We start from the raw sequence: 57,385 nt of genomic DNA, 5'->3' as shown, positions 1-57,385 counted from the left end.
AGCCCGGGGCGCCCGGCCGGTCGTGCAGGGCGACGGCCCGGGTGCGGTGTTCGATGACGCGGCAGTGGGCCGGGGCGCCCTCCCGCACGCGCCGGTAGGCGTCCTCCAGGTAGCGGCCGTAGAACGCCCGGGTGGGGTAGGCGTCCGGGTGCAGGGTGCGGGCCTCGGTGCGGGTCGCCTCCTCGAACCGGCCGGGACCTGCGGGCAGGACGACGGTGCGCGCCCAGTCGTAGAGGTTGGGGCCGGTCACCACGGGGCCGTCCATCTCCACGGTGTCGTCGGTGAACACCGTCACCTGGGACGCCACCGTGTTCATCAGCAGCAGGCGGGACTGGCCGGTGCGCCACACCCGTCCCGCGCCGGGCGGGTAGGGGTCCACCATGTGGACGGTCAGCCTGGGGTGCCGGGGCCGGTCGCGTTCGTTGGCGAGGATGCGCTCCAGCACCGACAGGCCGCGCGGGCCCGCGCCGACGACGCAGACGGTGAAGGCGGAGCCGCTCACCGCGCCTCCTCGGATCCGGTCACCCGGGCGACGAGGCCGTCGGGGTCCTCGGGGAGGTGGTTGCCGCGCCAGGCGACGTGCTGGTCGGGGCGGACCAGGACCAGGTCCCGCTCGTACAGGTCGCGGGCCGTGTCCACCTCGACGTCCAGCACCGACAGCGGCATGCCGTGGGCCTGCGCCGCGGCCTGCAACGGTTTGACGTCGGGGGCGGCGCCGCTCAGGCGCAGCAGGGTGAAGCCCTGGCCGAGCCGGTCGAACAGCGAGCTGCCCGCGCCGTGCCAGGTGTCGAGCCACAGGTGCGGAGTGCGTCCGCCGGGCACGCTGGAGGGGGTGTAGGTGCCCCAGGAGTCGGCGGGCGGCGACCCGTCCGGGACGACGATCGGCGACTCGTCGTAGCGGGCGCCCAGTTGGACGCCCAGCGAGTGGGTGCGCTCGCCGTAGCAGCGCAGTTGTCCGCCGACCCGGGCCCGGGTCTCCGCGCCGAGCGGGCTGTCCTCCTCCAGCTCGGGCGGCCGCTCCACCGAGCCGAGGCCGGCGTTCAGTTCGCGCGCCGCCGTGGTGTTGCGCACGGCGACGGGCAGGCGCTCCGCCTCGTAGCTGGCGAGCAGGTTCCGGCCGCCCCAGCCGGCCAGCACGCCGGCGAGCTTCCACGCCAGGTTGGCGGCGTCGTCGACCCCGGTGTTCATGCCGAACCCGCCGTTGGGGGTGAAGAGGTGGGCGGCGTCGCCGGCCAGCAGGATCCGGCCCACGGTGAACCGCTCGGCCACCAGCGCGACCCCGGGCGTCCAGGGCCGCCGGCTCAGCACCTCGACGGGCAGCCGCCGGCCCGCCGCGCGCTCGACGGCGGCGGCGATCCGCCCGTCCTCGGCGGTGTCCGGGTCGATGGAGCTGCTGAGCAGGAAGAACTCGTCCTCCCCGTTCAGCGAGATCAGGTTCATGACCATGTCGCCGGTGAGCGCCCAGTGGCTCCAGGCCCGGCGGCCGGTCATGACCTCCCGGTAGAAGGTCGGCAGCCGCAGGTGCGCGGCGGTGGCGCGGCGCCCCAGCACGTCCTGGTCCAGGGCCCCGGCGCCCGCGTACCGGACGCCGAGGGCCCGGCGCACCAGGCTCCGGCCGCCGTCGCAGCCGACCACGTAGCGGGCCGTCCACTTCTCGGCGGGCCCGTCCGCGGGCTCGGCGAGCACCTCGGCGTGCGTGGCGTCCTGCTCCAGGGCGGTGACGCGGCGCCCCAGACGCAGGGTGATGTTGGGCCGGGTCCTGGCGTGCTCGTACAGGAACCGCTCGACGTACATCTGGTTGGCGCGGTGCACCGGCTCGGGTATCTGGTCGGTGGCGGGCGCCACCGACGTCTGGCGGCTGCGCCGGCTGCGCGAGGCCAGGTTCAGCCGGGCCAGCTCGGTGCCCGCGTACCGGGTGAAGAAGGCGATGTCGGCCGGGTGGTCGGCGGGCAGGCCGAGGCCCCGGACCACCGTGGAGATGCCGAGGCGGCGGTAGTGCTCCATGGTGCGGGCGTTGTGCGTGTTGCCCCGCGGGCTCTCGTACGGGCGCTCGCCCGCGTCGAACACCACGCTCGGCACGCCGTAGCGGTCGAGGAAGAGGGCGAGCAGGAGGCCGACGGGGCCGCCGCCCACGACGGCCACGGCGGTGTGCTGGGTCTGGCGCATCTAGCGGCCCTCCGCGCTCGTCGGGTCCGGGCCGAGGCCCAGAGCGGTGCGCAGTGTGTCGCGCAGCGTCGCCGCGGGGTCGGCGCAGCGGGTCAGGGTCCGGGCGGCGACGAAGCCGTCCGGGCGGACCAGCACCACACCGTCGTCGTCGTGGCCGCGCAGCCGGGTCCAGACGCCGTCCTCGTCGCGCAGTTCGCCGCCCTCGCCCACGCCGTACGCGTCGATGCGCACGCCGGAGACGTTCGCGAGGCCGCGCGCCGCCTCCAGCCAGTCGGCGGACCGGGCGCCCGCGAGGAGCAGGAACGATCCGGCGGTGCGGTGCAGCTGGTGGGTCGACACCCGCTGCCCGCCGTGGCGCAGCCAGGCGTGCGGCAGCCGGGAGCCGGGCCGGGCCGTCTGGCGGTACTCGAGGCCCAGCGGGTCGGCCGGCGGAAGCACCGTGCCGTCGGGGGTCACGCAGCCGCCGTCCGCGTACGCGTAGCCCATCTCCAGGCCGAGGTGCGCGGTGGTGATCCGGTTGGTGTCGAAGTACTCGCGCAGCACGGTGCGCCGGGTCTCGCCGTCGGGGCCGTCCGCGAACAGGGCGGTCATCTGGGCCCGGTTCCACTCCGGGCGCGCGCCGTGCACCACGCCCGTCGCCGCGGTGAAGGCGATCTGGTTGAACAGCGAGTACACGGCCCGCTCCACCACGCGCAGCGCGACCGGCCTGCGCTCGCGCCCGTAGCTGTCGAGCAGGTCGTCGCCCGCGGTGCCGCCGAGCACCGCCGCCAGCTTCCACGCCAGGTTGTGGGCGTCCTGGATGCCGGTGTTCAGGCCGAGGGCGCCGGACGGCGGGTGGCGGTGGGCGGCGTCGCCGACCAGGAAGACGCGGCCCGAACGGAAGTCGCGGGCCACGGTCCCCTCGACCGGCCACCGGCTGATGCTCCGCACCTCCATGGCGTGGTCGTCGGGGAGTTTGAGGGTGCGGCGCACCATCTTGACGGTGGTCTCGTCGTCCTGGTCCTCGGACCCCGGCGGCCGGGAGAACATGAGGGTCCACTCCGGCGAGTGGCGTCCCCACTGGTCGGGGCCCATCGGGACGACCCCGCAGTGCTCCAGCGTCCCGTCGTCGGAGAGGCTGGAGACCCGGTTGACGACGGCGTCGTCGTACGGGATGAACGGGGAGAAGTCGGACCGGACGTGCAGGTTGATCCACTCCAGGAACGTCGGGGTGCCCTCCATCGGGATCCCGCGCAGCCGCCCCACCGTCTTGCCGCCGTCGGCGGCGACGACGTAGGAGGCGCGGACCCGCAGCAGCCTGTCCCCGTTCGCGCGGTCGCGCACCAGGGCGGTGACGCCCTCCGCGTCCTCGTGGAGCTCCAGCAGCTCGTGGTGGAAGAGCAGCGAGCCGGGGGCCCGTCGCTCGGCGTGCCGGCGCAGCAGCGGTTCGAGCCAGCGCTGTCCCAGGTTGGCGTGCGGCTGGGCGGAGGCCGCCGCGTACCGCTCGGCCAGCTCGCCGCCGCCGTACGCGGCGGTGCGGTACAGCACCTTGCGGTCGTAGGGCTCGTCGCCGCCCAGGCTGGACAGCCAGACCATGGCGCCGCAGTTCTCGGCGGGCGCCCCCTCGCGGTAGATGTCCTCGGCGACACCGTGGTGCGCGAAGACCTCCATCGTGCGGGCGTTCAGGATGTGCGCCTTGGGCTGCAACGACGTCGAGGGGTGGCGCTCCACCAGGAGCGAGTCGATCCCGAGGTCGGACAGCGCGATCGAGGCCGTCAGCCCGGACCCGCCGCCGCCCACGATGAGGACGGACACCCTTCGCTCGGTCGCCCCGGAGGCGTCGACGGTGGTCACCGCGCCACCTCCGCCGTCTCGACGACCAGCAGGTCCGTCTCCAGCGCGAGGTGGTGCACCGTGCTCAGGCGCAGGCCCGCGCCGCTGAACAGGGCGCGGTAGCCGGCCAGGGTGCGCTCGCGCCCGCCCGCCGCCATCAGCAGGTGCAGGTCCCACAGCAGCGGGAGCAGGGGCGCGTCCTGCTCGTCGGGATCGGGGATGACCCGTTCCACGATGAGCAGCCGTCCCGAGGGCGGCATCGCCGCGCGCAGCACCGACAGCATCCGCAGGCAGTGCGCGTCGTCCCAGTCCTGGAGGACCCGGGACAGGAGGTAGACGTCCGCTCCGCCGGGCACGGTCTCGAAGACGTCACCGGCGACGATCTCGTACCGGTCCGCCCCCAGGGCGCGGCCGAGGGCGGCCTCGGCGACCGGCACGACGTGCGGGAGGTCGAACAGGACGCCGTGCAGCTGGGGGTGCACCGTCAGTACGGCGGACAGCAGGGATCCGGCGCCGCCCGCCACGTCCACCACGGTGCGGGCGCCCGAGAAGTCGTGGGCGGCCGCCACGTCCTGGAAGAAGACGTTGCCGGCGTTCATCGCCCGCTGGAACCGGGACGCGGCCTCGGGGTCGGCCGCGAGGTGGGCGCGCAGCGGGGTGCCGAAGGCGTGCTCGAAGCCGGAGGTGCCGGTGCGTACGGCGTCCACGACGGAGCCCCACGCCCGGTGGAACTCCTGGCCGTAGACCACGGCCATGTCGCGCATGGAGCGTTCGTGGTCCGAGCGCAGCAGGTCGCCGGCCTCGGTGAGCCGGTATCCGGCGTCGCCCGAGCCGTCGAACAGCTCCATGGCGGTCAGGAGCCGCATCAGGCGTTCGACGGCGTCCTTGTCGCAGCCCGTGGCGTCGGCGAGCGCCGCGGTCGTCGTGTGTCCGGCGTGCAGGTGGTCCGGGATGCGGAGCGTGGCGGCGGCGTGGAGGGCCTGGGCCTGCCAGGCGCCGGTGAGGATGTCCACCACGCGTCGCGCGGGGTGCGCGTCGACCATGAGTCGGCCTTTCACTGTCGTGGCTGGTTCATTCGGAGCGGGCCGGGGTGAGGCCCGGCGCGCCGTGGGCGGTGGCGGCGGCCGCCGGCACGGGGTCGCCGCTCAGCAGCGCGGCGTGCGTCTCCCGCAGGCGCCGCTTGAGGATCTTTCCGGTGGGGCCCACCGGCAGCGCGTCGCGGTCCGGCGCGACGACGAGGGCGCCCAGCGGGCGCAGCCCCTTCTTGCGCAGCGCCGTGTTGCAGACGTCGAGGAGCTGCTCGGGCGAGCGGTCGACGGCGTCGCGGAAGAGCACCACGGCCGCCGGCAGCGAGAAGCCCGGACGGTCGGGGTCGTCGACGGCGATGACGGCCGCGTCCAGCGCCTGCGTCGTCAGGAGCACCACTTCTTCCAGGGGCAGGCTGTACACCGGCCCGTCAGCGGTGTGGATCACGTCCGGGGTGCGGTCCAGGTGGTACCAGTTGCCGTCCGGTTCGCGCCGCACCACGTCGCCGGTCAGGAAGTAGCCGCCGCTCAGGGACTCCTGGCTGAGCTGCGGGTCGTCCCAGTAGCCGGGCGTGACGCTGGGGGTGCGCACGCCGAGCAGGCCGGCTTCGCCGTCGGGCAGTCGGTTGCCGTCCGCGTCCAGCACCGCGGCGTCCTGGACGGCCTTGATGGGGCGGCCGATCAGCCGGCCGTAGCTGTCGCTGTGCGGGGTGTGGACCGTGCGGAAGAGCACCATGCCCATCTCGCTGGAGCCGAGCCCGTCGATGTAGCACGAGCCGGGCAGCCGCCTGCGCCCCTCGCGGCGGGCGCCCAGTGCGGTGAGCGGGCGGATGTGGCGCTCGTGCGAGGCGTCCCCCATCCCGTTCCAGGAGTGGATGCGCTGGGCCGCGTACGGCGCCACGCGGGTCACGTCGACCTCCGCCAGGGTGAGCGGGAAGCCGAGGACGAAGGTCGGGCGGAAGCGGTTGACCGCGCGGGTCAGCGAGGCCCCGTCCGCGCCGTCCAGGACGAGGGTGGGGATGCCGAGCAGGAGCGCCATGGTGAGGTAGCTGATGCCCGCGGAGTGGCTGTGCGGCAGGGCGGTCAGCATGCGGTCCTCGCGCTGCGAGGGGAAGGTCCACAGCCGCGAGCGCTTGCCGTCGAAGAACGACCCGTGGGTGAACATCGGCGCCTTGGGGCGGCCGGTGGTCCCCGACGAGTGGGAGATCATCACGAGGTCGTCGGCGCGGTGCCGGTAGGGGAAGCCCGGCAGCGGGCCGCTGGGCCGGGGCGCCGTCTCGTCCAGCAGGCGGATGTCCTCGGTGACCACCGACTTGCCCGTGGCGCCGCCGTCCTCCTGCCAGGCGGCGAGGGTGGCCGCCAGCAGGTCGGCGTCGGCGGCCAGCACCGTGATCCGGGTGCGGGTGAAGTACTCGGCGGCGGTGCGCGCCTCCATGCGGGGGTTGCAGTGCACCGCCACCGCGCCCAGGCTCGTCAGGGCGATGTGGTGCAGGAGGCCGAACAGCCCGTTGCGGGTGTGCACTCCCACGTGGGTGTGCGGCAGGACTCCGTGGCTGCGGTACCAGTGGGCGTAACGGATCACCGTGCGCCGCATGTCGTCGAGGGACAGCCCGGTCAGCTCGCCCCGGTCCCAGTGCTCGGACGTGGTGTCGGGGTGGAAGAGGAGCGGACGGTCACGGTCGTCGGCCACCTTCCACGCGTGCCAGAAGAAGTTGCCTGCGCCGAGCCGCCGGTCGGCCGTCAGCCGCAAGCGCTGCGCGACGGAACGGTGGGTGCCGCGGATGTTCATACGTGTGCCTCTCCTACGTCGGCTACGGTGTGGGGCCATGCGGGCCGAGGAGCTTGCGGACCCTGCCGTGCAGCGCCCGCTCCCGGACGTCGGCGGGGACACCGCTCGCCACGGGCGGGCGGCGGTGCAGGATCCGTGCCAGCCGGTCGCCCAGGCCGGCGTCGGGGGTGAGCACGAGGGCTGCCGGGTAGCGGTGCCGGACCTGGGCGAGGAGCGCGGCGCGGTCCCGGCCGCAGAGCACGGCGCACACCCCGCTCGAGGTGGCGGCGGCGAGCAGGTGCCCGCGGTCGTGGGGGGTCAGGGCGTACCGGATGGCCATGCCCTCGCCCTGGTTCCGGAACGCGGTGGGGGTCATGCCGAGCAGTGCGTCGGCGTGGGCGTAGAAGTTGCCCGTGGAGTTGAACCCGCATCGGTAGATGGCTTCGGTGACGGTCGGTGCGGAGCGCAGGGTGTGGTGGAGGCGGTCCGCGCGGCAGGCCTGGACGTACGTCATGGGCGTGACGCCGATGGTCCGGGTGAACAGCCGGTGGAAGTGGAAGCTGCTGAAGCCGACCGCCCGCGCCAGGTCCTCGAGGCCCGGCAGCGGACGCGGCTCCTCCATGCGCCGGCAGGCGCGGACCGCCGCCCTGACGCCGCGCGCGGCCGGGGTGCCGGCCTCGGGGCGGCACCGCCGGCACGGGCGGAACCCGGCCGCCAGCGCCTGGCGTTCGTCGGCGAAGAAGACGGTGTTGGCCCGCCGCGGCCTGCGTGCGGTGCACGAGGGCCTGCTGTAGGTCCCCGTCGTGCGCACCCCGTAGCAGAAGGCTCCGTCGGCCCGCCGGTCCCTGAGGGTGACCGCCTGCCACCGGGCCTCCTCGTCGAGGGCGTCGCCCCGCGGGTCCCACGGGGCGGCGACGGCGGACGCGGGGGCCGGCGGGCTCGGCCGGCTCACTTCTCCAGGCAGAACTCGTTGATCGGGTATCCGACGTGCCGGTCGGCCACCGGCAGGTAGCCGAGCACCTTGTCACCCGGCCTGAGCTCCGTGCTGTTGAGGACCGTCCCGCCGGGGCCGAGCACCCGGACGTGCCAGTCGTCCTGGAGGATCAGGTTGGCCGTGCGTCCGTCCGGGGCCACCGCGTCGATCGAGATGAGCGGACGGCTCTCGATCTTGACGCGGCCGACGGTGACCAGGCGGGTGTGGCCGTGGATGTCGACGGCGGTGACCTTGCTCCCGGCCTTCAGCTCGCTGAGGTAGTTGGTGCGCTCGTCCTGGCCCAGGGTGTAGGAGTGGATCGCCCCGGCGTTGACGCGGAAGGGCCGGGTGGGCATGTACGGCAGCGGGTGCGTCTCGCTGACGCAGAGGATCATGCCCTTGGAGTGCGAGCCGACGAGGATGCCCTCGTCCTCGCGGAAGTAGGTGGCCGTGTCCACGCACGCCCGGTCGCCCATGCCCACGTGGGCGCTGGCGGTTACCTCCAGCTCGACCAGCTCCAGGTCGGGCACGTCCGTCTCGGCGGCCCGGCGCAGCCCGGTGGCGTCGCCGACCGCGGCGGGCGCCATCAGCACCCCGTCGGAGCCGAGTTCGAGCACGCCGAAGATGATCTCGGCCTCCTCGATGTCCTTGGCCACCGTGATCAGGCTGCCCTCGGCCTTGGCGGCCGCCGCGATGACGATCTCCAGGGGGATCTTGGTCGGGTCGCGGAAGTCGAGCAGGCTCCACTTGTCCGTCCGTGCGGAACGGCAGGCGTCCTCGAGGGTCTCCGCGTCGACGATCTCGACGTAGCGGCCGAACTCCACGTCCGGGTGGCGCAGCGCCAGCTCGGCGGGGTCGCCGTGCTTGTCCGGCTCGACGATCACGATGTCGGCCGAGGGGAAGTCGTCGGGCAGCGGGCCTCCCTGGGGGAAGAGGACCTTGCGCACGGTGGGCGGCAGACCTTCCAGGTCGGCCTGGTCCGCGGCGACGATGCCGCTGACGCGTGCGTGCACGGCCTCTTCGATGACGGCTTCCTTGGCCGACCCGATGGTACGCACGTCGATCCAGCTGAGCTTCACAGCACACCTGCCATTCGCGAGGGGGTGGAGGGGGTGGGGGGTACGCCGACGCCGTGGATCAGCTCGGCGAGTTCGAGGACGGTGGCGCGGGGGTGGGGGGAGGTGAACACGCGGCGGCCCACGGCGAGTCCGCTGCACCCGGCGGCGAGGGCCGCCACGGTGAAGTCGGCCAGGCTGGTGGTGCCGGCGCCGCCGGCCACGATGACGGGCAGCGGCGAGTTCTCGACCACCTCCGCCATGCGCTCCACGGGCGCCGCGAACACCGTCTTGACGATGTCCACGCCCAGGTCGGCGGCGATGGTGACCACGTGGGACACCAGTTCGGGGGCGTGCGGGTCGGTGACCCGGGGGCCCCGCGGGTAGATCATGGCGAGCAGCGGCATGCCCCAGCGGTCGCAGGCGGCCGCGACGGCGCCGAGGTCGGCCAGTTGCGCGGACTCGGTGTCGGCGCCGATGTTGACGTGCACGCTCACCGCGTCGGCGCCCACCCGGATGGCGTCCTCGACGTCGCCGACCAGCACCTTGGCGTTGACGTCGGGGCCGTGGGCGGTGCTGGCGCTCAGGTGCACCAGCAAGGAGCAGCCGCCGAGCCGTTCGGGGGCGAGGCTCCTGGCCCGTCCCTTGTGCAGGACGATGCCGTCGGCGCCGCCGGCGACGACGTCGTCGACCAGTGTCCCGAAGCCGCGGACGGTGGTGATGGGGCCGTCCGACACCGAGTGGTCGAGCGGGACGAACAGGAACCGTCCGTCGCCGTGGCCGCACAGCCTGGCCAGACGCAGTGATTTCCCCGTGAGTTGGGTGGTGGTCATCAGGTACTCCCTTGTGAGGGCGCGTGACGGACGAGGAAGGCTCGGCCGGCCGGTCCCCAGGTCATGGAGTCCGGTCCCCCGCCTTCTTGCGGACGAGTGAGACGCCGTCGCCGATCGGCAGGATCACCGACTCCACCCGCGGGTCGGCGGCGACATGGGCGTTGAACCGGCGCATGGGGGCGCCCTCCCCGTCGGGATCGTCCACGACGGTGGAGAACCAGAGGACGTTGTCGACGAGGATCACGCCGCCGGGGCGGATGCGGGGCACCAGCTCCTCGTAGTACGCCGTGTAGTTGTCCTTGTCGGCGTCGATGAACGCCAGGTCCCACTCGGGCGTGCGCGGCAGCTCCCGCAGGGTGTCCAGGGCGGGGCCGAGCCGGAGCTCGATGCGGTCCGACACGCCGGCCTCCTTCCACGCCTCCTGCGCGATGGCGGCCCACTCCTCGTTGACGTCGCACGTCAGGATCCGGCCGTCCGCCGGCAGCCCCTTGGCGAACGCCAGGGCCGAGTAGCCGGTGAAGGTGCCCACCTCGATGACGGACCGGGCCGCCAGCATCTGCGTGAGGAAGGTGAAGAGCGTGCCTTGCGGGGTGCCGATCTGCATACGCGACCGGTCGCCGACGGAAGAAGTCCGCTCGATCAGGTTCCGCTGAAATTCGTCGATCGGACTACTGTTTTCGACTATGTAGCTGAACAGTGCCTCGGATACGAGTTTCGGCCTCATGGAAAAGAGACTGCCACCGCCCTCAATAGAAGCCCACCAGAAGCGGTACAGAGGAGCGGAGGGCGGAAGTCCGGGCACACGAGAAGCGGCATTCCAGGGCTCTGGAAAGCCTGGAATGCCGCTCCGTGAATTACGAAAAAAACTTCAGATTCGGTTTTCGGAGTAGTGCCATTTCGCTACTTCGTCGGGCAGGGGCTCCAGCTCCGCGATCTCGCTGGGCCGGCGGTGCAGGTACTCGGGGTTGCACCCCTGGTAGCCCATCAGCCGCGCCACCGGCGCCAGCACGCCGAACAGCAGGCGCTGCACGGGCCAGGCCGGCGTGGTGAACCGCAGCACGTCCTGGAACTCCAGGGTGGTGACGGCCTGCTGGAGCAGGTGCGGCATGCCCTCGGGGGTCGTCTTCCCGTCCTGCGCGAGACCGAACAGCTGACGCAGCACGAGTTTCTCGAACCGGTCGGCGCGGCCGTTCAGCTCACAGATGTGCCGGGACTGCTCGTCGCCCTCGTTCCACCAGCGGTGCTTGGCCCCCGGGGGTATCAGGATGCTCTCCCCCTCCTGGTCGAGGACCGTGCGGCGCCCGTCGACGTCGAAGGCGACCCGGCCGCGGATCAGGGTGAACCGCTCCTCGCTCATGGGGTGGACGTGCGCCCCCGAGACGGCGCCGCCCGGTTCCACGTAGACGTCCATGATGGTGCGCCGCCCGCCGGTCTCCGCCGCGGGTGTCCTGATCACCACCCGCTCGCGGCACCTCGGGTTCTCGTAGACCTCTCCTCGGCCGACTGTCATGCCGGTACTCCTCATCGTCGGGGCGAGCGTCTCGCCCTCCGTCAGTCAGAGCCGTGCACCACCACTCGCCTCGACCACCTGTCCGGTGACCCATTCGGCCTGGTCGGACGCCAGGTAGGCGATCACCTTCGCGATGTCGTCCGGCCGGCCGACCCGGCGCAGCGCCGTCTCCTGGGAGACGAACTCCTGCGCCTGGGGGTCGTGCCGGAGCCAGCTCGCGTTGACGTCCGTGTCGACCGTGCCCGGGGAAACCGCGTTCACTCTGATTCCGCGCGGGCCCAGCTCCTGGGCCAAAGTGAGCGTCAAGGTGTTCAGCGCTCCCTTTGTCAGCCCGTACGCCACGACCTCCGGGAACGCCATTCGTGTCACGGCGGACGCAACATTAACGATTGCGGAGCCTTCCCGCAATCGGTCCAGCCCTTTCTGTATGAGGAAAAAGGGTGCCCTTACATTGACGGCAAACATACGCTCGTAATCTTCGATCTTGGTTTCTTCGAGCGTGGCGCGCACCGAGGTCGCCGCATTGTTCACCAGAATGTCCACATGGCCGTCGGCGGAGAATTCTTTGATTCTCTCGTCGTAGCCGGCCCAGAGCCGGTCCGGGCCGTCGACGGCGCCGAAGTCGGCCTGCACGGCGAACGCGGTACCGCCCTGCGCGCGGACGGTGTCCACGACGTCGTGCGCGGCGGCCCCGTCCGAGGCGTAGTGCACGGCGACGACCGCGCCCTGCGTGGCGAGCCGGATCGCGGTCGCCCGGCCGATGCCCCGGCTGGCGCCGGTCACCACCGCGGTCTTCCCTGCCAGCTGTCCGCTCATCGGGCATCGGCCTCCGCGGCAGCGCGCCCGCGGCCCAGGAAGAGCCAGACGACGAGGGCGGAGAACAGCAGGAACGCGGCGAGCACCACGACACCGGCGTGCAGGCCGCCGAGGATCGCGTCGGTGGCCGTGCCCTGCGAGGAGAGCGAGGAGGTGCGCGCGGAGATCACCGCGCTGATCACCGGGATGCCGAGGGTGATCGCGATCTGCATGCTCATCGTGGTCAGTCCGGTGGCCAGGCCCTGCTCGTCGTCGGGGAGCCCGGAGGTGGCGCTCACCATGTAGGACACGAGGCTGTAGGCGTGGCCGAAGAAGCCGACCGACAGGGCCAGCAGGACCAGCAGCACACCGGTGGACGACTTCTCACCCAGCAGGACCAGCACCCCGTAGCCGACGCACTGGACCACCAGGGAGAGCGCCAGCACGGCCGGCGCGCCGATCCGGGCCAGCAGGCGCGGGGCGATCGTGCCGCCCAGCACCGTCAGCAGGCCGGGCAGGCCGATCACCACACCCGTCGTGAAGGCCGGGAAGTCCAGGACCTTCTGCATGTACAGCGTGGTGGAGAACGAGGTCGCGGTGGTCATGGCGATCGACGCGAAGCCACCGAAGTTGCCCCACCGCACGGTGCGCCGCTTCAGGACCCGCACCGGCACCAGCGGACTGGGGCTGCGCAGCTCCACGAACCAGAACGCCACCAGCAGCACGACGGCCGCGGCCAGCCAGATGTAGGCCTGCACGCTCCCCCAGCCCTTCTCCCCGGCGGTGGTGATGCCGAAGACGAGGGCGAGCAGCCCCGCGGTCACGGTGACGGCGCCCGGCACGTCGAGCCTGCTGCGCACCGCCGCCCGTCCCTCCGGGATCACCGCGAGGGTGCCCACGAGGACCAGGAGCGCCACCGGCACGTTGATCAGGAAGGACCAGCGCCAGCTGAACAGCTCGGTCAGCGCGCCGCCCAGCAGCGCGCCCGCGCTGAACCCGCCGCCCAGCAGGGCGCCGTTCAGCCCCAGGGCCCGCTGACGCAGCGGCCCCTCGGGGAAGGTGGTGGTCAGCAGCGCCAGCGCCGACGGTACGGAGATGGCGGTCGCCAGTCCCTGCGCCACCCGGGCCCCCAGCAGCATGCCGGGCGACTGGGCGACACCGCCCACCAGCGACGCCGCGGCCAGCAGGGCGATCCCGCAGAGGAACACCTTGCGGCGGCCGAACAGGTCGGCGACCCTGCCGAACAGCAGGGTGAACCCCGCCGCGGGGAGGGCGAACCCGGTGGTGATCCACTGCAACCTGTCCAGCGAGAAGCCGAGCGAGTCACCGATGACCGGCAGGGAGACGGTCAAGATGGAGAAATCGGCGGCGAGCATGAATTGAGCGCCCAGCAGCACCGCCAGGGCGAGCTTCTGCTGCCCCGTCATGCGGACCGGCGCGGCGGGAGCAGCCGTCCCGGCGCTGGTCATTTCCTCCAAGTCGGACATCACGTCCCCTTCGGTCGGTTGCCTTACGCCGGTGGAACACCGCTGCCGCCGCGGCGGTTGCATGCCACCGCGCCGAAGCCGAATTCGACCGCAAGATGCCGAGTGCCCGGCGCGCCCGCCGAGGGCTAGCGTCCATGCCGGCCGTGACGGTCACGGCCGGGAGGGGGAGACGACCGATGCGCGTACCGAAGGAGAGGGGCGAGGGACCCGGGCGGCGCGGTCTCCTCGCGGCGTCGCTCGGCACCGGCGCGGCCGCGGTGCTCGCCCCCGGGCGGGCCGCCGCCGCGCCGGGCCCCGCCGCGGACCGCGCGGCCGGCGCGCCGCCGGCCGAGGTCGTCGTCCCCGACGACCCGCGCTACGGCGAGGTGGTCAGCGGCTGGAACCAGCGCTGGACCGCCACCCCGGACGCCGTGCACCTGGTCGGCACCGCGGCTCAGGCGCGGGCGGCGGTGCAGCGGGCCGTGCGCCGCGGGCAGCGGCTGTCCGTGCGCAGCGGCGGCCACTGCTACGAGGACTTCGTCTTCCATCCGGACGCCCGGCTCGTCGTCGACCTCTCCCGGATGAACGGCGTCTCCTACGACCCGGCGCATCGCGCGTTCGGCGTGCAGCCCGGCGCCCGGCTGCTCGACGTGTACGAGGAGCTGTACCTGCGCTGGGGGGTGACCGTGCCGGCCGGCATCTGCTTCTCGGTCGGGGCGGGCGGGCACGTCTGCGGCGGCGGCTGGGGCATGCTGTGCCGCCGTGACGGGCTGGTGGTGGACCATCTGTTCGGTGTCGAGGCCGTGGTGGTCGACGCCTCCGGCACCGCCCGCCTGGTCACCGCGACCCGCGAGGACGAGGGTCCGCTGCGGGACCTGTGGTGGGCGCACACCGGCGGGGGCGGCGGCAACTTCGGACTCGTGACCCGTTACCTCTTCCGCAGCCCCGGCGCCGCCGGGGAGCCGTCGGACCTGCTGCCGGCGCCGCCGCGCGAGGTGCTGCTCTGCGCCCTGTCGTGGTCGTGGGAGGACCTCGACCGGGCGGACGTGACCCGGCTGCTCGACAACTGGGCCCGCTTCCAGGTGGCGCACCGCGATCCCGGCGGCCCCTACGACTCCCTGTGCAGCTACCTGGTGCTCGGCCACCGCTCGACGGGGACGGTCTCCCTCACGGTGCAGTCGGACGCCACGGAGCCGGACGCCGAGGCCCGCCTCGACGCCTTCCTGCGGGAGCTGACCCGCGGGGTGCGCGCCCGCACCGGCGCGGCCGACCGCGCCGTGGGGAAGCACCCGGCGCTGCCCGGGCTGCACACCGCCCGCCGCATGCCGTGGATGCGGGCGACCCGGCTGCTCGGCACGACCAACGCGCTGGTGAACGATCCGAGCCTGTACGGCGACTTCAAGTCCGCCTACCTGCGGCGCCCCTTCACCGCCGCGCAGGCGGACACCCTGTACGACCAGTTCTCCGGCACCGACGTCGGCACCGCGACGGCCTCCCTCACGCTCAGCTCCTACGGCGGCCGGGTCAACGCCGTCCCGCGCGACGCCACCGCCTCGGTGCACCGGGACTCGGCGTTCAAGGCGCTGTGGGGCGTCTTCTGGGACTCCCCGGCGCAGGAGGCGGCGAGCCTGTCCTGGATCAGGGCGGCCTACGGCGACGTCTTCGCCGCGACCGGGGGCGTGCCCGCGCCGACCGACGCGGCCGACGGCGCCTACGTCAACTATCCCGACGCCGACCTGGGGGATTCCCGGTGGAACACCTCGTCGGTGCCCTGGCACGACCTCTACTACGGCGAGAACTATCCGCGGCTTCAGCGGGTGAAGGGGCACTGGGACCCGACGGACGTCTTCCACCACCGACAGTCCGTCCGGCTCCCCGGCCGCTGACGTTCCCCGCCGGGGCCGTGCAACCCTTTTGACGACGACGGGGTTCTGAACTGTGATGGACGAAATGGCCGAGCAGCTGACCGAGCGCCTGGCGATGGACCTGGACGACGGCTTCACCGAACTCGTCCGGCTCCACGCCTCGGCGGTGCGCGCCTTCCTGTTCCGCGTCTGCGGCTCCGCCGCCGAGGCGGACGACCTGGCGCAGGACACGTTTCTGCGGGCGTACACCGCACTGCGCGGTTACGCTCCGGAGCGGCGACGGGCCCTGCGTCCGCGGCCCTGGCTCATGACCATCGCCGCCAACGTGTGGCGCAATCACGTGCGCACCAGTGTGCGCAGGCCGGTCTCCGTGACGGCCGTCGAGGACGCCTGCCAGGCGTGGCCCGACGGAAGCCCGGGGCCGGAGGAACGGGCCGCGACGACCGAGGACCGCGGACGACTCGTCTCGGCCCTCACCCAATTACCGGAGAGCCCGCGCGTGGCAGTCGTTCTGCGCCACGTCGTCGGAATGAGTTATGGCGAGATCGCCGAGGTCCAGGGGTGCCCGGTGGGAACGGTGAAGGCCCAGGTGTCGCGTGGCATCGGTAGCCTGCGTTCATTGCTCGAAGTCGAGGATCCGCCCCCGAAGGAGGTGTTGAGGTGAGTACGGACAACCAGAACCAGCCGCATCCCAAGACCGAAGTGGAGAGAGCGCTGGCCGACCTCACATCTCCCGCGCCGCTGGACTTCGGACTGCGTGTCCTGCAACGGGTGGGCATCCCCGAGGACCGCTACGACCGCTACGTCCACCTGGACACGGACGCCGGCGGACTCTACGTCGCCTTCCGGCCGCAGGCGGTCATCACCGGCGCGATGCTCGACAGCATGGTCGTCAGCACCGAGATGTTCGAGGAACTGCACCAGAACCGGACCGGGCGCACCGCGATCCGGGCGAGCGCTCCCGCTCCCGGGCTGCGCACCGCCCTGCGCACCGGGCGGGCCAAGAACCTCGACATCGACCTCGGGCCGCTGCCCGCCGACCGGCAGGCCGTCCTGCGGGCGGTGCGCACGGTGCCCCGGGGGCAGCTGCGTCCCGCCAGCTGGATCGCCCGCGAGGCCGGCGCGCGGGACCCGGCGGCGGTGGCGGAGGCGCTGCGCGACAATCCCGTGGTCCTGCTGATCCCCTGCCACCGCGTGACGGACGAGAACGGCGAGCCGTTCGACGCCGCCTATCTGCCGTCCGCCGGCCGGGCGATGCGGGACGCCGAGGGCATCGACATGGAGCGGCTTGCGGAGTACCGCAGGCGCGGGACGCTGCTGCTGGGCAGCGACACCACCCGCATCTTCTGTCATCCCACCTGTGCCCACGCCCGCCGCATCACCGTGGCGCACCAGCGCCCGTTCCACACCGCGTCGGAGGCGAACGCGGCGGGATACCGCGCCTGTCGCGTCTGTCGTCCCGTCACCGTCTGACCCCATGCCGCCCGCCGACGTTCGACACCCCGCCAGGAGACCCACCGTGCCCATCGCAGAGCAGACGGCTGTCGTCACCCACCCCACCCCGCTGGGCGACCTCACCCTCGCCGCCTCGGACGAAGCCGTGTACTACTGCGGGTTCGCGAGCCCCGAGGAGGTGCGGCGCCGCCTGGGCGCCGGGGCCGACGGCTCAGACGGGGCGGACGGGGCGGGCGAGACGGGCGGAGCGCTCCTGAAGGAGGCCCGCGGGCAGCTGGACGCCTATCTCGACGGCCGGCTGTTCGCCTTCTCGCTGCCGGTCGACCTGGGTCTCGCCTCCGACTTCGTGCGCCGCACGGTCACCGCGCTCGCCGAACTCACCGGGTACGGGCAGACCCGCACCTACGGGGAGCTGGCCGCCCGCATCGACCGGGCCGGGGCCGCCCGCGCGGTGGGGACCGCGCTGGGCGCCAACCCCCTGTGCGTGATCGAGCCCTGCCACCGCATCCTGCCGGCGTCCGGCCGGATCGGCGGCTATGCCGGAGGGAGCACGGCCAAGGAGTTCCTGCTCCGACTCGAAGCGTCCCACCGCCTCTGACGAGGCCTTCGGACGGGAACCGGGGGCCACATCCCCCGGACCCCCGGTTCCTTCGATGTGCGGGGCCGCCCCGGCCGGGGCGGCCCCGCATCTGCGTGTCGCAACCGTTCGCCGCTCCCCGGTGTTCTACGGGCGGAGCACCTTCCCGACAGCGAAGCGAGGGACGCGTGGGTACCGTGCGCAGGACCGCCGAGGACGTCAGCTGGTGGGGTGAGGAGCTGGTCGCCCGGCAGCCCGCACCCGCCGCCTGGGCCGTCAGTGGCCGGGTGGTCACCTATGGTCAGCTGCGGCTGCAAGTGACCGGGCTGAGAGGGCTGTTCGCCGCGCACGGCATCCGGCCGGGCAGCACGGTCGCGCTGCGCGGCATGCAGAGTTTCTCCCAGCTGTGGTCGATCCTCGCCCTGTGGTCGCTGGGCGCCCAGGTCCTGCTGATCGACCCGGAGATCCGCGGGGACGAGCTGGTGGGACTCCTCGACGGGTGCCGCCCGCAGTTCTTCATCGCCTTCGGCTCACCGCCGCCGCGGCGCGGGCAGTTCCGCGACGAGTGCGAGATCCTCGTCAAGCGGCTGCGCGCGGGCCGGCCGGCCGCCACCGATCACGTCCTGGTCCAGCTGACGTCGGGCAGCACGGGTCGCGTCAAGGCGGTGGGCCGCACCGGCCGGTCGCTGCGGGCGGAGCTCGACGCCTTCCGGCGGACCGGCGGGATGCCCCAGGCGGCGGACCGGGTCCTGGTCGTCGGCCCGATGGCGCACTCGTTCAACCTGATCGGCGGGCTGCTGCACAACATGGACGTGGGGGCGACGACCGTCTTCGCGGGGAGCATGTCGCTGCCTTCGCTGCTGCGCGCGTCCCTGCGTTCCGGCGTCGACACGGTCCTCGGCACCGCGGAGCAGGTCGCCCAGCTGGCGCGCGGAGGCAGGGCGTTGCGCATCCACACGCTCCGCAGGGCGCTGGCCGGCGGCGCTCCGCTCGCGCCGCAGGTGCACACGGCGTTCGCCGAGCGGCACGGCGTGCGGATCGGGCAGGCGTACGGGACGACGGAGACCGGCATCATCGCGGCGGACCCGACCGGCTGGTTCGGCCCCGACACGGTCGGCATGATCGCCCCCGGGCGTCAGGTGCGGCTCGTCGACGGCGAGTTGCAGGTGCGCCTGGAACGCAACCCGTACGTGGACGCCGGTGCCTCGTCGGCGGCCTTCCTGCCGGAGGCGGCCGGTCCGGCGGGCTGGCTGCGCACCGGGGACCTCGCCGCGTTCGACCCGGACAACGGCGGCCTGCGCATCCGGGGGCGGATCGATCCGCTGCGGGAGCGCGTGGGGGTGCCCGAGCGCGCGGAGAGCGTGCTGCTGGCGGCCCGCACCGCGGGCCGGGTCCTCACCGCCGGTGGCTGGCAGGCACACCTGCGGTGAGGCGGGACGGGTCCTGGTCGAGGTCCGCGGAGTTCAATATGCGGCGCTGGAGGTTCTGCACGGTGGGGCCCGGCTCGATCCCCAGGTCGGCGACGAGCCGGATGCGCAGCGCGTTGAAGACCTTGAGCGCGCGGGCCCGCTCGCCGCACAGGGCCAGGGCGCGCATGTACTGGAAGTGCAGCCCCTCGTGAAAGGGGTTGTCCGGTACGCACAGGGCCAGGTCCGCGATGGCCTCGTGATATTGGCCGGCCGAAACCCGGGCTTCCGAAAGGGTTTCGATCACGCCGAGCCGCGCTTCATTCAGTCGGCGGCGCTGGGCTTCGAGAGCGGGGCCCGTAGCAACATCGGAAAAGGCCGGACCCCGCCAGATCTCCAGGGCGCGCAGAAGTTTATCCATACCCGCCGCGAGTTCACCATCACGCAAAAGGGACCGACCTTTAACCGCAAGTTCAATAAAAGCCGTGTGATCAGATACGACCAAGGTGTCGTCAATTGCATATCCACCCGGCAAAGTCAGCAGGACCTCGTCGGCGACGACCTGCCGCGGGAGCCTGCAGAACCCCTCCAGCATCCTCCTGACCTGCATCACATAGGTGTGTAGGTTGCGTGCGGCGCTCCGCGGCGGGGCCTCTCCCCACACCTCGCGCTCCAGCGCCCCGTTCGCGATCATGGCTCCCGGATTCCCGCACAGCAACGCGAGAACGGTTCTCGGCTTCGGCGCAAGATCCACCCGCATATGCCGTCCGGCGGAGGAAGCCACGAGATGACCCAGGACTCGGATCTCCAGCTTCTGACCGTGATCTCCGAACATGAAACACCTCCATCAGGTCGCGCAAAGAACTTTACAACCACATAAAACAATAGCACTTCCCCGTCGAACATATGGCTGAAATTGGCCACATGCAACCAACGCTTCACACATGGTGTTTGTCAGGGCGATGAACAGAAATGACGCGAGTCACTCATGACCGAGCGGCAGACCGTGTTCCGGTGGGCGGCGGTCGTCGGCAACGCCGACTGGTGCCTGACCGGCCCGCTGGTCACAGCCGTGGCCGCCGCGTGGCGGACGGACGTGTCGACGGTGACCGTCGGCATCGCCGCCTACTCGCTCGGCTTCGGCTGCGCCCTGCCTGTCTGGGGGGCCGTGGCGGACCGGTGGGGGCCGCGGCACGGTCTGCGCGCCGGACTGCTCCTGGCGGCCGGCGCGTCCACCGCCACCGCGTTGTGCCCCGGCCCCGGCTGGTGGGTCGTCCTGCGCGCGGCGGCCGGGGCGGCGTTCGCCGCGGTGCCCCCCTGCACGGCTCTGATCTGCGACGCGGCGCCGTCGGCCGGTGAGCGCCACCGGGCCTTCGCCGCGCTCACGGCCGCCACGGCCGCCGCGGCGATCGCGGCTCCCCTGCTCGGCGCGCTGGCGTCGGGGGCCGGCGCGTGGCGGTTCGCCTATCTGACGGTCGCCGCCTCCTGCGCCCTGGCGGCGCTCGGCACGCGCGGCGCCGCGACCGGCGGCCGGACGGGCGGGGCCGGGAGCCGCGACCGGACCAGCGGCGCCCGCCATCCGCCGCTCCCCGTCGCCCCGTCGGGGGGCCCGGGGCGCGGCACCGCCTTCGCCGTGGTCATCGGCGTCGGGGTGGTCGAGGGGGTCGGCCTGCTGGCCCTGCCCACCCTGCTGAGCACGTCCCTCACCCTGACCGGCGACCCCACGGCGACAGCCCTGGCGCAGACGGTGTACGCCACGGGGGTGCTCGGCAGCGCGGCCGTGCGCCGCAGGCCGCGGCAGCTGTCCGGGCCGGGCGGGGTCGCCGGCGCGGCGGGCGCCGTCGGCATCGCCCTGGTGCCGGGCACGTCCGCCGTGCTGGGCTGCGCCGTGCTCCTCGGACTCGCCTGGGGCTGGCTGCACACCGGACTCCAGACCTGGCTGCCGCCCCTGCTGCCGCCGCCCTCCCGGGCGCGGGCGGCGGCGCTGTTCGCGGCGTCCTCCATGCTCGCCGCCTCCCTGGCCGTGCTCGTCGGCACGCAGCTGCTGCGCCGCGGACTGCACGGGACCGTCTTCGCGGCGGGCGCCCTCGCCTGCGCGCTGCTCGCCTGCCTGGCGAGGGCCGTGGCCCAGCACTCGGCACGGCACCGCACTCCCAGCCCACCGCCCGTACGCACGGGCCCAGCCATTGGAGAAGGACGTGACGCTCCCCCTGAGCACGCTCACTGAGCAGGAGCAGCGCTGCTGGGAGGTGTACCGGCAGGCCACCAGGCTGTTGCAGGACCATCTGGAGCGACGGCTCCAGCACGACGCGCGGATGCGCCCGGTCCACTACGACGTGCTCAGTCTGCTCGCCCAGGCGCCCGACGCACGATTACGGATGAACGAGCTGGCGCGCGGCGCGCACGTCAGCGCCTCCCGCATCTCCCAGACCGTCAACCGCCTGGAGGCGGCCGGCTGGGTCCGGCGGGAGGACTCAGCGGAGGACCGCCGCGGCCAGGTCGCGGTGCTGACCGAGGCCGGAGGGCGCGTTCTCGGCCAGGCCGCCCCCGTCCTCTCCGAGGCCGTCCACCAGGCCCTGCTCGGCCCGCTCTCGTCGGCCCAGCGGAACGTGCTGACCGAGATCATGACCCTGCTCGCGGAGGGCCTGCGCCGCTCGGGTCCGTGACGCCCGGAGCCGTGGGACCCGGGGCCATGACCCCGCGCCGGGTCCGGACGAGCACGTCCCCGCGCCGCGGCGCCGGGGCACCCCTGCCCCCTGGACGCGTCGTCGCCGTGGGCTCACCGGGTCGCGAACGGCACGTCCCGGCTCTGTGGGTGGACGAAGAGCGGGTGCCTCTGCGCGCGGAGCGGAATGGCCCGCCACCGCACGACGGGTCGACGGGTCGACGGTCACCTCACCGGCCGGTCCTGAACTGGACTCCCTGTCGATGTCCGGTTCTGACAGCCCTGGGCAAAGCACCGAGCCGGGGATAATGTCGACAGTACCGCCCCGGCCCCCGGCTGTACCGCTTCCACCGCGACGTCGCACCGCAGCACGGCGGACACCCTGCAAGGAACCGCGAGGCGCTTCTCGCGGTTCCTTGCAGGGTGTCCCTGGTCCCTCCGGTGCGTCACCCGAGGCACGCTCTGTGGCCTCAACTCCTGCGCGAGACACCGAAGTCCGGGCGGCGCCCATGTACGTGTTCCTGCTTCCGGCAGTGCTCCCACTGGCCCTGCTCGGCACGATGGTCGGTCTTTCCTGGTGGGAAGACTGGTTGTTCCCGCCGAAGGAGCCCGAACGGACCGCCGGAGAGCCGACGCACGCGGTGGTCGCGGCCCAGCTCCCGGACACCGGCCCCCCGCACCCCTGGAGCACGCCGCCGGCGCGAGAAACGGCTCCACCCGCCGTACCGGTGCACCGCGCCGTATCCGCCAACGACCCGGAGGACAGAAGGAAGCATGAACTGTTACGACTGTCATCAACAGGGCACGATCACCCCGGCCGTCGCCTCCTGCCGCAACTGCGGCGTTGGACTCTGCCCCGATCACGTCAAGGTCACCGCCCAGGAGATCCACCGGCACGAAGGCATGGGCCTGGCCACCCTCAAGCAACCGGCCCGTCGCCTCACCTGCTTCACCTGCCACGACGCTGAGCACCAGCTCTGACGAGCGCCCTTCCGGTGCGGGGCCCGGCCGGACCCGCGGGCCCGGCGCACCGGCTGGGGCACGGTCACCGAAGGCGACCGCTCCAACCGGTTCGACCGGTTCGACGGCGTGACACCATCCCGGCCCGCGCGGGCCGCTCGGCGGCGCGAGGGAGGCTCGCCACAACAGCATTCCGATGGCGGACCGCCAGCCGACACGCCCTGCCGAGCCCCCTCACGGCTCAGTACCCGACCCACGGCTCAGTACCCGACACCGGGCGGGTTCCGGTGCCGTGCCAGAGTGCTCCGCATGATCCCCGCACACATCCCCGACGCGCCTCCGCTGACGTACGCCGACAGCTTCGACGTACCGGTCCTGTTCCGTGGCGGGCCCGCGAAGAAGCCCCGGAGGCAGTGGCGGACGGCGCAGCACACGGCGTGGACCGGATCGGACGGATTCCCCGCGGCCGACGGCTGGTACGCGCCGACCACCACATGGCGGGAGATCATCAAGGCGGCCACCGAAGTCGGCCGCGACGTCACCCCGCACCTTCAGAACCAGCCGCGCTACGCCCACGGGGAACTCGTCGCCCGGGTCTCCCCCCTGTACGCCTACCTCGGCGCGCACTCCGTGACGCCCCGATATCCCGTGGACGGCGCGCAGGGCCGGCGCCTGACCTGGAACCCGGTCTACGCGCACGGCACCGAGCGCAGCGCCAAGGTCGCCGCCGGGTACCGGCTGGGCATGACGATGACCGAGTGGGCCTGCCGCTCCCTGCTGGGCCTCGGCCAGACCGAGCACCTCGAACTCGGTGGTCCCGTCCCCGCCCTGTTCCCTGCGTTCAAGGACCCGAAGAAGAAGCTGCCCGACCTGTGGGGGCACCACGGCACGGAGCAGTTGTATTGGCTGATCGAGGCCAAGGGCGGCGACGTGGGGCTCAGGAAGCTCCGCGAGGGCTGGGAGCAGCTCGCGGCCGGCAGCAAGGTCCTCGGTGCGTACGCGCACCGCACCGTCCTGGTCGGGGCATCGGTGCGGTTCGAGGACGACCTGTTCCTCACGATCGACCACGCCCTGCACCCGGGCAGGCCGCCGCTCGCCCCGGCGGGGTCCGGTACGGACGACGAGGCAGTGGGCCCGGGCAGTCCTGAGGACCGTCTCGGCGACAGCGACGACGCGCTCATCGCCGCGGCACGCGCTCAGATGCTGGCCTATCTGGCTCTGCGCTCGGCACCCGCAGGGCGGCTGCGCACGGTCCCCGTCGCCGCCGACCGTGCCTCCCGCCGCCGGCGCTCGGGGCTGACCAGCCCGCTGGAGGACGACGACCTCACCCTCGCGCTGCGGGCCGACGCCCGCGGAGCGGCGTCCGACGCCGACCAGCACACCGTGCGGGCCGGCATCCGCGCCATGGGGCTCGACGACTTCCTCAGCTGCCGCATCCCCGGTACGGAGGTGCACCTCGGCATGTCCCGGAAGCTGTTCGCCGCCTGCGAGCGCCTTCATGAAGAGGACCTCGCCATCGCCCGACGCACCCCGGGACTGCGCGCCGAGGACCAGCCGCCCGTCGATCTGGAACTCAGCGACGAGGCGCAGGAGGAGCAGCGACTCACCTATCGGCGCATCTTCCGCGAACAGCAGGAGGAGGCGCGCCCGCGGCTGCGCCCTCTGCTCCGCCACGCCTACGAGCGTGCCGCGTCGAGCGATTGGAGCGACCTCCTCCGCCGCCCCCAGGAGCCGCGCCTCGACCTGCGGAGAGACGAGAGCCTCCTCGAAGCGGCGACGCCGGAGACCTACGTGGCTGTCAGCCGGCACGACCTGCCCGTCGCCCACGCCTAGACCCGGTGCTCTCGGTGGGGCTGTCGGCGCGCGGGGCCGCACGGTTGCGCGCTATCACGTCCGCCCCTTCCCCCTCAGTCCCGCCGGACGTCGCCGATCTCCTCCACCCGCCCGGAGGACGAATCTCCACCACACGCCAGGCACTTGGGGCGCTGGGAAGCTCAACGGCGTATCGATGCCCTGCTGTCAGCAACGTGCCAGCATCGGCCCCATCCCCATCCCCATCCCGTCCCCGTCTCCGGCGGTGCGGGGACGGGGCGGGCCGGCCTGGTGGTCAGGTGTTCCTGGACGGTTTGGGCAGGGTGAACATGAGGCCCCACATCGCGGTCAGGGCGGCGATGACGTACCAGATGCTTCCGGCGAAGGCGTCGGCCACGGTGGCGCCGTGGCTGCCTGCGGGGGCGTGGTCGAAGAAGACGAACGACGCGGCGGCGAGGCCGAGTGTGGTGCCCAGTTGCATGGCGGTGTTGAACAGTCCGGCGGCGGATCCGGCGTCGTCGTCGCGGACCTGGCCGAGGGTGAGCCCGGACAGCTGGGCGCCGATCGCGCCCAGGCCGACCCCGACGAGGAGCATCGGCGCGGCGGCGGCCGCGAAGGGCAGCTCGGCGCCCTGGCGGGTGATCAGCAGCTGGTAGCCGCCCAGGGTGAGGGCGATCAGGACGGCACCGGCCTGGGGGACGCGTCGCTGATGACGGACGGCCCACCTGGAGGCGAGCATGGCGCCGGCCACGCCGCCGACGGAGATGGCGATGTTGGCCGGTGCGAACTGCCACGGGGTGAGGCCGAGGCCGTCCTGCATGAACAGGACCCAGGTCAGCAGGAACAGGCCGAGCATCAGCCCGAAGACCAGTTGCGCCGCCAGCCCACCGGTGAACGCCCGGTTCCTGAACAGCGAGAGAGCGACGAGCGCCGAACCGCCGCGAGCGGACTTCGCGCGCTGGTGCACCACGAAGACGCCCAGGAGCAGCGCTCCCGCGGCCGCCATGAGCAGACTCCAGACGGGCCAGTGCTGCTCGCCGCCCACGGTGAGCGGGTAGGTGATCAGCAGCATCGCGGCAGCCGAGAGTACGACGCCGACCAGGTCGAGGCGCTGAGCCCGCGGTGCGTGGGACTCCGGGAGGAACCGGCGGCCGAGTACCAGGGTGGCCAGGCCGATGGGCAGGTTGATCAGGAAGATCATCTGCCAGCCGAGGCCGCCGATGTCGGCGGCGGTGAGCAGGGCCCCGAGCGCGGGGCCGAGGATTCCGCCCAGCGACATGACGACCCCGTACAGGCCGAACGCCCGGGCCCGCGACGGGCCGTCGAAGGTGACGGCGAGGGTGGCGAGGACCTGCGGCACCATCACCGCCGCGCCGGCACCCTGCACGACGCGCGCCGCCACCAGCAGGCCCGGGCCGGTGGCGATCCCGCACAGCAGGGACGCCAGGGTGAAGACGGCGGTGCCGGTGAGGAAGACGCGTTTACGGCCGAACAGGTCGCCGAGGCGTCCGCCGGTGATCAGGCCGAGGGCGAAGGCGAGCGCGTAGCCGGCCGGGATCCACTGCATCGCGGCGCTGGAGGCGCCGGTGTCCTGCTGGATCAGAGGGAGCGCGGTGTAGACGATGGAGGCGTCGAGCGCGTTCATCAGCTCGGCGATCAGCACCACGGCCAGGATGATCGTGCTGCTGCGGCCACGGACGGCCGGGCGGGGGGTGCGGGTGAACATGGTGTGCTTCCTGTTCGCGTGCGGCGGTCGGGGACGGGCCCGGGCAGGCCACTGTCCGCGCGCGGCGCGACAGGAGGAAACGGTGATCGATGCAACGGGCCCAGGCCGTGAGGGCGCCGCCGTCGAGGCATGCGGCAGCGGTCCGCGGCTGGCGGACGGCTGGAAGAGAGCCTCTGGACGAGCGGCTACTGGGCCTGGCGGATCGGAGTCACCTCGGTCGGGAATGATCGACAACTCAGAAAGGGTAAAGGGAATCTCGGGGTCCACGCAAAGGGCTTTGGTCCTCTACGACAGTCCCGGTACGGCTGGGACCGACCGACTCGCCTGCGCGCCCGGCAGCGGTTGTGCGTAGACGACACGTCCGCGGGATCACACCTGCCACCAAGGACGACAGGACACCCCCGCGCCGTACGCGCAAGCCGGCACATGCCGGCACATGAGCGACGTACCACCAGGCCGCCGCCGGCCAGTTCTACGAACGCCGCACGGTTGGAACTGGGGACCGGTGAAACAGGGCATCGAGTCCCTGCTGTCGGCCGGTGACCTGACCTGCGTCCGCCGCACCACCCGCTGGGAACGCCACTACGACCTACCCGTGCGCCGTGTCGCCGACGAGGAGCGCCTGACCTTGCCGCTCGGCCAGGCCGGATGCTCTCAAGGACAAGCACCTGCTCCTGCTCGACGCTGACCGGAACGGGCACGGCGACCGGACGCGGCGCGGAGCCCGCTCGGTGACGACCTTGCCCAGCTCCTTACCCGGCGGAGACGGTGACGCTGGCCCCCGGCGGCGCCGTCCTCTTGGTCCCATTCCCCTCGCTCACGCAGGGAGACCTTGCAGTGAGGAGACGCGCGGAGCACTCATCGGGCTGCCTCTCGCACTCGCGGGGTACGCGCACGCGCCGACGACGCTCGAGGTAGGGGTTAAGTACGTTGTGGGCCCCTTGCCCGAGTTGGCGAAAGTGAGGGAATATCAGGTCAGCGGTTCGTGAACCCGCAGTTCACGCAGCCTGCTCCCCGCGTGCGCGGGGGGTCCCGCACAACCCGATTCGGCGCCCTGTCGGGCCGCCTGCTCCCCGCGTGCGCGGGGACAGGCACGGCACCACCAGCCGCCCGAGGCGGCCCGATGCACGCGCAACGCCCGAGCGCCCAGGCCGGACGTGGCCCGCTGCCGGACCTCGGCGCACATGCCGCCGCAGTCGCTCGCCCGCCGACCGGACGCGGCGGCGCTCTCGGCCGGTGGCGGGCGAGGCAGGCGTCACGGCCGGCTGGAGAATGACCCTCTCGCTTTCGAACGCGGGATCGGTGGCCGCCGCCCCGGGACCGGGATACACGGGGTCGGGATACACGGCGAGCGGCGGCTACTTCAGATGCTCGACCGTGGCACCGGGAAGGTCCGAGACGAACCCGTAGCCGAACGGGACGGGTACGCGGTACCACTTCTTGGTGTCCGGCGTCTCGATCCGGATCTCGCTCTTGTACATGTCGGTCTTGGCGGGCACGCACGGGCCGGAGTCGGGGTCGCAGTACCAGGGGCGGTCGTAGGCGGTGTCGGGCTTCCTCTTGAAGTCGTCGTTCAGGAGGTAGTTGTAGTCGATCTTGACGATGGCGGGCTTGTTCTTCCCGATGGTGAGGCGTTCGTTGTCGCGCAGGTGACAGGTGATGGACTGGCCGTTGGCGTAGTTGGTGGCGTCCCGCATGCGGCAGTCGGCGTTGCGCTCGACGCCGTCCTGCCAGGACTTGAAGGTGACGCTGTTCACGAGGCCCTGGAGACCGTGCAGGTCGATGTCGGTCACCGTGTAGTCCACGGGGTTCTTTCCCTCGTCCATCGCCTTGGACCAGCGCGAGTCGAGGACCAGTTTGGCGTGGGCCCAGAGGTGGTCCTCCTTGGTGTACTTCGTCTTGGTGAACTGGGTGAGCTGGACCGCGTACCTCTTCTTCTCGGCCCTGTCCCCGGTGTCGCTCGTGCCCGCGTGGGACTCCCAGCCGATGCTCGCCCCCTTGGCGAAGAGCTCGGCGGGATTGCCGGGCGGCTCCAGGCGCCAGTCGCGGGAGCCGGAGCAGAGCCAGCCGAAGATCTTCTTGCCCAGTTCGTAGACGAGGAGAGAGGCGGCGATGGCGACGCCCGCGGGGGCGCACACGGTAGCGATCATGGTGCCGGCCAGGGAGATCACGGCGACGATGCCTGCCTCCACGTCTCCGTCGCCGACGGCGCTGGCGAGCGAGAAGGCGTCGCCGAGCAGCGGCATCGAGCCGACCACCACCTTGCCGAAGTCCTCGACGGTGCTGGAGGTGAGTCCGTCGTGGGCGGTACTGATCTTGCCGACCTCGTCGGTGAAGTCGGAGATCCGATCCGCGTACCGCTGGTTCGCGAGGGCCCGGACCGCCTTGTTCTTGCTCGCCTTGGCCACCTTGACGGTGGCGCCGACCAGGGTGCCCGGCGCGCGCACGGACCGGTCGTTGCCGGTTCCGTTGACACCTTCCACCAGGTCCGGGTGGTCCTTGACGGTGCGGCCGAGGTCCGCGGTGAGCTTCTCGACGTCGGGGAGGAGGTCGTCGACGTCGTCTTCGGTCATCGTGCAGGCCGCCGCATCGGACTTCTTCTCGATGCAGTGCTCTTCCAGGGCCTGGTGCCACACCTCGACCGGCAGGTCGTCCCAGATCCCGAGCTGCTGGGCGGCCAGGTTGTCGGCCGGTGGCTCGTACGCGTGCGCGGTCCGTGGGTGGTCGGCGGGTGTCGTCGCGGACGACGGCGCGATCTGCATCAGCAGAGCGAGGGCGACGGCCGAGCAGACCGAGGCCAGGATTCTTGTCCTCATGCAACAAAGGGTAGACACAGAGTGATGGATATTTACTCTCCGTGATGCAAATGGGGTGCGGGGAGAGAACCGGGCGGCTTGGCGACGCGACGACCTTGCGGGGGCGGCGACGGCCGAGGCGGGCGATCGCGCCGTCGCCCCCCCTCACGGCTCACGCCATGAGCGATTCGGGCACCGCCGCTCGCGACCACGCATCCTCTGTTCCGACCGTCCCGGCGCGGTATTTCGGCGCGATCTCGGTCAGCGTGATCGCGAGGTCGCCGCATGCCGAACACCGTCGAAATCACGCAATGTACGTAAAACTTGCGGTAGGGCAACGGTTGGCGACGATGGAAGAGTTGCGCGAACGGTGGCACACCTTTCGCCGCGTGACGCACACGGACCATGCTCTGCGGTCCGCTTCCCCATCCTTGATCCGGAGGCGTGTGAGATGTCGACTCTGCCCGATCCCGTCACCCCCTACCTCGAGCCCGCCGCCCGTGAGCTGGCCGAGGCGACCGACCCCCACCCGCGGATCTACGAGGTTCCGCCGGAGCAGGGCCGCGACATCCTCGCGGGCCTACAGAGCGGCGAGGGCGTGGACCGCCCCGAGGTGGACGAGGAGTGGGTGGACGTCGATGCCGGTGAATGGGGCACGGTCCGTACCCGCATCATCAAGCCGAAGGGCGCGACGGGACCGCTGCCCGTCGTCGTGTACATCCACGGCGCCGGCTGGGTGTTCGGTGACGACAAGACCCACGACCGCCTCTTCCGGGAACTGGTCGTCGGAGCGGGCGCGGCCGGGGTCTTCCCGGTGTACGACCGGGCGCCCGAGGCCAAGTACCCCACGCAGGTCGAGCAGAACTACGCCGTGGGCCAGTGGGTCCTGAAGAACGGCGCCGACCACGGCCTGGACACCTCCCGGGTCGCGGTGACGGGCGAGTCCGTCGGCGGCTGCATGTCGGCGGTGTTCGCGCTGATGAACAAGGAGCGCGACAACGGCATCGACCTGAAGGCACAGGTCCTGCTGTACCCGGTGACGAACGCCGACTTCGACACGCCGTCCTACCTCCAGTTCGCCGAGGGCTACTACCTCACCCGCGACGGCATGAAGTGGTTCTGGGACGCCTACACCACCGACCCGGACGAGCGGAAGCAGCACTACGCCTCCCCGCTCCGATCCAGCCTCGACCAGCTCAAGGGGCTGCCGACCACGCTGGTCATCACCGACGAGGCCGACGTCCTGCGCGACGAGGGCGAGATGTACGCCAACAAGCTCCGCGAGGCCGGCGTCGACGTCACATCGGTCCGGGTCGCGGGCATGGTCCATGACTTCCTGCTCCTGGACAGCCTGCGTAACACCCGCGCCGCCAACGTCGCCCGCCACCTCGCCATCGACGCCCTGCACAAGGCGCTGCACGACAGCTGAGCCGTCCGGCGGCGCCGGTCGGACCGGAACCGACCGACGCCGCCGCCGCGACGCGGGATCTCGTCGTCCTGCGCGGCGACCAGCTAGGAGACGGCACCGTGGCTGGCGCTGGTGACGATCCGCACCGCGCGTGGACCCGGGGCTGACGGCCGACGACGGCACCACGTGAGACGCCGTCTTAGCGGTTTCTTCGGTGGAGGCTGTCACTCAGCGTCGGTTGAGTGTTGTGCATGGAGATCGAATTGAAGGAAGCGCGGTCCTGGACCGCCCCGTGGCGCGCGTCCTGCTCGATGCGCAGGCCCTCCGCGTTCTCCGTCCGGCTGTGATTCCGCCGCGACAGTTTGACGATCAAGAGCACTGCCAGCACGGCAAGTCCGCCGAGAAAAACTCCCACCGTTCCCATGAATCAATACTTGTATAGGGGTCCGTCACCCTTGATCAAGACCATGGGGTCGGGCCCGTGACATCCCGTCAGGACGGTTCCCCCGCGGCTTCAGGGGCACGTTCGGCAACTCCGGGGCGGGCAGCGGGTCCCCGCTGTACCCCTCCACCACACCGAACCGCCGCCCCTCCGTCCAGTCCCGCCGGGCCTGGACGATCTCCTCCGTCGACCACGCGATGAAGTTCCACCACATGCTGAGCGCCCGGGATATTTTACCAGGTCAACGGCACATGGATGCCCTGACGGTCAGCAAAGTGTCAGCATCGGTCGTGCAGGAGTAGGTCGCCGTGAGTTCCCGATCGTTGGTTCGTGAGATGGGGTCGTCCTTCAGGGAGCGCGGGCATCCGCGACCCTGGCGGGCAGTATGCCCGTACCCGTACACCACAATGCCGGTCGACCAGCGGGGTATGGGTGGGCAAGTTGGGGTTCACTGCGCGAGGCAGGACGGTCATGCCCTCGACCAGGGTCCACAATTGCCGAAGTTGCCACCACGCGGCCAGACGACCGGGCAACGGACAGCCACCTGAGGCGCGATGGGGTCCCAGGATTCTGCCGCCGCCCGTTGATCACCCGGATCCGGGGTATCGGAGGTGGCCGACGCCGCGCATCGCCGGGGGATGCCTCAGAAACTCGCTGCGGAGCCTGCCGCTGGTGAAGGGCAAGCATCGCGGCATGAGGCGGGCGGGCGGGCAACATAGCCGAAGACTGCCGGTTAGCCAAACCGGCGATTAGCCAGACCATAACTGTGCCGCGTCCTGCTGACCGCCGAATGCGACCGCGTCGGCAGGGAGGACGCGGGCCGGGACGCCAAGGCGCTCAGCCAGTTCGGAGCACCCACGCGTCGGCGGGGAGGACCCCAAGATCGCCGGTTACGTGGGCGTACAGAGCGGAACACCCCCGCGTCGGCGGGGAGGGCGCCCGGAGCATCGAGTTCAGCACCTCGTGCACCGGAACCCCCCCGCGTCGGCGGGGAGGGCGATGTTGGTGCACCCGGCCGCCTCCAGCTCACCGGAACACCCCCGCGTCGGCGGGGAGGGCTCAGCCCCAGCGCCATGCGCCGCACGACGGTGCGGAACACCCCCGCGTCGGCGGGGAGGGCACGGCCCGCACGTTCGACAGCGCCTTGTCGAACGGAACACCCCCGCGTCGGCGGGGAGGGCTCCGAGTCCGTCGGCGCGGTCAAGTACGACAACGGAACACCCCCGCGTCGGCGGGGAGGGCTAGGAGTAGGGCGTGCCGATGCGGGTGGCGGCCGGAACACCCCCGCGTCGGCGGGGAGGGCCGCCCAGGAGTTGGCTCGGGGCGGCGGCGTCGCGGAACACCCCCGCGTCGGCGGGGAGGGCCCTTCCTGACCTGCCTCTCAAGAAGGGCTTTGCACTTCTTTTGCCGTTGCTAAGCCGGTCATTCGGATCAGCGTTAGGCCGTCGAAGTCAGCCGGGACGCGGCGCCGAGTGCCAGCCGTACGAATGGCATAACCCTGTTCCGTGTCGGCCGGGTGGACGAGTACGGCGGCGCCATCTCCTACGGTGTCGGTGACCGCTCGCCAGAGTTCGTCGCGGACGCGGGCGGAGACGCTGCCGACGAAGATGCCGGGGACGACTTCACTGGTCCATCGGCTGAGGGCCCCGCGCAGATGGTCGGGGACCGCAGTGGTGGCGAGTACCACCATGGACGGCATCAGTCGTCCCTGGCGGCATAGTTGACGCCCGCGGTAATCACGCCTTGTTTGGGATCCCAGAGGTGGACCATCCGAACGTCGCGTCGCTCGGAATGAGCCTCGTCCGTGTCCTCTGCTCCGCCGATGTCGGCTGACTTGTCAGTGGCTTCCGGTGTGAGCAGGTTCTGTACGTCGCGGACGATACGGGGCAGGAGGCGCAGCAGGCGCAGGTCGTCGCGGAAGCGGCGGCGTGCTTCTTGTTCGGGGTTGGTGGAGTCGTTGAGGGCGAAGGCGAGCGGCAGTGTGGTCTCGGCCTTGTAGAGGTCGGCGATGTCATAGACGAAGGCGTGCTGGGTGCCGACATGGACAAAGCCGAGGGCGGGTGACAGGCCGAGGGCGAGAAGCGAGGCGTGGACGATGCCGTAGAGGCAGGTGTTCGCGGCAGACAACGCGAGGTTGACGGGGTCCTGGGAATCCCACTGGTCCGGCCGGTAGTTGCGGCGGAAGCGTCCGATGCCGTGCTGCTGGGCGAGGATCTTGTAAAAGGACTTCATGCGCTGGCCTTCCATACCGCGCAGTTGGTCCAGGGTGACGGTGGCCGGTAGTTCGGCGTCCTGGAAGCGTAGCTTGTACATGCGAACGGCGATATCGAGGCGGCGGTCCGGGTCGGCCCAGCTGGTGACCTGTTGTTCCAGCCAGTGGGTGGTGAGGGAGTCGGGCAGGATGGCGGCGCACGCGCGCACGCCGCCAGCTCCGACGCAGACGACGCTGGTGCCGTGGCGCGCGAGAGTGGTCAGGGCCGGCGTGGTGATGGAGACGCCCGGCCCGAGAAGCAGGCAGGACAGGGCAGCGGTGGGGATGTAGACGAGGTCGGAGCGGTGTGCGTCGACCTGGATCTGTGCGCACACTCCGGTGTCGTCCTGCACGACGCGGACCATGTCCAGGTAGAGGAAGGACAGGGAGTCCGCGACGCGGGGCAGCATGGCCAGAGTGGGGACGGCAAGGCGTCTGCGCGCATCACCACCCCGTCGGGGCGCGCTCACGCGGTGCGCGCCGGCGCAAGAGTGAGGAGTCCCGCACCGTAGGGCTTGCCGCGGCCGATGCCGTTGGTGACGGCCTCGCACAGGGCATCGGGGTCGGTGACGGTGGCGGTGCCGTCGTAGCGGAGCAGAGTGTGCCGCATTTGGGAGGCGTTAGGGCCGCGTGACCGGACGGGTTCGAGACTGGTGGGGGTGAGTACGTGTAGGTCCAGGCCGGCTTCGGCGGCCCGACGGGTCCACCACTGGTCGGCGTCCGGGCCGGCGAGTGGGATGACGCGTCCTCGCTGCCCCTTCTGCTGGAGGGGGAGGCGCTCGCGTTTGCAGGGGTTGACGTCGATGCGGTACCGCACGCCGAGGCCCTTCCTGAGGGCGGTGAACATGGGGGCGAGACTCTTGACTTCAGCGTTGCCGTATCCCCGGGGCAGCCTGGCCGGGTCGAGGCTGGCGGCCTGGACGAGCAGGGTGCTGGAGGTGTCGCTCTCTTCAAGGCGATAGAGCATTCCGGTTTTCTGACGCGGGGCGTCACCGAGGTCGTCCGGGACCAGGCGCATGACGGTGCGGTGCATCTGGGTGGCGTCGCGAAGGTCTCGCTGCACGTCACGGCTGTGGGGGTTGAGGCGGATGCGTGCGATATCCGGGTGGACGTTCATGCGCCTTCCTCGTGGTGTGTGTAGGCGAACAGGCGCTGCATGAGGGCGTTTTGGGGCCCTGCGAGTGAGCGGGCCACAGGCTCCAGGCTCCGATGGAGGCGCCGAGTGGTGTAGCGGCGGCCGTGCTGAGAGAAGCTGACCGGTACGTCGTTCACATCGATGACGTCGACGGGTGTAGGCGCGCTCAGACTGCTGCCCGGTGGTGGCTGCTGTTCGCGGAGGAACTCCACAGCGATCGTGTCGTCTTTCTCGTCACCGCTCGTGTCGTGTGTGGTGGGTTGGCTGAGCGGTACTCGCATGTGGAGTTCTTCGTCGGGGTCCTCGACGTGGTGGCGCAGGAGGAACGGCTCGTCGGGGGCGCACGAGCGGCGGCCCAGGTAGGGCGCCCAGTGCGGCCGGTTCAAGGCGGCCGCAAGGCGTTCTACGGTCTCGTCCGGGGCGGTGACGGCGACGACGAACACCGCGTCGGAGAGGTAGTGGCGGCGGGTGATGACGGCGGCGCCTTTGTTACTGCCCGCGCTGGTGGCAGCGGTGTGTTCCTTGAGGTAGCCACCGCCGACGGTGTGGTAATCGGCAAGCAGGACTCCAGGGCGGTCTACACGTACGGTGAGGTGGAGGTCCTGGTAGCGGGCGGTATCCAGGTCCTCGCGTCCGATACCTTCGGCCGCGGCGAACATCCCGATCAGTGCCGAGCGGGTCGGGAAGCGGGCGGAATCGCGCACGGGGGCGAATGCGGACCGTTCGCCCCAGAACTGCAGGGGTCCGGCCAGGCGCAGCAGGAGGCCGCTCATTCCTGGTCCCCGGCCCCGGGTACGGCGGCTTCGACAGCTGCGTCGATGAGTTCGTCGTAGGAGTCGTGGGCGGCGCCGAGGCTGGCGTGCTGTTCCTGGGGGTCGATGACGGTGTGGCCGTGGAAGCGGCGGTTTCGGTTGCCGGTGAGACGGTTGAGGTTGTCGGCGTAGGTGGCGAGGACCGTGCGGGAAGGTCGGGAGAAGCCGCCTTGCCGGTCGCCGGTGACGGGGGTTTCGAAAGCGGCGGCCAGGGACAGCGGCCGGTGTTCGCGTACGGCGAGGTAGGCCAGGTCGGGGACGGTGTGTGGGGCGGTGCTGTTCTTCTTTGCCTGCGGCAGGGAGAGCAGGAAGTGCTGCGCGAAGGAACTGAGCACGGTTCGGGCGGCCTTGGTGTCGCCTTCCAGGTTCTTGAGCAAGTCGGCGACGTTGACGGTCGCGTACCGGTAGAAGACGCCGGCACTGAATTCGGCGGTGTCCAGATGGCCGCTGCCGGTCTCAGCCTCGCCGAGCCAGTCGTCGACGGCGGTGAAGTAGTCGCGCTGCGGCTCGGCGGCATGGGTGGTGAAGGCGTGGGCGACCTGGGCGGCCCCGTCCACGTTGGCGTCCGGGAGCTCGGCGAGCATGCGACCGAGCAGGCTGATGGAGGCGGTGCGCCGCTTGAGGATCGTCTCGATGCCCTGGGGTGGCAGCACTTGGCCGGGCTTCTTCTTGGGCTGGGCGGCCTCCAGATCTTCGCGATGCTCGGTGCACACAGTGACCAGCTCGTCGATGGCGGCCTCCGGCAGGAACAGCAGGACCGAGGTGTGGCCAGCGGTTTCCGTGCCGATACCCTTCTTCCCGGCGCTGACGGCGACCTGATTTCCGGCGAATGTAGCCAACTCGGCGGGCCAGCCTGCCTTTTCGAGAGCTCGTTGTACCTTGCTGGGCACGAGGCGGGTGCGGGCGGCGCGCTCGCCGAGGTCCTGCTCCACGGCGAGCCGGATCGCCCGCTTCCAGGACTGGCTGGATACCCGGATGCGCGGGGCGTTGCCGTATCGCACCTGCTTGGGGGAGCCCAGGTCGTCCCGGTTCAGATTGGCGGCGGGCACCGACTGCAGGGCGCTGAGGTCCAGGTAGAGCGTCATCGGTTGTTCTCCTCTGCATGGCCGGAGTCGGCGGGGTCGGTGGAGTCGGGGTCGGCCGTCGTGGCGGTGCGGTAGTAGCTCTCGAGCCAGCGGGTGGCGATGCGGTCCTGGCTGCGGTTCCACCAGGCGAGATCGTTGAGAAGGACGGCCCAGTCCAGCGCGATGCCGCCGTTCAGCAGTTGCCGGATGAGGGCGGGGAGCCCCGGGTGGATGGAGTCGCTGCTCTGCCGGGCCATCAGGTGCAGGGTGCTTTCGGCCGAGTTCTCCTTCAGGACGCCCTGGGCGACGGCTTTGCCCAGGCAGGCGCCCAGATTGGGACGCGCGTACCAGGAGAGGGACTGTGTGTCGTTCGGTACTGCGTCGCGTGCGGATCGCGGGCGCGCCGCCATCAGGGAGGCCACGGCGTAGTAGGCCCGTCGCACGTCGGCGTAGTCCTGATCGTCGTTGTCGCGCAGCCATGGCACCAGGTAGCGGTGCATGGGGTTGCAGCGCTCCACCGGGAGGCCGAGGCCCCGGCGCAGTGCGGCACGTGTCTGTGTCGACTCGCACAGGCGGTGCACGTAGGCGACAAACGCATCGGCAGGGCGGGCAGGGGGCTGGTTCGGCGGGGCGGGCGCCGCCGACGGCGCATCGGTCATAGGGGTGTCCGCCAATCGCGCGAGGGAAGGGGTTCGGAGCTGGTGGGGCTGGCAGCAGGTGTGCGGTCGGGCGGAGTCAGCCAGAGGTGTGCGGCCGCAGCAGCGCGAGCAGAAGGCCGCGAGCGCGGTGCCGGGCTCGCGCCACCCGGATGTCGGCTCTGTTGGCCTGGCCGATGGCCTCATCCAGCACGGCGAGGGCCGCGGCGATGAATGGCTTCTCCACCGGGTCGGCTGTATGTCCGGCGCGGGTGAGCTGCCAGAACTTTGCCTCGGCGGACGGCCAGTAGCGGGTCAGCGCGATCGAGGCCCACGGGCCTGGTTTCCGGGCATCCAGTTTGATCTTGGCTTTCGGTGAAGGGTCGGCGTTGGTGTCGGTGGCGAGTTTCCAGGCGATCCGTGCGGCAAGGTCGAGCCGGTCTGCGACCTGCTCAGCGGTCGTGTGACAGCGCTTGATGTGATGCGCCATCGTCGTGTCGTTCTCCTCCTGCCAGTGCAGGACATGCGGCGTCGTGGCCTGGAACCACACACTGTCCTTCTGCTGGCCGTCCTGGTCGAAGCCGTAGGCCCGCACCCGCAGTTGCGGCAGCAGCTGCCGTGGCAGGTGTTCAAGGGCCGGCGGTCGCCGGGAGTCCAGGCGGCCGTCTTTAAGCAGTAGCGAGTCGAGGTCTCGCCACAGCGCCCGCGCCCCGTCGGCCTCCCGGGGCTGGAAATTGCCGTCCTTGCGCCGGTCGAGGATCTGGTAGGGATCTCGCACCTGGCGGGGCGGTTCGTGGGTCGCCCAGGTGAGGTAGGCATCGGTCACCGTGCGACCGTCGTCTGAGGGGATGAGCAGCGCGGCGTGTCGGAATCGGCCGGTCAGCATCCGGCCCGGCCATGTCACCGCCGGCAGCGGTCCTAACGGCGCGTTGAGCTCCTCCTCCCATGGGCAGAAATCCGTCGCGTCCCAGTCCGCCTCGGTCTGCGGGCTGGCCACGGCCAGCACCAGCGTGGTGAACAGGTCAGGTCCCCAGGGGAAGTAGGAGACGGACTTCCGCAGCGGGGCGGCATCGCCGCTGCCCGTACGCTCGTTCGTGATACGTCGAGGCGTGCACTGCCCGGACGGCCCGTAGTACAGCTGTGCGATCAGGTGCCAGGCTGCGTCGGCGGATGGCACCGGTACCGGTGCCGTGTCGGTGAAGTGCCCAAACAGAACTGCCCCGTTGACCCCCGTGGGGCGCCCCATCACGAGCTTGTTGACCCCGGACGGGTTCGGCGCCCCCTTGCTGTCGACGCACTCCACGCGCAGACGTGGATCCTGCAGAAACGGCCGCTCCGGGTCGAACAGGTCGAACCTGCCCTCCAGTTCCGGCCGGCCGAAATACGCATCCACAGCATCCGGCTGGAACCGACCGGCTTTCAGGATCCGCTCGCGCAGCTCGAACCAGTCGTCGATCTCCTCGGCGACGTCCGCGTCGTCCAGACTGACGTCGCTGTCGTGCGCGATCCGTGCGGCCAAGCACGCGAGGATGCGCATCAGACCGGCCGCCGCCGGCGGCACCGGCAGCTCCAGATCCTCGATCTCATGCGCCCGCTTGAACACCTCGCATAACCCGAGGTGCTCTGATTCCCCGGCTCGCAGACGTACCGGAATCCATGGTTCGACCCGCAGGTCAAAACCCCCACCCCTCATGGCCACTCCCCCCGGAGCTCCGCTCTGACATCAACGCATCAGCATTGAAGCAGCCGCCACTGACAGCGGCTCCCCTCAGCGACTACCGCCAGTGCAGCACCTGCCATGCCCTCACGTGGGCCCTCTCGCAGCATGAAGGTTGAAGGGCATGGCCGAACCGCTTCGTTCCTTGCCGGATGCCATCGGGAGCGGTACGACGGACAGGAAGGAAACACCGAAAGCTCACGCCAAATCGTTCAACTCGGGAATATCCGCAGACTCGTTGCTCCGCCCGCCTGCTGGAGGGAGCCCTCGTCCTCGCCGCAGCGGGGGGTGGACCGGTTGAGAGGCATGGGCGTACCGCCGAGGCCGCACCTTCCCCGCCGACGCGGGGGTCGCCCCTGCTTCGCTCACGTGCGGACAAGGCCGAGGTCGTCGTCCAGACGCAGGGATTTACCTCCGACCACGACGGCCTCTGCCCTGCGTGAGCGCACGGGCTGGCGAAGCACTCGCAAGTCGCCGAGCATGGGATGCGTCGCCCACGACGGTGGTGGCGCGATGCTGTCAGGATCCGCCTTTTTGAACCACTCAGCCCGGACCGCAAGGGTGCTGCGCATCACTGCCCGGACGGAGGTCACCGGCATTCTGCCGTCCTCCGCAGCTTCAGGGAGCGGTCGCTCCCCCTCCAGGTCCAACGTCACCTCCCCGCTCTCCTGCAGGTAGGCGCACAGGATGCGAACGGAGTCCGCCCCGAGCCGGGTGGACAACTCCCACTCGTCCTCTTCGCCCGGCAGGTGATGCAGATCGTGCAGCTCACGAACCTGCCGGGCCCGCGGCACCGCCAGAAGACCGGCCATGCTGCGTTCCGCCATCTCCTTGCCCTGATGCACGGTCAAGGCTGCTGCCTCGCTGCCCCCTGGGGCATTCCAGTCGAACTCCTCGCTGTCCCCGTGCACGGACTCGACAAGGCCCTGCACATCACCCGGCAGGGAGATGACCCCGCCCTCCAGACGGGCGAGCATCCGGGAAGTCACCGCGAGGAGATGCTCGGAGTACACCTCTCCCCACTGCGCCGGTATTTTCCCACCCTGCGTAAGCGGATCGAGGACCACCAAGGACGGCCCTTTCGCCCACGACGGCCTCTCTTGTCCGCCGGGATAGCCGTGCCCTCGCCAATGATTCTCGTGCCGCCAGCACCGCCCCGCCCGCTGCAGCAGCAGGGACAAGGGAGCCAGATCGCTGATGACGAGATCCGCATCAAGATCGAGCGACTGCTCGACCACCTGCGTGGCGACCACGATCCGGCGCGACGGACGCGGACCACCGCGCCCCAGTCCCTCGGTGACCTCCCCCGTACGCGCCTCCCGGACATCCCCGGGGAAACGTGCGTGCAGCAACTGCACACTGCCGCCCTGCTCATGGGAGCGTGCATCGAAGCGCTCACGGAGCCTCAGGTAGGTCTCCTGTGCGTCCGCGACGGTGTTGCACACCACAAGGGCCGTGCCGCCCTCCGTCGCGAACAGCGGCTCCACAAGCCGTTCGATCACCAACCCACGGTTGCGGGCGCTGCTGTCGGCGCCGTGAACCACCGGTTTCACGACGACGTTCAGCCGCTGCTGCCGCACCCGTGCCTGCTCACGGCGGCGCCCCTTGGACATCTCCGTTGCCCGGCCGCTCTCCCCGTCCACATACAGCCACCCGGGATACGGAGCCGGGAACGAGCATTGCCGCAGTGCGCTCGACTTATGGCCGGCGCCCTTGAGATACTCCTTGATCAGCCGATCACTGATCGACGACGGCAAGGTCGCGGAGAGCAGGACGACCGGAACACCGTACGTGCCCAGCCAATTGAGCAGCCGGCCCAAAAGCACCTGCATGTACGGGTCGTAGGCATGGGCCTCATCCACGATGAGGGTCTTCCCCGACAGCGCCAGCAGGCGCAGCGCATTGTGACGCACCGGCAGCACCGCCATCAGCGCCTGATCGATCGTGCCCACCGCGAACTGCGCGAGCAACGGCCGCTTCGAACCGCGCAGCCACCGCTGCGGCCGCATGTCAATGTCCTCCCGCCGACCCCGCTCCGCCTCGTCGCCATCACAGGTCAGCACGTTCGTCGCACCGAGATCCTCATCGGCGTAGGCACTGTTCAACCAAGCCATGCTGTGCACCAGAGTCAGCCCGGAGCCCTCACCGGACTGCCGAAGCAACGTCTTCACCACACGCCCGTACATCTGGTCACAGGTGGCCATGGTCGGCAGCAGGAACACATATCCCCGCGTACCGAAGACCTCTGACAGGACACGTTCCGCCTCCAGGGCCGTCTCGCTCTTGCCATCCCCTGGAGCCGCAGTGACGAGAAAGACGCCGCCGCGGCGCCCGGCGCCCACGGCCTTGCGCAGTTCGTCCATCACCGACTGCTGGAGCGGGTTTGGCTCCCCCTGGATGCCATACGCCTGCGCGAACTCCTTGCGCTGCAGCCGGCCGCGGGCTAGCCCCGCCTCAGCCAGCAGACCGGGAGCGCCTTCCTGCGACCGCTCGAAGTGATCGACCAACGAGGACTCCAGCGTCCCAAGTCGTCCCCGTACATAGGCTTCCTGGCTGACCAACCAGTCCGCAAGAATGACGAGCCCTGTCACCAGCACCGCCGCAGGCGCCTTGAAGGTTCCAGACGCCTGCGGAGAGTCCAGTGCCTCGTACACAGCTCCGGCGTGCGCAACGCGTTGCTGCTGCCAAGCGGTCCCGCCGAGAAACGTCGGAGCAACGCCGTCCTCGTGGCGATGGAAGCGTCCGTGATGCCCTCCGACAATCTCGGCCAGCCTCCACGCGAAAGGCAGCTCACGGTCGCTCGCCAATCCCAGAGCCTTTAGTACCTCCCCTACGGCTTGCTGGCCGGCCACGTCGTGCCCAAATCGCTCTGCTCTCATCTGTGCATGGTCTGCACTCAGTTCGGGGGCTAGGAACCGGCTACCGTGCTCGGAACAGAACTGGAACCCCGACAACTTGCCAATGTCGTGCAACCCAGCGCATAGCCCGACGACAGCCCGTGCACGCTCCGGCTCACCCTCCAGCCCCATCCCCTCGGCGATCCGAACGCGCTGGTTCTCCGAGAGATAGCAGTCCCAGAGATGCAACGCCATCGCGGCAGCGTCCAAGAGGTGCCGGACCAAGGGATACGGCACCCCATCCGGAGCCAACCCCCGGGATTTCCCCCACGCCGACTCATCCGGCGTTCCCCACCTCTCGAACACCCCGAACCCCCAGCGCCGATGTGCAGACCAGTCCCCTCGCCCTTCGTTTCGGGCGAGGGACAGCATGCAACCACTCACGACTGACAACACGAAAAGCGTCACGGTGTCGGTAGGCTGACGCCATGGGTCGCCTACGACGCACTCGCGCGCCCCTCACGGCAAAGAAAGCGCAAACCGCCCGCTGAGGCGCAGGTCAGGAAGTGTTCTCCCCGCCGACGCGGGGGTGCTCCGCTCGGCCGGCTGTACGCCGAGGCTGCCCCGTCGTTCTCCCCGCCGACGCGGGGGTGCTCCGTCGGCACAGGAGCAGCTGGCTTCGGCGCAGCAGTTCTCCCCGCCGACGCGGGGGTGCTCCGTGGCAGTCGAGGTCGCCGCACTGGTACGACTCGTTCTCCCCGCCGACGCGGGGGTGCTCCGTCGATCGTCACGACTATGAGACGCCGCCGCTCGTTCTCCCCGCCGACGCGGGGGTGCTCCGACCGCGGAGCCGGCCCACATGGCCCACTGCATGTTCTCCCCGCCGACGCGGGGGTGCTCCGTCTGTGGAGCAGTCGGCGGTGATGACGCTGGCGTTCTCCCCGCCGACGCGGGGGTGCTCCGTCGATGGCCCGCGCGTTCTTCCTCGAACGGCAGTTCTCCCCGCCGACGCGGGGGTGCTCCGCCCGCCGGGTTCAGCCGCGCGAGCTCCAGGGCGTTCTCCCCGCCGACGCGGGGGTGCTCCGTCTCCGGCGAGGGCGATGATGGCGCGGGCTTCGTTCTCCCCGCCGACGCGGGGGTGCTCCGATTGGTGCTGCGTCGTGAGCCAGTGTGGAAGGGTTCTCCCCGCCGACGCGGGGGTGCTCCGGGCGGTCAGGCCCTGGTCCTGGAGCTGAACCGGTTCTCCCCGCCGACGCGGGGGTGCTCCGTCCAGGCGGCCCGCGAGAAGGCCTTCGAGCCGGTTCTCCCCGCCGACGCGGGGGTGCTCCGTCCAGGCGGCCCGCGAGAAGGCCTTCGAGCCGGTTCTCCCCGCCGACGCGGGGGTGCTCCGCCCCGAGCCTGGAGACTCGGGGCTTCCTTCCTGTTCTCCCCGCCGACGCGGGGGGGGGCTCCGTCGCCGCCCTTGGTGCGGACATGGACCTCGGCGTCCTCCCCGCCGACGCGGAGGTGCTCCGCCGCCGCCCTTGGTGCGGACATGGACCTCGGCGTTCTCCCCGCCGACGCGGGGGTGCTCCGCCGCGGTACGAGCCGTTCCCCGGCGCGGACTGGTTCTCCCCGCCGACGCGGGGGTGCTCCGGAACGCTGTGGGCCTCTTCGCCGCCGCCCGGCGTTCTCCCCGCCGACGCGGGGGTGCTCCGTTACGAGGCGTCGGAGTGCACGTCGTCGTCCAGTTCTCCCCGCCGACACGGGGGTGCTCCGCCCTTTGGGCGTTCCAAGTTTGGGAGGCGTACGTCTTCCCCGCCGACGCGGGGTGATTAGGCCCGTACCGATCGTGGAAGTCCGCATCTCCTGTCTTCACCGCAGTCGCGAGGCCGTTCCACCCAGTTCGACCAATTGTCGGAGGTGCCCGAAGAGCTCGTAAAAACGGTCATGATCGACACATAGAGTAGCCAGGCACACCTTCCCGTGCAGCCGGGCCCAACCGCCACTAAAGAGACAGCCCCCTGGGGGGAATCTGGGGAGAATCTCGCCCACCGGGGAGCGTCTGGGGAGTCTCGACCGTACAAGACCACACGAACATGAAAGGCCGGGAAAGACGCGAAACCGCAGGCCGGAACGCCTTTAGCTGGAAACCCGCCTGGTCGGCGCGACGTAGCGGTGAACTTCATGACGAAGTTCATCAAATCACGTCCGCGTGTGTCCGGCTCCGGCGCTGCTCGAGCAGTTGACACTGACCTCAGCACGCTCATTGTTGTCGACCTCCCACAACTACACCCCCAGGCCGCGGTCTTCCAGACGCTACGCGGCTGACTTCCTGCAAGGCCGCCAGCCCTCGGACTGTCGCCGATTCAACGCAGTGCACAGGAGAACGACTGGGCCGGGCAGATATCGCAACCTCGGCACCTGACAGACCATCAATAAAGTCAGCATCAGGTCAGCAATAGGACTGCTAAAGCCGTCCACAGACGGCCACACTCTGGAACAGCGCCCCCCCCCCCTGAGCAACCCCTCCAGCTAGCCTGCCACCACGCGCCGAACGCCGCCGAAGACAGAGGCAGGGCTGACCCTAGGTGCCACCCGCACGCTCACCCAGCAAATACCGTTCACACAGGTCAACGCCTGTTCCCACGCGGCTTCAAGGGAACATTCGGCAGCTCCGGCGCCGGAAGTGGATCCCCGTCGTACCCCTCCACCACACCGAACCGCCGCCCCTCCGTCCAGTCCCGCCGGGCCTGGACGATCTCCTCCGTCGACCGGGCGATGAAGTTCCACCACATGACGATCTCCTCGCCGAACGGCGGACCGCCCAGCAGGACCGCGCGGGCGGGGGCGTCCGTCCCGTTGGTGAGGGAGAGGGTGTCGCGCCCGGGCGCCGCGTACCCCAGCTCGGTCCGTGCGAGCGGCGATCCGTCCAGGTGGACCGTGCCGGCGTCGACCAGGAGGCCGTGCTCGAAGGCGGGGTCGACGGCGAGGGTGATGTGCGCGCGCGGTTCCAGGACGAGTTCGGCCCCGAGGAGCGGGGTGAAGGTGCGCACCGGCGAGACGGAACCGGCCAGTTCGCCCAGGAAGACGCGGACCTGCGCGCCGTCGAGCGCGACCGGCGCGGGCGCGTAGTGCTGGAAGTCGCGGCCCGTGCGCCGGTCCGCGTCCGGCAGCGCCACCCACAGCTGTACGCCGTGCAGCACGGTGGTCGTCGGCGTGGAGACCTCCGTGTGGCTGATCCCGTACCCGCCGGTCATCAGGTTCAGCTCGCCCGGGCGGACCATGGCGTGGCTGCCGAGGCTGTCGCGGTGCTCGATCTCTCCGCTGAACAGCCAGCTCACCGTCTGTAGTCCGGTGTGCGGGTGCGGTGCGACGTCCATGCCGCCGCTGACGCCCACGTCGTCGGGGCCGTAGTGGTCGACGAAGCACCAGGCGCCGATGAGGGTCCGCGCCCGCTGCGGCAGCGTGCGGCGCACCTTCATGGAACGCGGCCCGCCGAGCGGTACGTCCCGTGCCGTCAGGACCTCGACGCCGCTGCTCATGGCACCCACCCACCCCATGTAGGTTAAGATTCAACTATTGAGTGTGATCATACGTCCTCGTCCACGCGGCGCCGACCACGCCCCGCGACCACCCGTGAAGGAGTCAGAGTTGAGCGCCGACCAGCGGGTCTTCGTCGACAAGCAGAGTCCCGACGCGTACCAGGCGCTCGTGCGGGCCGGCGAGGCGGTGCGGGCCACCGCCGCCGAGGCGGGCCTCGACCGCCGGCTCGTCGAGCTCGTCAACCTGCGGGTCTCCCAGCTCAACGGCTGCGCCTACTGCCTGAACGTGCACACCCGCGCGGCCCTGCGCGCGGGCGAGACGACGCAGCGGCTCGGGGTGCTCGCGGCCTGGCGCGACACCGAGGTCTTCACCGGCCGCGAGCGGGCCGCCCTGGGACTGGCGGAGGCGACGACCGCCCCGGCCGACGCCGGGCTCCAGAGCGCCGCGTACGAGGAGGCCCGCCGGCACCTCGGGGACGCGGAGATCTCCGCGGTGATCTGGGTCGCCATCACCATCAACGCCTTCAACCGCGTGTCCGTCCTCAGCAAGCACCCGGTCCGGGCCGGCTAGGGCCCGCCCGGTCAGCGCTTGATGGCGACGCCCGCCAGCAGGCTGATCTGGGCGTCCGTGGGCCCGGTGCCGTCGGCCGGCGCGTCGGGGCGCCAGCGGTGGCAGCACACCAGGCCCGGCTCGATCAGGTCGAGTCCGTCGAAGAACCGCAGGACGTCGGCGTGCGAGCGGAAGTCCACCGGAGAACCCGCCCGCGTGTAGACGTCCGCCACCTTGTTCCAGGTGACGGGGTCGAAGTCGGGCGTGCAGTGGTTCATGGCCAGGGCGCTGCCCGGCGCGAGCGGTTCGAGCAGCCGCCGGACGATCGCGTACGGGTCGCTCGGCCCGGTGATGAAGTGCATCAGCGCGTTCAGGGACAGCGCGACGGGCTGCCCGAAGTCCAGCACCTCCGCCTCCTCCACGGCGCTCATCAGCGCGTCGGCGTCGGTGGCGTCGGCCTCCACGTAGGCCGTGCGGCCCTGGGTGGTGCTGCGCATCAGGCGCTCGGCGTACTTCAGGACCAGCGGGTCGTTGTCCGCGTACACGACGCGGGCGTCGCGCGCGACGGACTGGGCGACCTGGTGCAGATTGGGCTCGGTCGGGATGCCGGTGCCGATGTCCAGCCACTGGCGGATGCCGTGCTCCTGGGCCAGGACCCGGGTGGCGCGGTGCATGAACGCCCGGTTCTCCCGGGCGGTCAGATAGATCCCGGGGTGGGCCTCCGCCGCGACCAGGGCCGCCTTCTCGTCGATCTCGAAGTGGTCCTTGCCGCCCAGGAAGTAGTCGTACATCCGGGCCGAGTGCGGCCTGCTCGTGTCGAGGTCGCGGCCGGCCTGCCTGGTGCTCATGTTCGCCCTTTCCTGCGTGTGTGTGTCGGCCCGCGGGCCCGGAACGGGGGACCGCTGTCGTCCCCGCCGTGCGCCGCCGGTCAGCCGGCGGCCAGATGATCGGCCAGGCCCTCCTTGACCCCGCGGACGAACGCGGCGATCTCCTCCGGCGCGTAGATCAGCGCCGGCCCGGCCGGGTCGGTCGACTGCCGCACGGCGACGCGGCCGTCGGCGAGCCGCTTGGTCTCGACGCACTGCCCGCCGTTCGGCCCGCTCCAGGGACGCTCCCATCCCTGTTCGCCGAGATCGCCGGCCGGCATCCCGTTGTACACGTCCTCGCCGGTGACCGTCACGAGTACTCCTTGCGCATGTGGTTCAAGAGCGTCCTGCTGTCGTACGAGGAGGTCGCCAGCGCCATCCGGGAGTGGGCCTCCAGATGGGCGACGACGTCCTCGCGCTGGTCCAGGTAGACGGCGGCGGACAGCAGTTCGCTGTAGACGATGTCGGGCAGCTCCGGCTCCTCGAACCGGAAGTACGTGAACGGCGCGCACGCCCCTGCGTGGGCGCCCGCGCCGAACGGCACGATGTCGACGCTGACGTGCGGGAGTTCGGACATGTCGAGGATCCGCTCGATCTGCTCCCGCATCACGTCGGGGCCGCCCACCATCCGGTGCAGGACGGCCTCCTCCATGACCACCCACAGCGTGGGGGCGTCCTCCCGCTCCAGCAGGCTCTGGCGGCGCAGGCGCAGCTCCACGCGGCGGGCGACCTCCTCGTCGCTGCCGTTCGGCAGGCCGGCGCGGAGCACCGCGTGGGCGTACCGGGGGGTCTGCAACAGGCCCGTCACGTACTGGGGTTCGTAGGTGCGCAGGGTCTTGGCGTCGGTCTCCAGGCTCACGTAGGCGGTGAACCAGCCGGGCACGGCGTCGCGGTAGGAGTGCCACCAGCCCGGCGCGTTGGCCCGCTCGGCCAGCTCGACGAACTCCTCCGTCTCCTGGCGGTCCGCGCCGTAGGTCTCCAGCAGCTTCTCCACGTAGAGAGGCTTCAGCGCGACCTCGGCCTTCTCCAGGCGGCGGATCGTCAGGGGCTTCACGCGCAGGGCTCGCGCCGCGTCCTCCAGTGAGGCGCCGACGCCCAGGCGCATGTCCCGCAGCCGCCGGCCGAGGATCATCCGCAGGACCGTCGGCGCACTGGTGCCGGAACGGGCTTCGCTCACGCCCAGCCTTCCTGAGGGGACATCAACATCACCATTCTCGCAGTGACTTGATGATGACGCCAGGTCGACAACCACTCCCCTGAAATTATCAGGGAGTCGGTTGCAGGGTGCGTGCGTCACGCGCATAGTTGTCGCGTGAGCGGTCACGTCAGCACTGCCGCGCACCGCTCGCGCCGCAGTTCGTACCCCCACACCGCGGCCGCCCGGCGGCCGCCCTGGAAGGCGACCTTCGTGACTCTGTCCCGGCCCAGCACACCGGCCCCGACCCCGGTGTCGGAGACGACCGCGCCCCGCCGGGAGTACTGGTTCGGCCTGCCCGCGCTGCGCACCAGCGCACGATCCGCCCGCGACACCGTGCGGGACCGGCTGCGTGCCTGGCAGGTGCCGGGCGACACCTGTTGCGACGCGGTGCTGCTGGTCTCCGAACTGACGACGAACGCGGTCCTGCACACCGACAGCGGTCAGGTCGTCTGCGGTCTCACGCTCACCGGCGACGAGCGGCTGCTGCGGATCGAACTGCACGACGGCGGCCGCGTCCCGGTCCTGCCGCCCGAGCGCCCCGCGGGCCCCGGCGACGAGAACGGCCGCGGCCTGTTCCTCATCCAGCAGATCGCGGACCGCTGGGGCTCCGCGCGGTCGACGCGGGCCGAGGGCAAGGTGGTCTGGGCCGAGTTGACCTCCTGTCCCTGACCCCGACCCCGATCCCGACCTCGACGGCCTGTGTTCCGACCGGTACCGCGCGGCCCGGCCACGTCCAGGAGGCATTCATGCCCGCACACCCCGAACCCGAGCCGCCCGTCGTGCTGTACGTGTGCGCCGACCGGGCACCGGTCGGGCCGGGGGCGGCCGCGCAGTGCGCGCGGACCGAGGGGCAGGCGTTCGCGGAGGAACGCGGGCTGACGATCGCCGAGGTCGTCACCGACACGTACGGCGAACCGGATCCGGTGCTGCGGACCGGGTGGCGCCGGGTGCGCCAGCTCGTGCAGGGGGGCCGGGTCGCCGAGGTGCTGGTCCGCTGGCCCTGCGCCATCGCGCCGGAGTCGGCGCACGAACTCCGGCGCCGCGAGACCGTCTGGCTCCGCGACCACGGCGTGCGGCTCCGGTACACCTGGGCGCCGCTGTCGGCCGGCAGCGACGACGCCCGCTGACGGCCGGGGGCGGCGGCCCGCCGGGTCAGGGGCGGGCGCGGTGGACGCTGACGGCGTAGCCGCCCGCGTCGAAGGGGGCCGCGTCCCAGGTGGCGAACCGGTCGACGAGGTCGAGGCCGGCCGCGGCGCAGCAGGCGTCGTACTCCTCCAGCGTGAGGCTGGGCGGCACCGGCAGATGCGCCGCGTCCAGGCCGAAGCCCGCGACGAGGAGACCGCCCGGGCGCAGCGCCCCGGCCAGCCGCTCGACGACGACGGGCTCGGTGCCGGGGGTGAGCAGCGCCATGACGTTCCCGGCGGCGACCACGAGGTCGAAGTCCGCGGCGATGCCCAGCCGCGCCGGGTCGAACGCGGCGAGATCGGTCCGGAACCAGGGCAGCCGGGGCGCCCGGGCCCGCGCCACGTCCAGCATCGAGTCGTCGAGGTCGACGCCCACGCAGTCGTGGCCGAGTTCGGCCAGCCGGATCATGACCCGTCCGGTGCCGCAGCCCGCGTCGAGGACGCGGGCGCCCGCGGGCACCAGCGCCGAACAGAACGCGGCCTCGCCGTGCATGTCCTCACCGGCGCGGGCGAGCGCCTCGAAGCGGGCGGCGTAGGCGTCGCCGGACGTCCCGCCGGTCAGGTCCTGCCAGCGGCTCACTTCTTCAGCTCGATCTCGACGAAGGAGAGCGGCGCGTCGCCCGCGTTGACGACCTCGTGCTCGGCGCCGGCCGCGCGGGCGTAGGACTCGCCGGCCCGCAGCGTCGAGGGGGTGACGGTGCCGTCGGCGCCGATCACGTCGGTCCGCCCGTCGGTGACGGGCACGACGACGTAGTCGTACGCGTGGACGTGGCGGCCGGTGCTCTGCCCCTGCTCGAAGTCCCAGCGGGTGACGCGGACGCGCGCGTCCTCGTGCTGCACGGTGGCGCGGGCGGTGGTGCTCATGGTGCTTCTCCTCGGTGCGGTCGGGCGGGGGCCCCGGATCCGCAGGCTAGTGGACGGACCCCCCGGCCCGGCCGACCCCCTGACCTGCCCGGCCGGGTGTCCGGCCTCTACCATCGGCCCTGCTCGGGCGTCTTCCGGCGTCGATGTCGGGCAGTCCAGGAGAGGAACGACCCATGCGTGCTCGGAACATAGGCGCGGCCGCCGCGACGGCCCTGGCCCTGGTGGCCGCCCGCGACCTCGTGCAGAAGAAGCACGCCCTGCTGAGAAACTTCCCGGTGGTCGGGCACGCCCGCTACCTGCTGGAGACGATCGGCCCCGAACTGCGCCAGTACGTCGTGACGTCGAACGACGAGGAGCGGCCGTTCAGCCGCGACCAGCGCAGCTGGATCTACGCGTCGGCGAAGGAGGAGAACAACTACTTCGGGTTCGGCACCGACAACGACGTCGAGCACGTGCAGGGGCACGCGTACGTGAAGCAGCGCACGTTCGCCGGGCCGCTGCCCGACGTGCACGACCCGCAGGCGCCGCTGCCCTCCGCCAAGGTGCTGGGCGGTCCGCGCGGACGCGCCAAGGCGTTCCGTCCGGCGAGCATCGTCAACATCTCGGCGATGAGCTTCGGGTCGCTGTCCGGCGCGGCCGTCACCGCGCTCAACAAGGGCGCGGCGCTGGCCGGCACGATGCACAACACGGGTGAGGGCGGGCTGTCGCCGTACCACCGCAACGGCGGCGATCTCGTGCTCCAGATCGGCACGTCGTACTTCGGCTGCCGTGACGAGGACGGCGCCTTCAGCCTCGACAGGCTGAAGGCGGTCGTGGCGAGCGCCCCGGTCAGGGCCCTGGAGATCAAGCTGTCGCAGGGCGCCAAGCCGGGCCTCGGCGGCATGCTGCCGGGCGCGAAGGTGACCGAGGAGATCGCCGGGATCCGCGGCATCCCGGCCGGCCGGGACTGCGCGTCGCCGTCGCGGCACACCGCGTTCCACGATGTCGACTCGATGCTCGACTTCGTGGAGCTGCTGGCCGCCGAGACCGGGCTGCCGGTCGGGATCAAGAGCGCGGTCGGCGAGATGGGTTTCTGGGAGGAGCTGGCCACCCTGATGGCGCGGGGCGACCGCGGGGTGGACTTCGTGACCGTCGACGGCGGCGAGGGCGGCACCGGCGCCGCCCCGCTGATCTTCAGCGACTCCGTGTCGCTGCCGTTCCGGATGGGGTTCTCGCGCGTCTACAGCGTGTTCGCCGAGCGGGGGCTGACCGACGACGTCACCTTCATCGGGTCGGGCAAGCTCGGGCTGCCGGAGAACGCCGCCGTCGCCTTCGCGCTCGGCGTCGACATGATCAACGTGGCGCGCGAGGCGATGCTGTCCATCGGCTGCATCCAGGCGCAGAAGTGCCACACCGACAAGTGCCCCACCGGGATCGCCACCCAGGCCCCGTGGCTGGTGCGCGGTGTCGACGCGCCGTCGAAGGCCAACCGGGCCGCGATGTATCTGCGCACCCTGCGGCGGGAGTTGCTGAAGGTGTCGGGGGCGGTCGGGGTGGCGCACCCGTCCCTGATCACGCCCGCCGACATCGACATCATGAACGGCGACTACGAGGCCCGTTCCCTCGCGAGCGTCTACGGCTATCAGGACGGCTGGGGCGAGCTCTCGCCGCGGCTCGCCGAGGAGATCACCGCGCTGCTCACCGACGGTCCGGTCACCGGTGGTCCGGCGGCGCCGCCCGGGGCGGGCGACTGACCTCCTGCTGGTTGGCACGTCGATGACGTGCTCTTGTTGGGACGTTTGCCTTCCCATTGCCCCGTCATGTGCGGCCCGCCTGATGAGCTGTCCGAGACATGACGGACGGGGGCCGGATGGCGATCGAACTGCCGGGGGAAGTGGTGTCGTTCCTCCAGTTCATCGGTGTGAACTGGCCGAACGTCGACGAGGACAGGGTCCGTGAGTTCGCCGCGCACGTGCGGGAGTTCGCGGAGAACGTCGACGACACGCACCAGGAGTCCACGGCGACCGTCAAGCGGCTCGGCGAGGCCTACCAGGGGGCGTCCTACGACGCGCTGCTGGCGAAGTGGGCGCAGTTGTCGAACAGTCACATGTCCGAGCTGGTCGGCGCCTGCCACACGGTCGCGACGGCGCTCGACGTCGCGGCCGATGTGATCGTGGCGATGAAGGCCGAGGCGATCGCGGAGCTGGTGGTGCTGGCCGCCACCTTCGTCGCCGACCAGGCGGCGGCGGTGGCGACCCTCGGCCTCGCCGAGGCGGCCGAGGTGCTGGTCGTCGAGGCCGCGGAGAAGCTGATGGACCTCCTCGAACAGCAGCTGGAGCAGTACATCGTCGGGCAGGTGATCGAGGCCGCCATGGATCCGCTGGTGGACGTGGTCGGCCGGGCCGTGTCCGGGCTGGTGTTCCAGTCGGCCGAGTCCGCGCTCGGCGTCTCCGCCGGGGGCGGCGGTGCGGTCGGCGAGGGCTTCTCGGTGCACCCCGAGCAGATGCACGCGCACGCCGAGCTGATGCGCGGCCACGCCGAGACGGTGGTCGCGCACGCGCAGGCGTTCCAAACGAAGCTCGCCGGGGTGACGTTCGAGTGAGCAACCAGATCGTCAAGGCCCTGGAGAGCGGGGCCCAGAAGATGGCGAAGGCCATCGGCGAGGACGCCGGGAAGGCCGTCAGGGACTTCTACCAGGACACAGGCAAGCGGCTGCGGAAGGTCGCCGACAACCACGTCGAGAACGACGCCAGGCACGCCGCCGAGCTGGAGAAGATCCTCAAGGGCGGCGGCAAGGAGGACCTCCCGGGCCCGCACCCCGGCGCGGCCGGGCGGGGTCCCGGCGGCGGTCACGGGGGCCGCGAGCAGGTGCGGGACCCGCGCGAGGCGGGCCGCCCGCCGGAGTCGGTGTGCCAGGGCGGCGAGCCGGTCGACATGGCGACGGGCCGCATGTTCATCGAGCAGCAGGACCTGTCCCTGCCCGGCTCCCTGGCGCTGCTGTTCACGCGCTCGTACGAGTCCGGGTACCGGGCCGGGCGCTGGATGGGCCCGCACTGGGTGTGCACCTTCGACGAGCGGCTGGAGACCGACGCCGAGGGGGTCGTGCATCTCGGCGCGGACCGGGTCGCGCAGGCGTATCCGCACCCGGAGGGCGACGAGGCGGTGCAGGCGTCGGCCGGTGCCCGGCTGGACCTGCGGGCGGGCGACCACGACGGCGAGTACACCCTGACCGACGTCGTCTCGGGCCTGGTCCGGGAGTTCGGCGCCGGCCCCGACGCCGGGACCGCGCTGCTGACCGGGATCCGCGACCGGGCCGGTCACCGGGTCGACTTCGGCTACGCGGCGGACGGCGCCCCGCTGAGCATGACGCACTCGGGCGGCTATCGCGTCCTGGTCGACACCGACGCGGGCCGGATCACCGCGCTGCGGCTGGCCGGTGCAGGGGCGGGCGGCGACAGCGCGCTGCTGAAGAGCTACGACTATGTGGGCGGCCATCTCAGCGGGGTGTACGACTCCTCGGGGCGCCCGCTGCGCTTCACCAACGACGAGCAGGGCCGGATCGTCGCGTGGACCGACCGCAACAACACCCGCTACCGGTACGTGTACGACGAGCGGGACCGGGTCGTCACGGAGGGCGGCGCCGACGGCTCGCTGGCCTTCCGCTTCGACTACGGCGAGCCCGATCCGGCCACCGGCCTGAAGGTGCACAGCGAGACCGACGCGCTCGGCCGCACCACCCGCTACCACGTCAACGAGCACGCGCAGATCGTCGCGCAGACCGATCCGCTCGGGAACACCACCCGCTTCGAGCGCGACGCCTACGACCGGCTGGTGTCGCGGACGGACCCGCTCGGGCGCACCACCCGGTACGAGTACGGCGACGCGGGGGCGCTGATCGGGGTGGTCCGGCCCGACGGACAGCGGTCCACGGCCGCGTACTTCAGCGACGCGGGCGGTCCGACGCTGCTGACCCGGCCGGGCGGGCGGACCTGGCACCAGACCTACGACGGGGCGGGGCGGCGCACCTCGGTCACCGACCCGACCGGGGCGACCACCCGCTACGCCTACGACGAGGCCGGGCACCTCGCCGCCGTGACGGACGCCCTCGGCCACGCCACCCGGATCCGCTGCAACCGGGCCGGGCTGCCCGTCGAGTTCACCGACCGGGCCGGGGCGACCAGCCGTTACGAGCGCGACGCCTTCGGCCGGGTCGTCGCCGTCACCGACCAGCTGGGCGGCGTCACCCGGCTGTCCTGGACCGTCGAGGGCAGGCTGACGTCGTACGCGGCGCCCGACGGCACCACCGAGAGCTGGACGTACGACGACGAGGGCAACGTCCTCGCGCACACCGACCGGATCGGCCAGGTCACGCGGTTCGCGTACACGCCGTTCGAGACGCTCGCCGAGCGCGTCGACCCGGACGGCACCCGGCTGACGTTCGCCTACGACGCGCACATGCAGCTGGTCTCCGTCACCGACGCGCTCGGGCGGGCGTGGACGTACACGTACGACGCCGCGGGACAGCTGGTCGCCGAGACCGACTTCGACGGCCGCAGCGTCGGCTACCAGCTGGACGCCGCCGGGCAGCTCGTCGCCCGGACCAACCCGCTGGGCCAGCGCATCCAGTACACGTACGACGTCGTCGGGCAGTTGACGGCCAAGACGGCCGACGGCGCGGTGACCACCTACGCCTACGACGAGGCCGGCCATCTGGTCCGCGCCACCGGCCCCGACACGGACCTCGTGCGCACCGTCGACGCGCTGGGCAACCTGCTCGACGAGACGGTCGACGGGCAGACGCTCCGCCACACGCTCGACGCGGTCGGCCGGCGCACCGGGCGGACGACCCCGCGCGGCCACACCAGCGCGTGGACGTACGACGCGGCGGGCCGGCGCACCTCGCTGACGACGCCCGGCGGGCGGATCGACTTCGCCTACGACGCGGCGGGCCACGAGAGCGAGCGCACCATCGGCGGGCGGCTCACCCTGTCCAGCGCCCGGGACGCCGAGCACCGGCTGACCGGCCAGATCCTGCGCTCCGGTGGGTCGGTGCTGCAACGCCGTGACTACCACTACCGCGACGACGGGTCCGTGACCGGGATCGAGGACCGGCTGGCCGGTCCCCGCACCTTCGATCTCGACGGCGCGGGCCGGGTCACCGCCGTGCACGCCGACTGGACGGAGCGCTACGCCTACGACCCGGTCGGCAACCTCACGGACGCCGTCTGGCCCGCCGCCGGCGCGCCCGAGGCGGAGGCCGCGCTCGGGGCACGCACCCTCACCGGCGGCCGGCTCGACGCCGCGGGCCGGGTGCGCTACGAGTACGACGGCGCGGGCCGCACGGTCCTGCGCCAGATCACCCGGCTGTCGCGGAAGCCCGCCACGTGGCGCTACACCTGGGACGCCGAGGACCGCCTCACCGGGGTGACCACGCCGGACGGCATCCGCTGGCGCTACCGCTACGACCCGTTCGGCCGCCGGACCGCCAAGGAGCGGCTCGGCGCGGACGGTGTCACCGTCGCGGAGCGCACGGACTTCACCTGGGACGGGTCGACCCTCGTCGAGCAGACCGTGCACGCGCCGTCGCTCCCCGGCCCGTACACGATGACCTGGGACCACCGGGGCCTGCACCCGCTCGCCCAGTCGGAGACCATCACCACCCCGGCGGGCGCCGACACCCCGCAGGAGCAGATCGACCGGCGGTTCTTCGCGATCGTCACCGACCTCGTCGGCACCCCGACCGAACTGGTCGACCCGGCCACCGACACCATCGCCTGGCGGGCGGTCCGCACGCTGTGGGGCAGCACCACGTGGGCCGCCGGCGGCACGACGTACACGCCGCTGCGCTTTCCCGGCCAGTACTTCGACCCGGAGACCCGGCTCCACTACAACCTCAACCGGTACTACGACCCCGAGACGGCCCGCTACACCACGCCCGACCCGCTCGGTCTCGGCCCCGGGCCCAACCCCGACGCCTACGTGCACAATCCGCACACCTGGTGCGACCCGCTCGGCCTGATGCCGGACCCGTCCGACGCCCTCAAGAAGGAGCTGATGGCCAAGGGCAAGCAGCGGGCGCAGGAGGTCGCGGCGGCGACCGGCGACGACGATCTGCCGCCGGGCGCCTACTCGGTGGGCAAGGACCGCACCACCGGTAGGGTCTACTACGGCGAGAGCGGCCCGGAGACCGGACACCACCAGTCCGTGAGCGAGGCCCTGCCCGCCGAGTCCCAGCGGGCGGACGGGCGGCCGCCCGGGGTGTGCGGTGAACCGCGTATGTTCACCAACGCGATCAAGGACGGCGCGGATCCCAAGAACATCGATCTGGTGACCGTCAACACGAAGGGCAAGAAGTTCAAGATGTGCGAGAACTGCTCGACCTGGGTTCCCGACTTCGCGGGAGAGGTGCTGACGGGATGACGGACACCAGGGAGCACCCGGCGCTCCGACAGCTGCGGGACGACCTGGCGGGGACCGCGTCCCTCACCCTGCACGCGCTGGACGTCGAGGAGGCGTGCGCGCGGTACGCCGAGGACGGCTACGAGGTCACCCCCGGGCTCCGCGCCTTCCTGGAGCGGTACGGCGAGATCACCGTGACCTGGCGGTGGCGGCAGCGGGAGCAGGTCCTGACGACGGCGGTGGAGCCGACGCTGGAGTCCACCCACGCCACGCCCCGGGCCGTGCGGGTCCTCGGCAAGCGGCTCGGCTTCCCGGTCCTGCTGGTCGGCACCGTGTTCTCCACCGAGGAGGCGGTCCTGGTCGCGGAGAACGGCGAGGTCCTGTTCTACGGCGACGCCGGGTTCCAGCGCGTCGGCGCCGGCTTCGAGGACGCGGTCCGCGCGCTGGTCGCGGGCGACTGGGACAAGACCTTCTTCTGAGCCCTTCTGAGCCCTTCCGAGCCATAGGGGCGGGCGCCGCCGGGGCGTTCACTCCCCCGCGGGCACGTGCCCGAGCAGGTGCAGTTCCTCGGTGTCCAGGCGGCCCTGGATGCGGCGCAGCACCGTGTCGTCGATGTCGCCCGTGTCCCGCAGCCGGACGACGACGGACCGGCGTTCGGCGAGGAGGGCGAGGCTGAGGGCGGTGTGGTCGTCGGTGAGGCGGCGCGGGTGCAGGGCGCGCTCCTCGGGGTCGTCGGGGACGGTGGCGCAGCGCTGGGCGACCGTGTCGGCCTGCAACCGGTGCGAGCGCTCGATCGCCTCGCGGATGGCGGGCGCCGTCTCCAGGCGGCCGGCCAGGTCGGGCAGCGCGGCGAGCGCGGACTCCAGGGCGGCGGACTCGGCGAGCCATTCCTCGCGGGCGACGGAGCGGTCGTTCGGGATGCGCGCCCAGCGCACCACCACCGGCAGGACGAGCGCCTGCGCCATCGTCACGACGATGACGACGCCGGTGACGAAGACGATGAGCTGCCGGGAGGGGAAGGCGGATCCGTCGTCGAGGCGGGCGGGGACGCCGAGCACGGCGGCCAGCGAGATCGCCCCGCGGAACCCGGACAGGGCGCTCACCGTCAGGCGGCGGCCGGAGTACGTGGTGCCGGAGGCGCGAGCGGTGCCCCGGCGGGCGATCCGGAAGAAGCCGGCGACCCCGAAGTAGTAGGCGAAGCGCACGGCGACGATGGTTCCGGCGACGGCGAGCCCGGTGCCGATCGCGCGCGGGATCTCGTCATCGCCCATGGTGCGCAGGGAGAAGTCGAGCTCGACGCCGATGAGGACGAACAGGGAGCCGTTGAGGAGGTAGGTGGCGACCTGCCAGAAGTTCTGCGCCTGGACCCGGACCTCGGCGCGCACGGTGCGCGGACCGCTCTGGCTGAGCATGAGCCCGCACACCACGACGGCGACCACGCCCGAGGCGTCGATCCGCTCGGCGACGAGGTAGCCGGAGAACGGGGCGAGCAGCAACAGCACCTGGCCGCGCAGCGCGTCGGCCTGCGCCATGCGGGCGCGGAACCACTGCACGACCGTGCCGGCGGCGAGGCCGATCAGCGCGCCGCCGCCGTAGCCGAGGACGAACAGCCAGCCGACGTGCGGGACGGTGACGTCCTCGGTGCCGACGGTGACGCCGACGGCGATGCCGTAGACGACCAGTGCCGTGCCGTCGTTGAGCAGGCTCTCGGCGCGCAGCAGGGTGATGTCCCGGCGCGGCAGCAGCCGGGCCACGACGTTGACGGCCGTCGCGTCGGTGGGGGCGACGGCCGCGCCCAGCACCCAGGCGGGTCCCCAGCCGATGCCGAGCGCGTGCGCGACGCAGGCCACCGACGC

At 71.5% G+C, this 57,385-nt stretch carries 47 protein-coding genes, 1 pseudogene and 2 CRISPR repeat arrays (2 of these 50 only partly in view); of the genes and pseudogenes, 17 read left to right on the top strand and 31 right to left on the bottom strand.

Annotated elements, in window-relative coordinates:
• From ACIP5K_RS15515 to ACIP5K_RS15460, 12 genes are all read right to left on the bottom strand, one after another.
• A protein-coding gene (locus ACIP5K_RS15515) for an FAD/NAD(P)-binding protein (protein ID WP_401409661.1) crosses the window boundary here: on the bottom strand, window positions 1-502 show its start. 1,466 nt of this gene lie to the left of the window's left edge; only the first 502 of its 1,968 coding nucleotides appear in the window; its start codon is at window positions 500-502; the stop codon falls past the left edge of the window.
• Window positions 499-2,166: an FAD-dependent monooxygenase gene (locus tag ACIP5K_RS15510; RefSeq protein ID WP_401409659.1), complete on the bottom strand. Its 1,668-nt coding sequence runs from the start codon at window positions 2,164-2,166 to the stop codon at window positions 499-501. The genes ACIP5K_RS15515 and ACIP5K_RS15510 overlap by 4 nt, the downstream gene beginning before the upstream one ends.
• A complete protein-coding gene (locus tag ACIP5K_RS15505; protein ID WP_401409657.1) occupies window positions 2,167-3,999 on the bottom strand; it encodes an FAD-dependent monooxygenase in 1,833 nt (610 codons plus the stop codon).
• On the bottom strand, window positions 3,996-5,021 hold the full coding sequence (locus ACIP5K_RS15500; RefSeq protein ID WP_401409656.1) for a methyltransferase: 1,026 nt from the start codon (window positions 5,019-5,021) through the stop codon (window positions 3,996-3,998). Before ACIP5K_RS15500 ends, ACIP5K_RS15505 begins: the two co-directional genes overlap by 4 nt.
• A 28-nt stretch (window positions 5,022-5,049) precedes the next feature.
• A complete protein-coding gene (locus ACIP5K_RS15495; protein ID WP_401409654.1) occupies window positions 5,050-6,792 on the bottom strand; it encodes a class I adenylate-forming enzyme family protein in 1,743 nt (580 codons plus the stop codon).
• Between the two features lie 22 nt (window positions 6,793-6,814).
• Complete coding sequence (locus ACIP5K_RS15490; RefSeq protein WP_401409652.1) at window positions 6,815-7,723, bottom strand: bifunctional transcriptional activator/DNA repair enzyme AdaA; 909 nt, start codon at window positions 7,721-7,723, stop codon at window positions 6,815-6,817.
• A complete protein-coding gene (locus tag ACIP5K_RS15485) occupies window positions 7,720-8,823 on the bottom strand; it encodes a 3-dehydroquinate synthase II family protein (protein WP_401409650.1) in 1,104 nt (367 codons plus the stop codon). The genes ACIP5K_RS15490 and ACIP5K_RS15485 overlap by 4 nt, the downstream gene beginning before the upstream one ends.
• Window positions 8,820-9,632: a 2-amino-3,7-dideoxy-D-threo-hept-6-ulosonate synthase gene (locus ACIP5K_RS15480; RefSeq protein WP_401409648.1), complete on the bottom strand. Its 813-nt coding sequence runs from the start codon at window positions 9,630-9,632 to the stop codon at window positions 8,820-8,822. Before ACIP5K_RS15480 ends, ACIP5K_RS15485 begins: the two co-directional genes overlap by 4 nt.
• 61 nt (window positions 9,633-9,693) lie before the next feature.
• Window positions 9,694-10,356: an O-methyltransferase gene (locus ACIP5K_RS15475; protein WP_401409646.1), complete on the bottom strand. Its 663-nt coding sequence runs from the start codon at window positions 10,354-10,356 to the stop codon at window positions 9,694-9,696.
• 144 nt (window positions 10,357-10,500) lie between these two features.
• Window positions 10,501-11,142 carry a cupin domain-containing protein gene (locus ACIP5K_RS15470; RefSeq protein WP_401409644.1) on the bottom strand — a complete coding sequence of 214 codons (642 nt, stop codon included), beginning with the start codon at window positions 11,140-11,142 and terminating at the stop codon, window positions 10,501-10,503.
• A gap of 45 nt (window positions 11,143-11,187) precedes the next feature.
• Window positions 11,188-11,958, bottom strand: coding sequence for an SDR family oxidoreductase (locus tag ACIP5K_RS15465; protein WP_401409642.1), 771 nt, complete (start codon window positions 11,956-11,958; stop codon window positions 11,188-11,190).
• On the bottom strand, window positions 11,955-13,424 hold the full coding sequence (locus ACIP5K_RS15460; protein ID WP_401409640.1) for an MFS transporter: 1,470 nt from the start codon (window positions 13,422-13,424) through the stop codon (window positions 11,955-11,957). Before ACIP5K_RS15460 ends, ACIP5K_RS15465 begins: the two co-directional genes overlap by 4 nt.
• Before the next feature lie 176 nt (window positions 13,425-13,600).
• Here ACIP5K_RS15460 and ACIP5K_RS15455 point away from each other — a divergent pair, with 176 nt between their 5' ends.
• The 5 genes from ACIP5K_RS15455 to ACIP5K_RS15435 all read left to right on the top strand — a co-directional run bounded on the left by ACIP5K_RS15455 (window position 13,601) and on the right by ACIP5K_RS15435 (window position 18,730).
• A complete protein-coding gene (locus tag ACIP5K_RS15455; RefSeq protein ID WP_401409638.1) occupies window positions 13,601-15,289 on the top strand; it encodes an FAD-binding protein in 1,689 nt (562 codons plus the stop codon).
• Window positions 15,290-15,344: 55 nt separating this feature from the next.
• The gene (locus tag ACIP5K_RS15450; protein WP_401409636.1) at window positions 15,345-15,932 is read left to right on the top strand and encodes an RNA polymerase sigma factor; all 588 of its coding nucleotides are present in this window, start codon (window positions 15,345-15,347) and stop codon (window positions 15,930-15,932) included.
• The gene (locus ACIP5K_RS15445; RefSeq protein ID WP_401409635.1) at window positions 15,929-16,741 is read left to right on the top strand and encodes an MGMT family protein; all 813 of its coding nucleotides are present in this window, start codon (window positions 15,929-15,931) and stop codon (window positions 16,739-16,741) included. Before ACIP5K_RS15450 ends, ACIP5K_RS15445 begins: the two co-directional genes overlap by 4 nt.
• Before the next feature lie 46 nt (window positions 16,742-16,787).
• Window positions 16,788-17,321, top strand: coding sequence for a methylated-DNA--[protein]-cysteine S-methyltransferase (locus ACIP5K_RS15440; RefSeq protein WP_401409633.1), 534 nt, complete (start codon window positions 16,788-16,790; stop codon window positions 17,319-17,321).
• Between the two features lie 176 nt (window positions 17,322-17,497).
• Window positions 17,498-18,730 carry a class I adenylate-forming enzyme family protein gene (locus ACIP5K_RS15435; RefSeq protein WP_401409631.1) on the top strand — a complete coding sequence of 411 codons (1,233 nt, stop codon included), beginning with the start codon at window positions 17,498-17,500 and terminating at the stop codon, window positions 18,728-18,730.
• On the opposite strand, the gene ACIP5K_RS15430 is transcribed toward ACIP5K_RS15435, so the two are convergent.
• Window positions 18,696-19,541, bottom strand: a complete 846-nt coding sequence (locus tag ACIP5K_RS15430; protein ID WP_401409629.1) for a BTAD domain-containing putative transcriptional regulator — start codon at window positions 19,539-19,541, stop codon at window positions 18,696-18,698. The genes ACIP5K_RS15435 and ACIP5K_RS15430 overlap by 35 nt on opposite strands.
• Window positions 19,542-19,694: 153 nt before the next feature.
• On the opposite strand from ACIP5K_RS15430, the gene ACIP5K_RS15425 reads away from it, so the two are divergent.
• The 4 genes from ACIP5K_RS15425 (at window position 19,695) to ACIP5K_RS15410 (ending at window position 24,164) form a co-directional block, all read left to right on the top strand.
• Complete coding sequence (locus ACIP5K_RS15425) at window positions 19,695-20,933, top strand: MFS transporter (protein WP_401409627.1); 1,239 nt, start codon at window positions 19,695-19,697, stop codon at window positions 20,931-20,933.
• The gene (locus tag ACIP5K_RS15420; protein WP_401409626.1) at window positions 20,905-21,372 is read left to right on the top strand and encodes a MarR family winged helix-turn-helix transcriptional regulator; all 468 of its coding nucleotides are present in this window, start codon (window positions 20,905-20,907) and stop codon (window positions 21,370-21,372) included. Before ACIP5K_RS15425 ends, ACIP5K_RS15420 begins: the two co-directional genes overlap by 29 nt.
• 773 nt (window positions 21,373-22,145) lie before the next feature.
• A complete protein-coding gene (locus ACIP5K_RS15415; protein WP_401409624.1) occupies window positions 22,146-22,352 on the top strand; it encodes a DUF2180 family protein in 207 nt (68 codons plus the stop codon).
• Between the two features lie 288 nt (window positions 22,353-22,640).
• Window positions 22,641-24,164, top strand: coding sequence for a gamma-glutamyltransferase (locus ACIP5K_RS15410; RefSeq protein WP_401409623.1), 1,524 nt, complete (start codon window positions 22,641-22,643; stop codon window positions 24,162-24,164).
• A gap of 274 nt (window positions 24,165-24,438) precedes the next feature.
• Here ACIP5K_RS15410 and ACIP5K_RS15405 read toward each other — a convergent pair whose 3' ends face one another.
• The gene (locus ACIP5K_RS15405; protein ID WP_401409621.1) at window positions 24,439-25,869 is read right to left on the bottom strand and encodes an MFS transporter; all 1,431 of its coding nucleotides are present in this window, start codon (window positions 25,867-25,869) and stop codon (window positions 24,439-24,441) included.
• A gap of 1,358 nt (window positions 25,870-27,227) precedes the next feature.
• A complete protein-coding gene (locus tag ACIP5K_RS15400; protein ID WP_401409619.1) occupies window positions 27,228-28,685 on the bottom strand; it encodes a hypothetical protein in 1,458 nt (485 codons plus the stop codon).
• Between the two features lie 430 nt (window positions 28,686-29,115).
• Between ACIP5K_RS15400 and ACIP5K_RS15395 the strand changes: the two genes are divergently transcribed.
• Complete coding sequence (locus ACIP5K_RS15395) at window positions 29,116-30,093, top strand: alpha/beta hydrolase (protein ID WP_401409618.1); 978 nt, start codon at window positions 29,116-29,118, stop codon at window positions 30,091-30,093.
• Between the two features lie 428 nt (window positions 30,094-30,521).
• On the opposite strand, the pseudogene ACIP5K_RS15390 reads toward ACIP5K_RS15395, so the two are convergent.
• From ACIP5K_RS15390 to ACIP5K_RS15345, 10 genes and pseudogenes are all read right to left on the bottom strand, one after another.
• A pseudogene (locus tag ACIP5K_RS15390) lies at window positions 30,522-30,728 on the bottom strand (hypothetical protein); the annotation flags it as partial.
• A gap of 572 nt (window positions 30,729-31,300) precedes the next feature.
• Window positions 31,301-31,878: a CRISPR direct-repeat array (repeat unit 29 nt; unit sequence CGGAACACCCCCGCGTCGGCGGGGAGGGC).
• 17 nt (window positions 31,879-31,895) lie between these two features.
• Window positions 31,896-32,213: a type I-E CRISPR-associated endoribonuclease Cas2e gene (gene cas2e / locus ACIP5K_RS15385; RefSeq protein ID WP_401409617.1), complete on the bottom strand. Its 318-nt coding sequence runs from the start codon at window positions 32,211-32,213 to the stop codon at window positions 31,896-31,898.
• Window positions 32,213-33,175: a type I-E CRISPR-associated endonuclease Cas1e gene (gene cas1e / locus ACIP5K_RS15380; RefSeq protein WP_401409615.1), complete on the bottom strand. Its 963-nt coding sequence runs from the start codon at window positions 33,173-33,175 to the stop codon at window positions 32,213-32,215. The genes cas2e and cas1e overlap by 1 nt, the downstream gene beginning before the upstream one ends.
• Window positions 33,176-33,231: 56 nt before the next feature.
• A complete protein-coding gene (gene cas6e, locus ACIP5K_RS15375) occupies window positions 33,232-33,882 on the bottom strand; it encodes a type I-E CRISPR-associated protein Cas6/Cse3/CasE (RefSeq protein WP_401409613.1) in 651 nt (216 codons plus the stop codon).
• Window positions 33,879-34,673, bottom strand: a complete 795-nt coding sequence (cas5e, locus tag ACIP5K_RS15370) for a type I-E CRISPR-associated protein Cas5/CasD (protein ID WP_401409611.1) — start codon at window positions 34,671-34,673, stop codon at window positions 33,879-33,881. The genes cas6e and cas5e overlap by 4 nt, the downstream gene beginning before the upstream one ends.
• Window positions 34,670-35,797: a type I-E CRISPR-associated protein Cas7/Cse4/CasC gene (gene cas7e, locus ACIP5K_RS15365; protein WP_401409609.1), complete on the bottom strand. Its 1,128-nt coding sequence runs from the start codon at window positions 35,795-35,797 to the stop codon at window positions 34,670-34,672. Before cas7e ends, cas5e begins: the two co-directional genes overlap by 4 nt.
• Window positions 35,794-36,357 (bottom strand): type I-E CRISPR-associated protein Cse2/CasB, encoded by a 564-nt coding sequence (casB, locus tag ACIP5K_RS15360; protein ID WP_401409608.1) that lies wholly within the window; start codon window positions 36,355-36,357, stop codon window positions 35,794-35,796. The genes cas7e and casB overlap by 4 nt, the downstream gene beginning before the upstream one ends.
• Window positions 36,358-36,511: 154 nt before the next feature.
• The gene (gene casA, locus ACIP5K_RS15355; protein ID WP_401409606.1) at window positions 36,512-38,104 is read right to left on the bottom strand and encodes a type I-E CRISPR-associated protein Cse1/CasA; all 1,593 of its coding nucleotides are present in this window, start codon (window positions 38,102-38,104) and stop codon (window positions 36,512-36,514) included.
• A 389-nt stretch (window positions 38,105-38,493) separates the two neighbouring features.
• Window positions 38,494-41,331, bottom strand: coding sequence for a CRISPR-associated helicase Cas3' (gene cas3 / locus ACIP5K_RS15350; RefSeq protein WP_401410209.1), 2,838 nt, complete (start codon window positions 41,329-41,331; stop codon window positions 38,494-38,496).
• A gap of 202 nt (window positions 41,332-41,533) precedes the next feature.
• Window positions 41,534-42,784: a CRISPR direct-repeat array (repeat unit 29 nt; unit sequence GTTCTCCCCGCCGACGCGGGGGTGCTCCG).
• 793 nt (window positions 42,785-43,577) lie between these two features.
• Entirely contained in the window at window positions 43,578-44,489 is a 912-nt protein-coding gene (locus ACIP5K_RS15345) for a pirin family protein (RefSeq protein WP_401409605.1), read from the bottom strand.
• Between the two features lie 109 nt (window positions 44,490-44,598).
• Between ACIP5K_RS15345 and ACIP5K_RS15340 the strand changes: the two genes are divergently transcribed.
• A complete protein-coding gene (locus ACIP5K_RS15340) occupies window positions 44,599-45,060 on the top strand; it encodes a carboxymuconolactone decarboxylase family protein (RefSeq protein ID WP_401409603.1) in 462 nt (153 codons plus the stop codon).
• 11 nt (window positions 45,061-45,071) lie between these two features.
• Here the strand turns inward: ACIP5K_RS15340 and ACIP5K_RS15335 are convergent, their stop codons facing one another.
• From ACIP5K_RS15335 to ACIP5K_RS15325, 3 genes are all read right to left on the bottom strand, one after another.
• Window positions 45,072-45,887 (bottom strand): SAM-dependent methyltransferase, encoded by an 816-nt coding sequence (locus tag ACIP5K_RS15335; protein WP_401409601.1) that lies wholly within the window; start codon window positions 45,885-45,887, stop codon window positions 45,072-45,074.
• 80 nt (window positions 45,888-45,967) lie between these two features.
• The gene (locus ACIP5K_RS15330; protein ID WP_401410207.1) at window positions 45,968-46,186 is read right to left on the bottom strand and encodes a DUF397 domain-containing protein; all 219 of its coding nucleotides are present in this window, start codon (window positions 46,184-46,186) and stop codon (window positions 45,968-45,970) included.
• Between the two features lie 29 nt (window positions 46,187-46,215).
• On the bottom strand, window positions 46,216-47,082 hold the full coding sequence (locus ACIP5K_RS15325) for a helix-turn-helix domain-containing protein (protein WP_401409599.1): 867 nt from the start codon (window positions 47,080-47,082) through the stop codon (window positions 46,216-46,218).
• A 135-nt stretch (window positions 47,083-47,217) separates the two neighbouring features.
• Between ACIP5K_RS15325 and ACIP5K_RS15320 the strand changes: the two genes are divergently transcribed.
• Window positions 47,218-47,772, top strand: coding sequence for an ATP-binding protein (locus ACIP5K_RS15320; protein WP_401409598.1), 555 nt, complete (start codon window positions 47,218-47,220; stop codon window positions 47,770-47,772).
• A 77-nt stretch (window positions 47,773-47,849) separates the two neighbouring features.
• Window positions 47,850-48,230 (top strand): hypothetical protein, encoded by a 381-nt coding sequence (locus ACIP5K_RS15315; protein WP_401409596.1) that lies wholly within the window; start codon window positions 47,850-47,852, stop codon window positions 48,228-48,230.
• Between the two features lie 25 nt (window positions 48,231-48,255).
• Here the strand turns inward: ACIP5K_RS15315 and ACIP5K_RS15310 are convergent, their stop codons facing one another.
• Both ACIP5K_RS15310 and ACIP5K_RS15305 read right to left on the bottom strand, forming a co-directional pair.
• The gene (locus tag ACIP5K_RS15310) at window positions 48,256-48,867 is read right to left on the bottom strand and encodes a class I SAM-dependent methyltransferase (RefSeq protein ID WP_401409594.1); all 612 of its coding nucleotides are present in this window, start codon (window positions 48,865-48,867) and stop codon (window positions 48,256-48,258) included.
• Window positions 48,864-49,151: a cupin domain-containing protein gene (locus ACIP5K_RS15305; RefSeq protein WP_401409593.1), complete on the bottom strand. Its 288-nt coding sequence runs from the start codon at window positions 49,149-49,151 to the stop codon at window positions 48,864-48,866. The genes ACIP5K_RS15310 and ACIP5K_RS15305 overlap by 4 nt, the downstream gene beginning before the upstream one ends.
• Window positions 49,152-49,324: 173 nt before the next feature.
• Here ACIP5K_RS15305 and ACIP5K_RS15300 point away from each other — a divergent pair, with 173 nt between their 5' ends.
• The 4 genes from ACIP5K_RS15300 (at window position 49,325) to ACIP5K_RS15285 (ending at window position 56,008) form a co-directional block, all read left to right on the top strand.
• Window positions 49,325-50,884: an FMN-binding glutamate synthase family protein gene (locus ACIP5K_RS15300; protein WP_401409591.1), complete on the top strand. Its 1,560-nt coding sequence runs from the start codon at window positions 49,325-49,327 to the stop codon at window positions 50,882-50,884.
• 98 nt (window positions 50,885-50,982) lie between these two features.
• Window positions 50,983-51,732, top strand: a complete 750-nt coding sequence (locus tag ACIP5K_RS15295) for a WXG100 family type VII secretion target (protein WP_401409589.1) — start codon at window positions 50,983-50,985, stop codon at window positions 51,730-51,732.
• On the top strand, window positions 51,729-55,550 hold the full coding sequence (locus ACIP5K_RS15290; RefSeq protein WP_401409588.1) for a DUF6531 domain-containing protein: 3,822 nt from the start codon (window positions 51,729-51,731) through the stop codon (window positions 55,548-55,550). Before ACIP5K_RS15295 ends, ACIP5K_RS15290 begins: the two co-directional genes overlap by 4 nt.
• Window positions 55,547-56,008: an SUKH-3 domain-containing protein gene (locus tag ACIP5K_RS15285; protein WP_401409586.1), complete on the top strand. Its 462-nt coding sequence runs from the start codon at window positions 55,547-55,549 to the stop codon at window positions 56,006-56,008. The genes ACIP5K_RS15290 and ACIP5K_RS15285 overlap by 4 nt, the downstream gene beginning before the upstream one ends.
• Before the next feature lie 48 nt (window positions 56,009-56,056).
• Here the strand turns inward: ACIP5K_RS15285 and ACIP5K_RS15280 are convergent, their stop codons facing one another.
• Window positions 56,057-57,385, bottom strand: partial view of a Na+/H+ antiporter gene (locus ACIP5K_RS15280; protein ID WP_401409584.1) — the 3' portion only. 285 nt of this gene lie beyond the right edge of the window; only the last 1,329 of its 1,614 coding nucleotides appear in the window; its start codon lies off the right edge, out of view; it ends in the stop codon at window positions 56,057-56,059.

Source organism: Streptomyces sp. NPDC088785, from assembly GCF_044750685.1.
Lineage (GTDB): Bacteria > Actinomycetota > Actinomycetes > Streptomycetales > Streptomycetaceae > Streptomyces.
This window is presented reverse-complemented; position numbering and strand designations above follow the sequence as displayed.

Coding starts and splice junctions, on each gene's coding strand:
- ACIP5K_RS15405 (WP_401409621.1), bottom strand. CDS start 25,869: ATGTTCACCCGCACCCCCCGCCCGGCCGTCCGTGGCCGCAGCAGCACG.
- ACIP5K_RS15415 (WP_401409624.1), top strand. CDS start 22,146: ATGAACTGTTACGACTGTCATCAACAGGGCACGATCACCCCGGCCGTC.
- ACIP5K_RS15345 (WP_401409605.1), bottom strand. CDS start 44,489: ATGAGCAGCGGCGTCGAGGTCCTGACGGCACGGGACGTACCGCTCGGC.
- ACIP5K_RS15475 (WP_401409646.1), bottom strand. CDS start 10,356: ATGAGGCCGAAACTCGTATCCGAGGCACTGTTCAGCTACATAGTCGAA.
- ACIP5K_RS15450 (WP_401409636.1), top strand. CDS start 15,345: ATGGACGAAATGGCCGAGCAGCTGACCGAGCGCCTGGCGATGGACCTG.
- ACIP5K_RS15470 (WP_401409644.1), bottom strand. CDS start 11,142: ATGACAGTCGGCCGAGGAGAGGTCTACGAGAACCCGAGGTGCCGCGAG.
- cas6e (WP_401409613.1), bottom strand. CDS start 33,882: ATGAACGTCCACCCGGATATCGCACGCATCCGCCTCAACCCCCACAGC.
- ACIP5K_RS15305 (WP_401409593.1), bottom strand. CDS start 49,151: ATGAGCACCACCGCCCGCGCCACCGTGCAGCACGAGGACGCGCGCGTC.
- ACIP5K_RS15460 (WP_401409640.1), bottom strand. CDS start 13,424: ATGTCCGACTTGGAGGAAATGACCAGCGCCGGGACGGCTGCTCCCGCC.
- cas5e (WP_401409611.1), bottom strand. CDS start 34,673: ATGAGCGGCCTCCTGCTGCGCCTGGCCGGACCCCTGCAGTTCTGGGGC.
- ACIP5K_RS15410 (WP_401409623.1), top strand. CDS start 22,641: ATGATCCCCGCACACATCCCCGACGCGCCTCCGCTGACGTACGCCGAC.
- casA (WP_401409606.1), bottom strand. CDS start 38,104: ATGAGGGGTGGGGGTTTTGACCTGCGGGTCGAACCATGGATTCCGGTA.
- ACIP5K_RS15430 (WP_401409629.1), bottom strand. CDS start 19,541: ATGTTCGGAGATCACGGTCAGAAGCTGGAGATCCGAGTCCTGGGTCAT.
- ACIP5K_RS15285 (WP_401409586.1), top strand. CDS start 55,547: ATGACGGACACCAGGGAGCACCCGGCGCTCCGACAGCTGCGGGACGAC.
- ACIP5K_RS15480 (WP_401409648.1), bottom strand. CDS start 9,632: ATGACCACCACCCAACTCACGGGGAAATCACTGCGTCTGGCCAGGCTG.
- ACIP5K_RS15335 (WP_401409601.1), bottom strand. CDS start 45,887: ATGAGCACCAGGCAGGCCGGCCGCGACCTCGACACGAGCAGGCCGCAC.
- cas2e (WP_401409617.1), bottom strand. CDS start 32,213: ATGCCGTCCATGGTGGTACTCGCCACCACTGCGGTCCCCGACCATCTG.
- cas1e (WP_401409615.1), bottom strand. CDS start 33,175: ATGCTGCCCCGCGTCGCGGACTCCCTGTCCTTCCTCTACCTGGACATG.
- ACIP5K_RS15295 (WP_401409589.1), top strand. CDS start 50,983: ATGACGGACGGGGGCCGGATGGCGATCGAACTGCCGGGGGAAGTGGTG.
- ACIP5K_RS15495 (WP_401409654.1), bottom strand. CDS start 6,792: ATGAACATCCGCGGCACCCACCGTTCCGTCGCGCAGCGCTTGCGGCTG.
- ACIP5K_RS15400 (WP_401409619.1), bottom strand. CDS start 28,685: ATGAGGACAAGAATCCTGGCCTCGGTCTGCTCGGCCGTCGCCCTCGCT.
- ACIP5K_RS15330 (WP_401410207.1), bottom strand. CDS start 46,186: ATGCCGGCCGGCGATCTCGGCGAACAGGGATGGGAGCGTCCCTGGAGC.
- ACIP5K_RS15465 (WP_401409642.1), bottom strand. CDS start 11,958: ATGAGCGGACAGCTGGCAGGGAAGACCGCGGTGGTGACCGGCGCCAGC.
- ACIP5K_RS15395 (WP_401409618.1), top strand. CDS start 29,116: ATGTCGACTCTGCCCGATCCCGTCACCCCCTACCTCGAGCCCGCCGCC.
- ACIP5K_RS15500 (WP_401409656.1), bottom strand. CDS start 5,021: ATGGTCGACGCGCACCCCGCGCGACGCGTGGTGGACATCCTCACCGGC.
- ACIP5K_RS15510 (WP_401409659.1), bottom strand. CDS start 2,166: ATGCGCCAGACCCAGCACACCGCCGTGGCCGTCGTGGGCGGCGGCCCC.
- ACIP5K_RS15315 (WP_401409596.1), top strand. CDS start 47,850: ATGCCCGCACACCCCGAACCCGAGCCGCCCGTCGTGCTGTACGTGTGC.
- ACIP5K_RS15455 (WP_401409638.1), top strand. CDS start 13,601: ATGCGCGTACCGAAGGAGAGGGGCGAGGGACCCGGGCGGCGCGGTCTC.
- ACIP5K_RS15300 (WP_401409591.1), top strand. CDS start 49,325: ATGCGTGCTCGGAACATAGGCGCGGCCGCCGCGACGGCCCTGGCCCTG.
- ACIP5K_RS15425 (WP_401409627.1), top strand. CDS start 19,695: ATGACCGAGCGGCAGACCGTGTTCCGGTGGGCGGCGGTCGTCGGCAAC.
- cas7e (WP_401409609.1), bottom strand. CDS start 35,797: ATGACGCTCTACCTGGACCTCAGCGCCCTGCAGTCGGTGCCCGCCGCC.